General features: G+C 62.3%; 56 protein-coding genes and 1 pseudogene (2 of these 57 cut by a window edge). 36 read left to right on the top strand and 21 right to left on the bottom strand.

Annotated elements, in window-relative coordinates:
- A protein-coding gene (locus J3361_RS01035) for a helix-turn-helix domain-containing protein (protein WP_207961581.1) crosses the window boundary here: on the bottom strand, positions 1-593 show its 5' portion. Its footprint begins 376 nt before the window's first position; the window shows 593 of its 969 coding nt (coding positions 1-593); its start codon is at positions 591-593; its stop codon lies off the left edge, out of view.
- A gap of 91 nt (positions 594-684) precedes the next feature.
- On the opposite strand from J3361_RS01035, the gene J3361_RS01030 reads away from it, so the two are divergent.
- Entirely contained in the window at positions 685-1,467 is a 783-nt protein-coding gene (locus J3361_RS01030) for an MBL fold metallo-hydrolase (RefSeq protein WP_207961580.1), read from the top strand.
- On the opposite strand, the gene J3361_RS01025 is transcribed toward J3361_RS01030, so the two are convergent.
- Entirely contained in the window at positions 1,464-2,324 is an 861-nt protein-coding gene (locus tag J3361_RS01025; protein ID WP_207961575.1) for an aldo/keto reductase family oxidoreductase, read from the bottom strand. The two genes, J3361_RS01030 and J3361_RS01025, sit on opposite strands and share 4 nt — an antisense overlap.
- A 100-nt stretch (positions 2,325-2,424) precedes the next feature.
- Between J3361_RS01025 and J3361_RS01020 the strand changes: the two genes are divergently transcribed.
- From J3361_RS01020 to J3361_RS01000, 5 genes are all read left to right on the top strand, one after another.
- Entirely contained in the window at positions 2,425-3,378 is a 954-nt protein-coding gene (locus tag J3361_RS01020; RefSeq protein WP_207961574.1) for a LysR family transcriptional regulator, read from the top strand.
- Between the two features lie 548 nt (positions 3,379-3,926).
- A complete protein-coding gene (locus tag J3361_RS01015) occupies positions 3,927-4,610 on the top strand; it encodes an SOS response-associated peptidase family protein (protein WP_207961573.1) in 684 nt (227 codons plus the stop codon).
- A 17-nt stretch (positions 4,611-4,627) separates the two neighbouring features.
- Positions 4,628-5,509, top strand: coding sequence for an NmrA family NAD(P)-binding protein (locus J3361_RS01010; RefSeq protein ID WP_207961572.1), 882 nt, complete (start codon positions 4,628-4,630; stop codon positions 5,507-5,509).
- 73 nt (positions 5,510-5,582) lie between these two features.
- Positions 5,583-5,963, top strand: coding sequence for a RidA family protein (locus tag J3361_RS01005; protein ID WP_207961565.1), 381 nt, complete (start codon positions 5,583-5,585; stop codon positions 5,961-5,963).
- Between the two features lie 250 nt (positions 5,964-6,213).
- Entirely contained in the window at positions 6,214-7,977 is a 1,764-nt protein-coding gene (locus J3361_RS01000) for an L-lactate permease (protein ID WP_207961563.1), read from the top strand.
- A gap of 149 nt (positions 7,978-8,126) precedes the next feature.
- Here the strand turns inward: J3361_RS01000 and J3361_RS00995 are convergent, their stop codons facing one another.
- Positions 8,127-8,462, bottom strand: a complete 336-nt coding sequence (locus J3361_RS00995) for a hypothetical protein (RefSeq protein ID WP_207961561.1) — start codon at positions 8,460-8,462, stop codon at positions 8,127-8,129.
- A 247-nt stretch (positions 8,463-8,709) separates the two neighbouring features.
- Here J3361_RS00995 and J3361_RS00990 point away from each other — a divergent pair, with 247 nt between their 5' ends.
- The gene (locus J3361_RS00990) at positions 8,710-9,366 is read left to right on the top strand and encodes a polysaccharide lyase family 7 protein (protein ID WP_207961559.1); all 657 of its coding nucleotides are present in this window, start codon (positions 8,710-8,712) and stop codon (positions 9,364-9,366) included.
- A gap of 18 nt (positions 9,367-9,384) precedes the next feature.
- On the opposite strand, the gene J3361_RS00985 is transcribed toward J3361_RS00990, so the two are convergent.
- The 3 genes from J3361_RS00985 to J3361_RS00975 all read right to left on the bottom strand — a co-directional run bounded on the left by J3361_RS00985 (position 9,385) and on the right by J3361_RS00975 (position 13,080).
- On the bottom strand, positions 9,385-10,617 hold the full coding sequence (locus J3361_RS00985) for a nucleoside permease (RefSeq protein WP_207961557.1): 1,233 nt from the start codon (positions 10,615-10,617) through the stop codon (positions 9,385-9,387).
- Positions 10,618-10,828: 211 nt separating this feature from the next.
- Positions 10,829-11,941 carry a sugar phosphate isomerase/epimerase gene (locus J3361_RS00980; RefSeq protein WP_207961554.1) on the bottom strand — a complete coding sequence of 371 codons (1,113 nt, stop codon included), beginning with the start codon at positions 11,939-11,941 and terminating at the stop codon, positions 10,829-10,831.
- Positions 11,905-13,080 (bottom strand): Gfo/Idh/MocA family oxidoreductase, encoded by a 1,176-nt coding sequence (locus J3361_RS00975; protein WP_207961552.1) that lies wholly within the window; start codon positions 13,078-13,080, stop codon positions 11,905-11,907. The genes J3361_RS00980 and J3361_RS00975 overlap by 37 nt, the downstream gene beginning before the upstream one ends.
- 166 nt (positions 13,081-13,246) lie before the next feature.
- On the opposite strand from J3361_RS00975, the gene J3361_RS00970 reads away from it, so the two are divergent.
- The 4 genes from J3361_RS00970 (at position 13,247) to J3361_RS00955 (ending at position 17,920) form a co-directional block, all read left to right on the top strand.
- Complete coding sequence (locus J3361_RS00970) at positions 13,247-14,245, top strand: LacI family DNA-binding transcriptional regulator (RefSeq protein WP_207961550.1); 999 nt, start codon at positions 13,247-13,249, stop codon at positions 14,243-14,245.
- Between the two features lie 233 nt (positions 14,246-14,478).
- Positions 14,479-15,429 (top strand): TAXI family TRAP transporter solute-binding subunit, encoded by a 951-nt coding sequence (locus J3361_RS00965; RefSeq protein WP_207961548.1) that lies wholly within the window; start codon positions 14,479-14,481, stop codon positions 15,427-15,429.
- Positions 15,430-15,509: 80 nt separating this feature from the next.
- On the top strand, positions 15,510-17,537 hold the full coding sequence (locus tag J3361_RS00960) for a TRAP transporter permease (RefSeq protein WP_207961546.1): 2,028 nt from the start codon (positions 15,510-15,512) through the stop codon (positions 17,535-17,537).
- Positions 17,534-17,920, top strand: a complete 387-nt coding sequence (locus J3361_RS00955) for a DUF1850 domain-containing protein (protein WP_207961543.1) — start codon at positions 17,534-17,536, stop codon at positions 17,918-17,920. The genes J3361_RS00960 and J3361_RS00955 overlap by 4 nt, the downstream gene beginning before the upstream one ends.
- Before the next feature lie 201 nt (positions 17,921-18,121).
- Here J3361_RS00955 and J3361_RS00950 read toward each other — a convergent pair whose 3' ends face one another.
- Positions 18,122-19,213, bottom strand: a complete 1,092-nt coding sequence (locus J3361_RS00950; RefSeq protein WP_207961541.1) for an SMP-30/gluconolactonase/LRE family protein — start codon at positions 19,211-19,213, stop codon at positions 18,122-18,124.
- 295 nt (positions 19,214-19,508) lie between these two features.
- Between J3361_RS00950 and J3361_RS00945 the strand changes: the two genes are divergently transcribed.
- Positions 19,509-20,474: a DMT family transporter gene (locus J3361_RS00945; protein ID WP_207961539.1), complete on the top strand. Its 966-nt coding sequence runs from the start codon at positions 19,509-19,511 to the stop codon at positions 20,472-20,474.
- 321 nt (positions 20,475-20,795) lie between these two features.
- Positions 20,796-21,656, top strand: a complete 861-nt coding sequence (locus J3361_RS00940) for a CAP domain-containing protein (protein WP_207961537.1) — start codon at positions 20,796-20,798, stop codon at positions 21,654-21,656.
- A gap of 152 nt (positions 21,657-21,808) precedes the next feature.
- Here the strand turns inward: J3361_RS00940 and J3361_RS00935 are convergent, their stop codons facing one another.
- The 4 genes and pseudogenes from J3361_RS00935 to J3361_RS00920 form a co-directional block, all read right to left on the bottom strand.
- Positions 21,809-22,441 carry a DUF5074 domain-containing protein gene (locus tag J3361_RS00935; RefSeq protein ID WP_207961535.1) on the bottom strand — a complete coding sequence of 211 codons (633 nt, stop codon included), beginning with the start codon at positions 22,439-22,441 and terminating at the stop codon, positions 21,809-21,811.
- Positions 22,442-22,477: 36 nt separating this feature from the next.
- A complete protein-coding gene (locus J3361_RS00930) occupies positions 22,478-23,698 on the bottom strand; it encodes a helix-turn-helix domain-containing protein (RefSeq protein WP_207961533.1) in 1,221 nt (406 codons plus the stop codon).
- A 196-nt stretch (positions 23,699-23,894) separates the two neighbouring features.
- Positions 23,895-24,428, bottom strand: coding sequence for a cysteine hydrolase family protein (locus tag J3361_RS00925; RefSeq protein ID WP_207961531.1), 534 nt, complete (start codon positions 24,426-24,428; stop codon positions 23,895-23,897).
- Between the two features lie 36 nt (positions 24,429-24,464).
- Positions 24,465-24,557, bottom strand: a pseudogene (locus J3361_RS00920) (gamma-glutamyltransferase); the annotation flags it as partial.
- A 392-nt stretch (positions 24,558-24,949) separates the two neighbouring features.
- On the opposite strand from J3361_RS00920, the gene J3361_RS00915 reads away from it, so the two are divergent.
- The gene (locus J3361_RS00915; RefSeq protein ID WP_207961529.1) at positions 24,950-25,381 is read left to right on the top strand and encodes a GNAT family N-acetyltransferase; all 432 of its coding nucleotides are present in this window, start codon (positions 24,950-24,952) and stop codon (positions 25,379-25,381) included.
- A gap of 128 nt (positions 25,382-25,509) precedes the next feature.
- Here J3361_RS00915 and J3361_RS00910 read toward each other — a convergent pair whose 3' ends face one another.
- A complete protein-coding gene (locus J3361_RS00910; RefSeq protein WP_207961527.1) occupies positions 25,510-25,860 on the bottom strand; it encodes a hypothetical protein in 351 nt (116 codons plus the stop codon).
- 141 nt (positions 25,861-26,001) lie between these two features.
- Between J3361_RS00910 and J3361_RS00905 the strand changes: the two genes are divergently transcribed.
- The 8 genes from J3361_RS00905 to J3361_RS00870 all read left to right on the top strand — a co-directional run bounded on the left by J3361_RS00905 (position 26,002) and on the right by J3361_RS00870 (position 30,300).
- Entirely contained in the window at positions 26,002-26,262 is a 261-nt protein-coding gene (locus tag J3361_RS00905) for a hypothetical protein (RefSeq protein ID WP_053123144.1), read from the top strand.
- A gap of 2 nt (positions 26,263-26,264) precedes the next feature.
- A complete protein-coding gene (locus J3361_RS00900; RefSeq protein ID WP_207961525.1) occupies positions 26,265-26,600 on the top strand; it encodes a DUF6388 family protein in 336 nt (111 codons plus the stop codon).
- A gap of 229 nt (positions 26,601-26,829) precedes the next feature.
- Positions 26,830-27,222 (top strand): sulfurtransferase complex subunit TusD, encoded by a 393-nt coding sequence (gene tusD / locus J3361_RS00895; RefSeq protein ID WP_207961523.1) that lies wholly within the window; start codon positions 26,830-26,832, stop codon positions 27,220-27,222.
- On the top strand, positions 27,222-27,584 hold the full coding sequence (gene tusC / locus J3361_RS00890; protein WP_207961520.1) for a sulfurtransferase complex subunit TusC: 363 nt from the start codon (positions 27,222-27,224) through the stop codon (positions 27,582-27,584). The genes tusD and tusC overlap by 1 nt, the downstream gene beginning before the upstream one ends.
- Positions 27,584-27,877, top strand: coding sequence for a sulfurtransferase complex subunit TusB (gene tusB / locus J3361_RS00885; RefSeq protein ID WP_207961518.1), 294 nt, complete (start codon positions 27,584-27,586; stop codon positions 27,875-27,877). Before tusC ends, tusB begins: the two co-directional genes overlap by 1 nt.
- Complete coding sequence (locus J3361_RS00880; RefSeq protein ID WP_207961516.1) at positions 27,874-28,209, top strand: TusE/DsrC/DsvC family sulfur relay protein; 336 nt, start codon at positions 27,874-27,876, stop codon at positions 28,207-28,209. The genes tusB and J3361_RS00880 overlap by 4 nt, the downstream gene beginning before the upstream one ends.
- A complete protein-coding gene (locus J3361_RS00875) occupies positions 28,206-29,207 on the top strand; it encodes a glycosyl transferase family protein (protein ID WP_207961514.1) in 1,002 nt (333 codons plus the stop codon). The genes J3361_RS00880 and J3361_RS00875 overlap by 4 nt, the downstream gene beginning before the upstream one ends.
- An 88-nt stretch (positions 29,208-29,295) precedes the next feature.
- The gene (locus tag J3361_RS00870; protein ID WP_207961512.1) at positions 29,296-30,300 is read left to right on the top strand and encodes a glutathione S-transferase family protein; all 1,005 of its coding nucleotides are present in this window, start codon (positions 29,296-29,298) and stop codon (positions 30,298-30,300) included.
- 141 nt (positions 30,301-30,441) lie between these two features.
- Here J3361_RS00870 and cysG read toward each other — a convergent pair whose 3' ends face one another.
- The 6 genes from cysG to J3361_RS00840 form a co-directional block, all read right to left on the bottom strand.
- Positions 30,442-31,836, bottom strand: a complete 1,395-nt coding sequence (gene cysG / locus J3361_RS00865; RefSeq protein ID WP_207961510.1) for a siroheme synthase CysG — start codon at positions 31,834-31,836, stop codon at positions 30,442-30,444.
- A complete protein-coding gene (serS, locus tag J3361_RS00860; RefSeq protein ID WP_053185694.1) occupies positions 31,837-33,117 on the bottom strand; it encodes a serine--tRNA ligase in 1,281 nt (426 codons plus the stop codon).
- 15 nt (positions 33,118-33,132) lie between these two features.
- A complete protein-coding gene (gene crcB, locus J3361_RS00855) occupies positions 33,133-33,507 on the bottom strand; it encodes a fluoride efflux transporter CrcB (protein ID WP_207961507.1) in 375 nt (124 codons plus the stop codon).
- Entirely contained in the window at positions 33,504-34,829 is a 1,326-nt protein-coding gene (locus tag J3361_RS00850) for a replication-associated recombination protein A (RefSeq protein WP_207961505.1), read from the bottom strand. The genes crcB and J3361_RS00850 overlap by 4 nt, the downstream gene beginning before the upstream one ends.
- Before the next feature lie 152 nt (positions 34,830-34,981).
- Positions 34,982-35,605: an outer membrane lipoprotein chaperone LolA gene (gene lolA / locus J3361_RS00845; RefSeq protein ID WP_186710180.1), complete on the bottom strand. Its 624-nt coding sequence runs from the start codon at positions 35,603-35,605 to the stop codon at positions 34,982-34,984.
- A gap of 58 nt (positions 35,606-35,663) precedes the next feature.
- The gene (locus J3361_RS00840) at positions 35,664-38,069 is read right to left on the bottom strand and encodes a DNA translocase FtsK (RefSeq protein WP_207961503.1); all 2,406 of its coding nucleotides are present in this window, start codon (positions 38,067-38,069) and stop codon (positions 35,664-35,666) included.
- Between the two features lie 319 nt (positions 38,070-38,388).
- Between J3361_RS00840 and trxB the strand changes: the two genes are divergently transcribed.
- From trxB to infA, 4 genes are all read left to right on the top strand, one after another.
- Complete coding sequence (trxB, locus tag J3361_RS00835; protein ID WP_207961495.1) at positions 38,389-39,348, top strand: thioredoxin-disulfide reductase; 960 nt, start codon at positions 38,389-38,391, stop codon at positions 39,346-39,348.
- 79 nt (positions 39,349-39,427) lie between these two features.
- Positions 39,428-40,108, top strand: coding sequence for a leucyl/phenylalanyl-tRNA--protein transferase (gene aat / locus J3361_RS00830; RefSeq protein WP_207961493.1), 681 nt, complete (start codon positions 39,428-39,430; stop codon positions 40,106-40,108).
- Between the two features lie 57 nt (positions 40,109-40,165).
- Positions 40,166-40,873, top strand: coding sequence for an arginyltransferase (locus J3361_RS00825; protein WP_207961491.1), 708 nt, complete (start codon positions 40,166-40,168; stop codon positions 40,871-40,873).
- Between the two features lie 122 nt (positions 40,874-40,995).
- Positions 40,996-41,214: a translation initiation factor IF-1 gene (infA, locus tag J3361_RS00820; RefSeq protein ID WP_002553999.1), complete on the top strand. Its 219-nt coding sequence runs from the start codon at positions 40,996-40,998 to the stop codon at positions 41,212-41,214.
- A gap of 473 nt (positions 41,215-41,687) precedes the next feature.
- Here the strand turns inward: infA and clpA are convergent, their stop codons facing one another.
- Positions 41,688-43,958: an ATP-dependent Clp protease ATP-binding subunit ClpA gene (gene clpA / locus J3361_RS00815; RefSeq protein WP_024616766.1), complete on the bottom strand. Its 2,271-nt coding sequence runs from the start codon at positions 43,956-43,958 to the stop codon at positions 41,688-41,690.
- A gap of 29 nt (positions 43,959-43,987) precedes the next feature.
- A complete protein-coding gene (clpS, locus tag J3361_RS00810; RefSeq protein WP_003180089.1) occupies positions 43,988-44,350 on the bottom strand; it encodes an ATP-dependent Clp protease adapter ClpS in 363 nt (120 codons plus the stop codon).
- A gap of 242 nt (positions 44,351-44,592) precedes the next feature.
- On the opposite strand from clpS, the gene cspD reads away from it, so the two are divergent.
- A complete protein-coding gene (gene cspD / locus J3361_RS00805) occupies positions 44,593-44,847 on the top strand; it encodes a cold shock domain-containing protein CspD (RefSeq protein ID WP_207961835.1) in 255 nt (84 codons plus the stop codon).
- A gap of 80 nt (positions 44,848-44,927) precedes the next feature.
- Here cspD and icd read toward each other — a convergent pair whose 3' ends face one another.
- A complete protein-coding gene (icd, locus tag J3361_RS00800; protein WP_207961490.1) occupies positions 44,928-46,184 on the bottom strand; it encodes an NADP-dependent isocitrate dehydrogenase in 1,257 nt (418 codons plus the stop codon).
- A 482-nt stretch (positions 46,185-46,666) separates the two neighbouring features.
- Here icd and J3361_RS00795 point away from each other — a divergent pair, with 482 nt between their 5' ends.
- From J3361_RS00795 to aceA, 9 genes are all read left to right on the top strand, one after another.
- Positions 46,667-48,892 (top strand): NADP-dependent isocitrate dehydrogenase, encoded by a 2,226-nt coding sequence (locus tag J3361_RS00795; protein WP_207961488.1) that lies wholly within the window; start codon positions 46,667-46,669, stop codon positions 48,890-48,892.
- Positions 48,893-49,092: 200 nt separating this feature from the next.
- Positions 49,093-49,539, top strand: a complete 447-nt coding sequence (locus tag J3361_RS00790) for an NUDIX hydrolase (RefSeq protein WP_207961486.1) — start codon at positions 49,093-49,095, stop codon at positions 49,537-49,539.
- 59 nt (positions 49,540-49,598) lie between these two features.
- Positions 49,599-50,723, top strand: coding sequence for a tRNA 2-thiouridine(34) synthase MnmA (gene mnmA / locus J3361_RS00785; protein ID WP_207961484.1), 1,125 nt, complete (start codon positions 49,599-49,601; stop codon positions 50,721-50,723).
- Entirely contained in the window at positions 50,720-51,343 is a 624-nt protein-coding gene (gene hflD / locus J3361_RS00780) for a high frequency lysogenization protein HflD (RefSeq protein WP_207961482.1), read from the top strand. The genes mnmA and hflD overlap by 4 nt, the downstream gene beginning before the upstream one ends.
- Positions 51,344-51,597: 254 nt before the next feature.
- Positions 51,598-52,968, top strand: coding sequence for an adenylosuccinate lyase (purB, locus tag J3361_RS00775; protein ID WP_207961481.1), 1,371 nt, complete (start codon positions 51,598-51,600; stop codon positions 52,966-52,968).
- Positions 52,969-53,052: 84 nt separating this feature from the next.
- A complete protein-coding gene (locus tag J3361_RS00770) occupies positions 53,053-54,219 on the top strand; it encodes a cupin domain-containing protein (protein ID WP_122568505.1) in 1,167 nt (388 codons plus the stop codon).
- The gene (locus J3361_RS00765) at positions 54,212-54,637 is read left to right on the top strand and encodes a GNAT family N-acetyltransferase (protein ID WP_207961479.1); all 426 of its coding nucleotides are present in this window, start codon (positions 54,212-54,214) and stop codon (positions 54,635-54,637) included. Before J3361_RS00770 ends, J3361_RS00765 begins: the two co-directional genes overlap by 8 nt.
- A 241-nt stretch (positions 54,638-54,878) precedes the next feature.
- Positions 54,879-55,640 (top strand): secretin N-terminal domain-containing protein, encoded by a 762-nt coding sequence (locus J3361_RS00760; RefSeq protein WP_207961477.1) that lies wholly within the window; start codon positions 54,879-54,881, stop codon positions 55,638-55,640.
- Positions 55,641-56,097: 457 nt separating this feature from the next.
- On the top strand, positions 56,098-56,115 hold the 5' portion of the coding sequence (aceA, locus tag J3361_RS00755; RefSeq protein ID WP_014337679.1) for an isocitrate lyase. It continues 1,308 nt past the right edge of the window; only the first 18 of its 1,326 coding nucleotides appear in the window; its start codon is at positions 56,098-56,100; the stop codon falls past the right edge of the window.

Genomic DNA, 56,115 nt, shown 5'->3' with positions numbered 1-56,115 from the left:
CGCGGTAGCACCATGAGCCGGGTGATGTCGCGCAGGACGTCGCTGCTGACGCTGCGCTCGATGAGTTTTTCGGCGATGGGCAGGTAGCCGTTCACCCCGGACGCGGTCGCCGTGCGCGCGTTGAACACGCAGTTCTGTTCGCTTTGCCAATGAACCTTTCGGTATTGCTGTTGCATCGCTTGCGCCAGCCACCAGGTCACCGTCGCGCCCTGCCCGTCCAATCGACCGCTGGCGGCCAGCAGGCAGACACCGGTGCAATAGGACCAGAGCTGCAGTGCTCGGGCTTGCTTCGACAACGCGCTCGAAAGGGCTGTTTGCTCGGCGAGCACCGCACTCACCTGCTCGGCGGACTCGGCCCAGAAACCAGGCACCAGGACGGCATCCAGCCCGGTGCTGCCCAAGGCCGCTTCCGCGTGCAGTGTCACGCCGTGGGCACACAGCACCGACCCGGCCTGCAACGCGATGTAGCGCGCCTCGAACAGCGCCCGCCCTCGCCTGCGGTTGGCGGCGTGCAGCAGATCGGCAAAGGCGAACAGGCCAGCGGGCATGCAGCCGGGAAACAGGAGCAGACCGATTCGGAGTTTTTGGGTCATGGCATGAAACGAATCAAAGATGTCAGATCCGGCCATTATGCACACCGGACCGGATCGGCACCATGAAGCACTCGCTCAACAGGAACGCCTCATGAACATCCAGCAGATCCGTAACGCCACGATCCTTCTTGAATTCGGCCCCTATCGCGTGCTCGTCGACCCGATGCTGGCAGACAAGGGCACGCTGCCGCCGCTTCGACTGTTTGGTGCCAACCAGCGCAATCCGCTGGTGGCGCTTCCGGCGTCAACAGCGAAGGACCTGGAGACGGTCACGCACTGCCTGATCACCCACTGCCAGAAAGGCCATTTCGATCATTTGGACCGCGCGGCCAAGTGCTGGCTGAGGGAAAGACAGATCCCGGTCATCTGCACACCCCATGACGCCCCGTACCTGGCCAAGCGTGGCTTGAACGTCCAGCCACTTGCCCAGGCACATGACCAACCCAACCCCTTCCTCGGCGGCACCATTCGCTCCGTGAGATGCACCCACGGGCTGGGCTTGGTGGGCAAGTTGATGGAACACGGCGTCGGCTACCTGATCGAGCTGCCCGGCGAACCGAGCGTCTACCTCACCGGCGACACCGTGCTCACCTCCACCGTGCGCGAATTCGTCTTGCGCCACCAGCCGCAGGTCAGCGTGGTGCCGGCAGGCGGGGCACGGTTCGACATTGGCGGCGACATCATCATGGGCATCGACGAGACGCTGGAATTCACCCGCCTGAGCCGTGGGACCGTGGTGGCCAATCACTTGGAAGCGATCAGCCACTGCCCGACGACCCGCAAGGCCTTGGCCGAGGCCGCCGCGAGGGCTGGTGTTGGAGGTCGGTTGTTGATACCGGAGGATGGTGAGAGGTTGGTTTTCCAGGCGGCCTAGATTGCATCCAGCTCGGCGAGCAGTTGCGCAGGAATCGTCAGTTCACTCGCCGTGAGGTTTTCCCGCAGGTGCGCCACGGACGATGTGCCGGGAATCAACAGGATATTCGGCGCGCGTTGCAGCAACCACGCCAGGGCCACGCACAGCGGTGACGCCTGCAAGCGCGCCGCCACGCTGGACAGGGTTTCCGATTGCAGTGGCGTAAACCCACCCAGCGGGAAGAACGGCACGTAGGCGATGCCCTGCCGGCCCAGGTCGGCGATGAGTTGTTCGTCGTCGCGATGGGTCAGGTTGTAGTGGTTCTGCACGCAGACCACCTCGGCAATGCCCTGGGCCTCCTTGACTTGTGCGGCTGTGACGTTGCTCAGGCCCAAGTGGCGGATCAGGCCTTGGCGCTGCAGCTCGGCCAGTGCCGTGAAGGATGCCTCGATGGAGTCTTCGGTGGGCGCATGCAGGTCGCCCCACACCCGCAGGTTGACCACGTCCAGGACCTCCACGTCGAGGTTGCGCAGATTATCGTGGACCGCACGGGTCAATTCGGCGGGGCTGTGGGCCGGGTTCCAGGACGCGTCGGCACCGCGCACGGCGCCGACCTTGGTCACGATGACCAGGTCCTGGGCGTAAGGGTGCAGCGCTTCACGGATCAACCGGTTGGTGACATGGGGCCCGTAGAAATCGGCGGTGTCGATATGGTTGACCCCGCTCGCCAACGCTTCGCGCAGCACGGCGACGGCGGCGGCCGGGTCTTTCGGCGGGCCGAAGACCTGGGGCCCCGCCAACTGCATCGCGCCATAGCCCATGCGATTGACCGTGCGCTCGCCCAATAAAAAGTTGCCCGCCTTGTCTGCAATGTTCATCTCGTAGCCCTCGGATCGATGTGAGTGGGCCGACTATAGGCGTTGACCATTCCCGTGATAATCAGGTGCAATCAGCACGGGTTGTACGGTGGAGAGAACAATGGCGACGGATATTCAAGACTTGCTGGCCTTCGTGGCGGTGGTCAATGCGAAGGGCTTTCGTGAAGGCGCGCGGTTGAGCGGCAAGTCCGCGTCGAGCCTCAGCGACGCCGTACGGCGGATGGAAAGCCGGCTCGGCGTGCGCCTGCTCAACCGCACCACCCGCAGCGTGGTGCCGACCGAGGCCGGCGCCCGGTTGATGGAACGCATCGTGCCGGCCCTGGGCGAAGTCGAGGCGGCGATGGACGTGGTCAACGATTTTCGCGACCGCCCTTCCGGCACCCTCAGGCTGAACGTGCCCGTCAGCGCCGCCCGGCTGGTGTTGCCGGCGATTATCACGCCGTTCCTGAAAAGCTACCCCGACATCCGCCTGGAAGTGGTCACCGAAGAGAGTTTCGTCGACATGCTGGCAGCTGGCTGTGACGCGGGGATTCGCTACGACGAACGCCTGGAGCAAGACATGATCGCCATCCCCATCGGCCCGCGGTTCCAGCGCTTCGCCACGGCCGCGGCACCGGCGTACCTCGACGCCCGGGGCCGCCCCGAACATCCACGGGACCTGCTGGGGCATGCCTGCCTGACGGGCAAGTTTCCCAGCGGCGCCCTGCCCTTGTGGGAATACGAACGTGACGGCGAAACCGTGAGCGTCGACCCGAGCGGCCCGTTGATCGTGCGCATCGGCGGCGCCATGGACCTGGCGGTGCAGGCGGCGGTGGATGGGCTGGGCATTGTCCACCTGTTCGAGGACTGGCTACGGCCCCACCTGGACAGCGGCGCCCTCGAACCGGTGCTCGAACCCTGGTGGCAGCGTTTTACCGGGCCGTTCCTCTACTACCCTGGCCGGCGCTACTTGCCTTCGCCGTTGAGGGCGTTTGTGGACTTCATCCATGCACAACGCTGTGGGAGCGAGCCTGCTCGCGAAGGCGCCAGCACATTCAGCATTGATGCAAGCTGATCCACCGCTATCGCGAGCAGGCTCGCTCCCACAGGGGCTTGGCGGTGTAGCTGAAAATCCTGACCCACCACAACTCCATTGTGGGAGCGGGCTTGCCCGCGAAGGCGCCAGCACATTCAGCATTGATGCAAGCTGACACACCGCTTTCGCGAGCAAGCCCGCTCCCACAGGGGCTCGGCGGTGTAGCTGAGAATCCTGACCCACCACAACTCCATTGTGGGAGCGGGCTTGCTCGCGAAGGCGGCGGCACATTCAGCATTGATGCAAGCTGATCCACCGCTTTCGCGAGCAGGCTCGCTCCCACAGGGGCTCGGCGGTGTAGCTGAGAATCCTGACCCACCACAACTCCATTGTGGGAGCGAGCCTGCTCGCGAAGGCGTCAGTGCATCCACCCAATTGCCCGCTCGTCTCCCCGCCGCGAGGATTTTCGAACCAAGCATTTCGCCACGGGTTCGGACCTACATGACACCGCCGAAAGCCACGGCAACCACGGTTTGAACGGCGGGTACATCAAGGCTTCTTCGCGTTTCACTGCCGGAGTTTTCGCTATGTGTGACGGTCTGGTTCAACACGTTTCTTCAAAAGATTCCCTGGCGTACTTCGCCCAGCGAGACACCTCCGGCAGCCGTTTCGGTACATCCGTCACGCCCCTGGACCTGTACGAGACAACGCCGCCCAAGGCTCAGGAGCGGCACAGCCTGGTCAAGCCGAATATGCAGGTCAGCGCCATTCGCCGTCGCGGTGGGCACTTGGAATGCATCAAGGTGCGCTGGGGCTGGTCGCCGATCTGGTCGGTGGGCACCATGCCGCCGCTGACGCACCTGCCCTTGCACCTGGTCATGCGTTCCAAGGTTTTCGATCCCATCAAGCACGAAGGCCGCGTGCTGGTCGCCGTGGAGGGCTGGTATGAGTCGCAAGCACCCGCCTCGCCGTCACAGGCGCCACGCCTCACCTACATGACCGCTCGGCAATCAGCGCCGATCTTCCTGGCCGCCCTGGCCCAGGCCAGCGAGACCCCGTTTGGGTGTGACGGCTTGGCCCTGGTGACCTATGGCGACATCGCCAACCAGCAACAACGGGTGCTGGCGTTCAGCGCCGAGGATGCACTCGACTGGCTGGAGCCCGAGCTGGGATGGGAACAGGCACAACAATTGGTCGCACGCCTGAACGGCACGCAACCGCCCCTTGAACCGGCGCAAACCACCCAATGTCCTGCCCAGGGCGGACTTTGATTCCAGGAGATGAAGCCATGTACGTGATCATGGGCGCCACCGGCCACGTTGGATCGGCCACGGCCCGGGCCTTGCTGGCGCCAGGGCATGCCGTGATCGTCATGACCCGCAATGCCAGCCACGCCGCTGAATGGCACGCCAGGGGCGCTCAAATCGTCGAAGCCGATGCTGAGAATGTCGAGTCATTGCGTGCCGCCTTTCGGCTCGGGCGCAGGGCGTTCATTCTCAACCCGCCCGCCGCGCCCAGTACCGATACCGACACGGTGGAACGACGCACGGTCGCCAACATCCTCGCCGCCCTTGACGGCTCGGGCCTGGAGAAAATCGTCGTGCAATCCACCGCCGGCGCCCAGCCCGGTGAGCGCATCGGCGATCTCAGCGTCTTGTGGGAATTGGAAGAAGGCGTGCGCAACCAGTCGATCCCAGCGGCGATCAATCGCGGGGCTTACTACATGAGTAACTGGGACAACCTGCTCGACACCGCCCGCGAAACCGGCAAGCTGCCCACGCTATTCCCCGCCGACCTGGCGTTTCCCATGGTAGCGCCCCGGGACCTGGGTGAAGTCGCCGCCGCGCGCCTGCTTTCGCCGATTGACGACGTTGGCGTGCGTCATGTGCAAGGGCCTCGCCTGTACTCGCCCAACGATGTGGCACGGGCGTTTTCCCAGGCGTTCGGCCGGCCGGTCGAGGTCCAGGTGATACCCAGGGACCAATGGGAAAGCAGTTTCCAGAGCCTCGGTTTCAGCCCCGCTGCGGCGCAGTCCTATACGCGCATGAGCGCCGTCAGCCTCGACAGCGGCTTCGACGTGGGCGATGACGCGGCCCTGCACGGCACCACGACGGTGGAGGCCCACATCCAGGCGCTGGTGCAAAACCGAGGGCTGGAAACGCACGGATAAAGGAATACAGGAACGGCGCGGCAATGGACGGTAAACTGCGGCGGTCCTTTTTCTTTCCTGCATGAGGCTTTGCATGAGCAACCCAGACATCACGTTTATTCCAGATCCGGATACCGATTCGATTTCCTCGGATGTCGCCGGCTTCGGCGGCCTGCTGGTTTCAACGCAAATCCCCACCCGCGCCGATGGCAGCCTGGAACTGGGCGACATCACGCTGCAGAGCGAATGCACACTGCAAGCCCTGAAGACCGCCTTGGAGGGTGCCGGCAGTTCCATGGACCGGGTGTTGCACCTGACCATTTACTTGACCGACATGGCGGATCGCGCCGCGTTCAACGAGGTCTACCAACGCTTCTTCGCCAACCCTTGGCCGGTTCGCGCCGCCGTGGGCGTGGCATCGTTGGCGGTTGAAGGGATGAAAGTGGAAGTGACGGCGATGGCGGCGAAGGGTTAAGCGGACGCACTGCACCGTTGTAGCACTGCACTGCTTTTGTGGCGAGGGAGCTTGCTCCCGCTGGGTGGTGAAGCCGCCCCAAAATTTCTGCATTGAGCAAAAAAACTTGGGCCTGCTGCGCAGTCCAGCGGGAGCAAGCTCCCTCGCCACAGGGGTTTGGCTGGCAATCGCTTAACAAATCCCCGCCTATACTTCTCTGCCAATCCCCACTGGGGCCTGCACTTCCAACAATAAAAAGCAGAGGTGGAACATGGTCTGGCAACAAGTCTACGATCCCTTCGGTAATGCGGTGCTGTCGACGCTCCTGGCGGCGGTTCCGGTGGTGGTGATGCTGGCGTCCCTGGCGTTCTTTCATGTCAAGGCGCACCTGGCGGCGTTGTACGCCCTGGCCTCGGCCTTGCTGATCGCGATCTTCGCCTTCGGCATGCCCGCCGGCATGGCCGGTTCGGCGGCGTTGTATGGCGCGGCCAACGGCCTGCTGCCCATCGGCTGGATTGTGCTCAACATCATTTTCCTGCACCGGCTGACCACCGAAAACGGCTCGTTCAAGGTCCTGCAGGACTCCCTCGCGCGCATCACCGACGACCGGCGCCTGCAATTGCTGCTGATCGCCTTTTGCTTCGGCGTGTTCTTTGAAGGCGCCGCGGGTTTCGGTACGCCAGTGGCGGTGACCGGGGCGATCCTGATCGGGCTCGGGTTTTCACCCTTGGCCGCCTCGGGCCTGGCACTGATCGCCAACACCGCGCCCGTGGCCTTCGGCGCCCTCGGCACACCGATCATCACCCTGGCCAAAGTCACCGGGCTGGATGAAATGGAATTGTCGATGATGGTCGGTCGGCAGTTGCCGTTCTTCTCGGTGCTGGTGCCGTTCTGGTTGATCTGGGCCTTCGCCGGGTGGCGCAAGATGCTGGAGGTCTGGCCGGCGATCCTGGTGGCCGGCGTCAGCTTCGCCATCCCGCAGTTCCTGGTGTCCAACTACCACGGGCCGATGCTGGTGGATGTCATCGCCGCGTTGATCTCAATGGCCTGCCTCACCGGTTTCCTCAAGATCTGGAAACCGGCCACGGTGCATACGTCCGCGGCGTTGACGGGGCGCCACGATGACTCGAAGATCGACGCGAGCGAACAGCAGCAACCGGTCACCACCGGCGCTTTCGGCAGTGACAATCGCCCCGCCGTGCTGCGTGCCTGGATGCCCTGGATCATCCTCACGGTATTCGTCTTCGCCTGGGGCACCCAGGGCTTCAAGAATCTGTTCGACACCCGCCCGGCACTGGACCCGCAAACCCAATCGGTCAAGCTTGACCCTCAAGGCAAGCCGATGCGCGAGGCCAATCCGATCTTCTCGCCGCTGCTGACCTTCGGCACCATTCACCAGCAGATCGAAAAAGTCCCACCCGTGGTCCCGCAGCCGAAAACCGAGGAAGCGGTCTACAAGTTCAACTGGTTCACCGCCACGGGCAGCGGCATCTTCCTGGCGGCGATTCTCGGTGGTTTGCTGATGGGCTACTCCATCCCGCAACTGGTGCGCCACTACCTGCGAACGCTGTGGGTGGTGCGCTACTCGCTGATCACCATCGTGGCGATGCTGGCGTTGGGGTTCCTCACGCGTTATTCAGGCCTGGACGCGACCATGGGCCTGGCCTTCGCCGCCACGGGCATTTTTTATCCGATGTTCGGCACCCTGCTGGGCTGGCTCGGCGTGGCGCTGACCGGTTCGGACACGGCGTCCAACGTGTTGTTCGGCGGTTTGCAACGGGTGACGGCGGAACAGTTGGGCATCAGCCCGGTGCTGATGGCCGCGGCCAACAGTTCTGGTGGGGTGATGGGAAAAATGGTCGACGCCCAGTCGATCGTGGTCGCCTCGACCGCGACCCGTTGGTACGGCCACGAAGGCGAAATCCTGCGCTACGTGTTCTTCCACTCGGTGGTATTGGCGATTCTGGTGGGCGGGCTGGTGACGCTGCAGGCGTACGTCGAGCCGTTCACGCAGATGGTGGTGGGCGGACGTTGATAGATGGGGACGTGAGGATGTGCTTTTGTGGCGAGGGAGCTTGCTCCCGCTGGGCTGCGTAGCAGCCCTTGTTTTGCGATTGCTGCGCAATCGAGCGGGAGCAAGCTCCCTCGCCACAGTAAGCACGCTTACCTTTAAACGCTTGGGTGTTACTGAACGCTTTTCAGCTTGACCACATCACCGGACACCGAGGTGGTGTAGCCGGTCAGGACCCAGGCCCAGAACCAGTTTTCCTGGACTTGGGTGTTGATCATGGCGTCGCCGCCCTTGGCCTTGATCGCGGCGGTCTGGGCGCGCACGAAACGGTTGTTCTGGCGGATCGGGATCACGCCGAACAGCAGCAGGCCGGTGGCCTTGGCTTCACTGTGGCCGACAACGGTGTATTGGCTGCTGTCGTATTGCTGGGTTTTCATCGGGGTGCCGGTGCAACCCGCCAGGGCCAGGCCGAACACCGCGCAGGCGATAACTTTGCTGATGTGGTTCATTTGACGCTCCATGGGAAGACGCCCGGGATCCGTCTCTCGGGCGGCGCGTACTCTAACCGATCAGCAACAAATTGACACACCATAATCCGCCCAATTCGGCGCCTCAAAGGCTCATCGCAGAGCCATCCGTCAGGTGCGCCTCCAGCGAAACAGACCCTCGTCGATAACATGAAAACTACGCCACGGAAGGCAGTTCTTTGTCTTGACGGCCGCCAGATAGCGGCCGGTCCCGTTGGAGGGTTTCATCATGATTGACGTGACTGTCTGGAGCGTAACACTGCCGGTGCAAACGCCGGCGCAGGTCGTGGCGACCAAAGCCATGCCGACCTTGAAGAACAAGTATTTCGACAATAACGGCCAGCGGATCGTCTTCTGGGCGCCCGTCACCGGCTCCCATACCGGTAACAGCAAATACCCACGTTCCGAACTGCGGGAAACCAGCCGGGACGGGAAACACCGCAATTGGCGCTACAACAGTGGCACCAATACCCTCAAGGGCGAGCTGTCGGTGAACCAGGTGCCTTCCGAAGGCCGTGTGGTGGTGGCGCAGATTCACGCCAAGAATGCGCCGACGCCCTTGTTGAAACTGGTGTACCGCTATGAAAAGGGCACCGGCAACATCGACGTGGAATACCGGGTCAAGCCCAAGGATAAGAAGAGCCCGGTGATCTTCACCGTGCCCAAGGTGCCGTTGAACAAATCCTTCTCGTATACGTTGCAAATGGACAAGCAAGGCCAGCTCTCGGTGCTGATCGGCAAGAGCGGTAAACAAGTGAAGTTGGACAAGTCCTGGCAAGGCTACAACTTCTATTTCAAGGCCGGCGTCTACACCTTGGATAACAAGGGCTATTCCAATGAAGGCGGGAAAGTGACCTACACCAAGCTGAGCGCCAGTCACAAATGACTGGCGCCCAGCCCTGCTTCAAGCCTTTGACGGCGCGACAAGCGCCTGCTGGCTACGGAAGGTAAACACAAAGCCGACCAACACCAGCAATGCGAAACCGGCAGGGAACAGCCAGATGTTCCGCCAGTCATGACCGCCCGCCACGACAAAGTGATCGGTCACCTGCCCCGCCACCCAGAAACCGATCAGCATCCCCACTCCATAGGTCGCCAGGGTAATCAGGCCCTGGGCCGAGCTGCGGAAGCGCTCAGGTGCCTTGGCGTCGGTGTAGATCTGCCCCGAGACAAAAAAGAAGTCGTAGCAGATGCCGTGCAGGGCAATGCCGGTGAACAGCATGAACGCCAGGTCGCCGTTATTGCCATAAGCAAACAATACGTAGCGCAACGCCCACGCCAGCATGCCCACCAGCAGCGCCAGCTTGATGCCGAAGCGCTGGATGAACAGCGGCAACAGCAGCATGAACAACACTTCCGAGACCTGCCCGATGGCCATTTTCGCCGTGGGGTTGGTCATCCCGGTTTCGGCAAGGAACGGGTTGGCATTCTGGTAGTAGAACGCCAAGGGAATGCAGATCAGGATCGAGGCGATGAAAAACACTAAGTAGCTGCGATCCTTCAACAGCCCCAACGCATCCAGCCCCAGCAATTGCTTGACGCCGCCAGCGCTGGCCTGTTCCTTGAGCGGTGCCGTCGCCGGCAGCGTGAAGCTGTAGAGCCCGAGGACCAGGGACGCGATGGCGGCCATCAGGAACGTATTGCGCAAGCCACCAGCCGTGATCGCTTCGCGCGAATCCCAGGCGAACACGAAGCTGATCACCACCCCGGCGACGATCCAGCCAATGGTCCCCCACACCCGGATGCGGGAGAACTCCAGCGCCGGGTCGCGCATCTGCCGGAACGCCACGGAATTGACCAGGGCCAGCGTTGGCATGTAGACCACCATGTACACCAGCACGTACGGGTAGAACACGTTGAAATCCGCCGCCGAATACAGCTGATACAGCAACACCGCGCCGAGCAGGTGCAGCACCGCCAGGATCCGTTCGGCGTTGAAGAAACGATCGGCGATCAGGCCGATGACAAATGGCGCAATGATCGCCCCCCACGATTGCGTGGAGAACGCCATGCCGATCTGCCCACCACTGGCGCCCAGGGTGCTGGAGAGAAATGTCCCCAGGGTGACGAACCAGCCGCCCCAGATAAAGAATTGCAGGAACATCATCACGCTCAGGCGTGCGTTCATCGTGGTCATGACAGTCACCGTTTTATTGTTGTTCTTGTGAAAAAAAAGCCGCACCGCTTTTGATACAAAAGGACCTCAACTGTGGGAGCAAGGCTTGCCCGCGATGGCCGCGCCGCGGTCTAACCGTTGAACCGCGTTTTCGTTCATCGCGGGCAAGCCTTGCTCCCACAATGGGTTTCCTTGCCATTGGGTTTTGGCCACAGGGTTTTGGGTGGGCGAGTTACCTCAACAGGCCCAACAACCGCCGATTGGAATCCTCATCCGCCGTGACGCTGGCAAAATCATCGAACGCCTTGCCGGTCTTGCTGATCATGTGCCGCTGGATGAACGCCGCCCCTTCAGCGGCCCCCTGTTGCGAATCCTTCAAGCAACATTCCCATTCCAGGACCGCCCAACCGCTGAAGTCGTATTGGGTCAGCTTGCTGAAGATCGATTTGAAATCGATCTGGCCGTCACCCAATGAACGGAACCGCCCGGGGCGATCGACCCAGCCCTGGTAGCCGCCGTACACCCCGGAACGGGCATCGGGGCGAAATTCGGCGTCCTTGACGTGAAACATGCGGATGCGCGCGTGGTAGCGGTCGATGAAGCCCAGGTAGTCCATCTGTTGCAGCAGCAGATGGCTGGGGTCGTAGAGAATCGCCGCCCGTGGGTGATGATCCACCGCCTCCAGGAAGCGCTCGAACGAGGCCCCGTCGTGGAGGTCTTCGCCGGGGTGGATTTCGTAGCACAGGTCCACCCCCGCCGCGTCGAAGCAATCGAGAATCGGCAACCAGCGCCGGGCCAGTTCGGCAAAACCCTGCTCCACCAGACCCGCCGGGCGTTGCGGCCACGGATACACGTACGGCCACAACAGCGCGCCGGAAAACGTCGCATGGGCCTTCAGCCCGAGACGCTGGCTGGCGCGGGCGGCCAGCTTGAGTTGCTCGATCGCCCACTCGGTCCGCGCTTGGGGCTGGCCACGCACATGGGCCGGGGCGAAGTCATCGAACAGCGCGTCGAACGCCGGGTGCACCGCCACCAACTGGCCTTGCAGGTGCGTCGACAGCTCACTGATCTCGACGCCGGCCTGGGCGCAGGTGGCCTTGAGTTCATCGCAATAGTCCTGGCTCTCGGCGGCCCGGGCCAGGTCGATGTATTGCGTGCCCGAGGTCGGCACTTGAATGGCTTTGTAGCCTTGCGAAGCGGCCCACTGAGCGATGTTGGCCAGGGTGTCGAACGGGGCTTCGGCGGACATGAACTGCGCCAGGAAAATACCGGGGCCGCGCAGGCCGCTCGGTGTTGGGTCGGGGGTATTCACAACAAGGATGCTCCAGTTTGCACGGCGGTCCATTTCGCTTCGCCACGGTGGTTGAGGATGGCGGCTTCGATGAATGCCATGCCCCGCAAACCGGTCTCGATGCCGGGTACACCGGGGGCGTCAGGGCCTTCGGCATGACTGCGAATGGCCTGGGCGAAATCGCCGTAGAGGTTGGCCATGGCTTCCAGGTAACCCTCGGGATGCCCGGCCGGCAGACGCATGCGACGTTGAGCCGCCTCGCACAGCCACGGCTGGCCGACACCGCTGCGCAGGATGCGCAAGGGTTGGTCGAAGGCGCGATGGATCAGGCTCGCCGGTTCTTCCTGGCGCCACTCCAAGGCGCCCTTGTCGCCGTAGACGCGAATCTTCAGCGGGTTCTCTTCGCCGGTGCAGACCTGGCTGGCGATCAGCGCGCCGCTGGCGCCGCCGGCCATTTTGAACAGCATCGCCACGTCGTCGTCCAACTGCCGGCCCGGAACGTGCGTGCCCAACGCCGCGCAGAGCTGCTGGATGGGTTGGTCGGCGACGAACTCGGCCAGGGAAAACGCATGGGTGCCGATGTCGCCGATGCAGCCGCCCAGGCCGGACTGCGAGGGGTCGTCACGCCACTCGGCCTGTTTGTTGCCCTGGGCGGCGACATCCTGGCTGAGCCAGCCTTGGGGGTACTCGACCAAGACTTTGCGCACCGCGCCGATCACGCCGGAGCGCACCATGTCCCGGGCCTGCCACACCATGGGGTAGCCCAGGTAGGTGTGAGCCAGACCGTAGAGGCAACGGCTGCCTTGCAGCACTTGCTTGAGGGCGAGCAACTCCTTGAGGTCCAGGGCGGCGGGCTTCTCGCTGAACACATGGAAACCGGCTTTCAAGGCCTGGCTGGCAATGGGTGCGTGAAGGTGATTGGGGGTGACGATCACCAGCAATTCCATGCGCTGGTCAAGCGGCAGCAACGCTTCGGTGTCGAGCATCTGCTGCCAGTCGTGGTAGCAACGCGACGCCGTCAGGCCCAGCGCCGCGCCGGTTTGCCGGGTGTTGTGAGGGTCGCGGCTGAACGCGCCGCAGACCAGTTCGAAACCGCCATCCAGGCCCGCCGCCTGACGATGGGCCTGGCCGATGAACGCGCCCTTTCCACCGCCGACGAAGCCCATTCTTATTTTCGGTGCTACAGGATTCATCGCGATTCTCTTCCTGTCAGGATGATGATGTAACCGGTTACATCATGGCGGAAATCTAGGCTCAGTTTCCCTCCGTGTCAAACCCAACGGGTTCACACCTGAACATTTGTCAGGCGCCCAACCTGCGGTAAGCTCCCCCACCGTACCCCTGTTCCCCGAGGTGATTTTGTCCAACATTCGTGAAGTGGCCCGGCTGGCGGGTGTTTCGGTGGCAACGGTGTCCAGAACGCTGAAATCCCCCGAGCGGGTGCTTCCCGAGACCCGCGACAAGGTCAACGCGGCGGTGGAACAGGCCGGCTATCGGCCCAACCTGATGGCGGTGCAATTTCGCTCCCGCCGCACCGGCAACCTGGTGATCCTGGTGCCGGCCATCGCCAACACGTTTTTCGCCCGGGTCATCAGTGGCGCGCAGCAGGCCGCGCAGGCGGCGGGGTACCGATTGCTGCTGTGCGACACCCAGGGCCGGGGGGAGATCGAGCGGGAATTCGCCGCCCTGGTCTACGCCCATCAGGCTGACGGGGTGATCCAGTTGCGCGCCAGCGACCCTTTCGAGTCGATACCCACTGGCGCCGACGGCCTGCCGTTGGTCAACGCCTGCGAAGTGGTCAAGGGTGCCCCCTACCCGACCATCAGCCTCGACAACCGCGCCGCCGCCCAAGCCATGACCGAGCACCTGATCAGCCTCGGCCACCGCCGCATCGGCATCATCAAGGGGCCGCGCAGCAGTCCCCTGACCCTCGACCGCGTGGCCGGCTACCAGGACGCCCTGCACCAGGCCGGCATCGCCGTCGACCCCAGCCTGATTTGCCATGGCGACTTCACCTTGAAGGCCGGTGATGACGGGGCCGGCGCGATGTTGGCGCTGGCCGACCGCCCCAGCGCGCTGTTCTGTGAAAACGACGAAATGGCCATCGGCGCGCTCCGGCGCATCAAGCACATGGGCCTGCGGGTGCCCGAGGATATTTCCCTGGTGGGCTTTGACGACATCCCATTCGCCGCCTACTGCGACCCGCCCCTGACCACCATTTCCCAGCCTGCCGAAGCGTTTGGTCAAACGGCGGTGCAGATGCTGATTGCCTTGATCGAGAAGAAGCCGATAGCCGAACGGCATGTGGTGTTGCCGTTTGAATTGACGGTGCGTGGCAGTACCGCGCCCCTGGCGTGACCGGGAACCTGTGGCGAGGGAGCTTGCTCCCGCTGGGGCGCGCAGCGGCCCCAAAGCAGGACTCAATCAACCTGACACTCCGCGCTGCCTGGTCGAGGGGCTGCTACGCAGCCCAGCGGGAGCAAGCTCCCTCGCCACAAAAAGCCTTTACGGTGCCTCGACTCGCCATCACCCCCGTTTGAACTACAGTGGAAGAACTCTGCATAAAGCCATAACAAGACGGAGAGTTTCCCATGCGAGTCAACAAGCGTTTCACCCTCCTGGCCGCCGCGGCAGCCTTGGCGGTTACCACCGCGGCCCAGGCGGCCCCGGTGTATATCAACATCCTGACGGGGGGCACCAGCGGGGTTTATTACCCGATCGGGGTCGGGCTTTCACAGATCTACAGCAACGGTATCCAGGACGCCAAGACCTCGGTGCAAGCCACCAAAGCCTCGGTGGAAAACCTGAACCTGTTGCAAGCCGGGCGCGGAGAGCTGGCCCTGGCGTTGGGCGATTCGGTGGCCGATGCGAAAAACGGCGTGGAGGATGCCGGCTTCAAGGCACCGCTGACCAAGCTGCGGGCGATTGCCGGCGCGTACCCCAATTACATCCAGATCGTTGCCAGCGAGGAGTCCGGCATCAAGACCCTGGCGGACCTCAAGGGCAAGACCGTTTCCGTGGGCGCGGCGAAGTCCGGTACCGAGCTCAACGCCCGGGCGATTTTCAAGGCCGCGGGGCTGACCTACCAGGACATGAAGGTCCAGTACCTGCCATTCGCCGAGTCGGTGGACTTGATCAAGAACCGCCAACTGGACGCCACCCTGCAATCCTCCGGCCTGGGCATGGCGGCCATTCGTGACCTGGCGTCGACGATGAAGTTGAATTACGTGTCGATTCCCACCGATGTGGTGGAGAAAATCGGCAACCCGGCCTACCAGAGCGCGATGATCCCCGCCAACACCTACGATGGCCAGGCTGATGCCGTGCCCACCGTGGCCATCACCAATATCCTGGTGACCCGCGCGGACGTCCCGGACGAAGTGGCCTACCAGATGACCAAGCTGCTGTTCGACAACCTCGCCCGCCTGGGCACTTCCCATTCGGCGGCCAAGGACATCAACCTGAAAAACGCCGCGAAAAACCTGCCGATCGCGCTCCACCCCGGTGCCGAGCGCTACTACAAGGAAGTGGGCGCGCTGTAGCCCCGATACGGCCAACGGCGCTCGACGCCGTTGGCCGTCGTGTTTTCGCCCCTTGGATGTGAACAGAAGGCAGGCACCTCATGAGTGAAGACCAGCACGGCATCGCCACGGACCCGCGGGACTGGCCCAAGACCTTGTTCTACGTGGCCTTGCTGTTTTCAGTGTTTCAGATCGTCACCGCCGCGTTTTCTCCGGTTTCCAGCATCGTGCTGCGGGCCGTGCATGTCGGCTTCCTGCTGTGGGTGGTGTTCCTCAGCTACCCGGCCTATGGCAAGCAGCGACCCTGGCAACCCTTGGCCTGGGTCCTGGGCCTGGGGGGCATGGCAACGGCCGTCTATCAATGGGTGTTCGAGGCCGACCTGATCCAGCGCTCTGGCGACCTGACCACCGCCGACATGGTCATCGGCGTGATCCTGATCGTGCTGGTGTTCGAAGCCGCACGGCGGGTGATGGGCATTGCGCTGCCGATCATTTGCGGCCTGTTCCTGGCCTATGGCCTGTTCGGCGAACATCTGCCGGGCGATTTGGCCCATCGCGGCTATGGCGTCGACCAAATCATCAATCAATTGTCGTTCGGCACCGAAGGGCTGTATGGCACGCCCACCTACGTGTCGGCCACGTATATCTTCCTGTTCATCCTGTTCGGCGCCTTCCTGGAAAAGGCCGGCATGATCAAGCTGTTCACCGATTTTGCCATGGGCCTGTTTGGCCACAAGCTGGGCGGCCCGGCCAAAGTGTCCGTGGTGTCCTCGGCGCTGATGGGCACCATCACCGGTTCGGGCATCGCCAACGTCGTCACCACCGGGCAATTCACCATCCCGCTGATGAAGCGCTTCGGCTACAAGGCCGCGTTTGCCGGCGGTGTAGAAGCCACCTCCAGCATGGGCAGCCAGATCATGCCGCCGGTGATGGGCGCGGTGGCGTTCATCATGGCCGAAACCATCAACGTACCATTCGTGGAAATCGCCAAGGCGGCGCTGATACCGGCGTGCCTGTATTTCGGCTCGGTGTTCTGGATGGTTCACCTGGAAGCCAAGCGCTCCGACCTCAAGGGCCTGCCCAAGGACCAATGCCCCAGCGCCTGGGGGGCGGTCAAGGAAAGCTGGTACTTGCTGATCCCCCTCGCGGTCTTGGTCTACCTGCTGTTTTCCGGGCGCACACCGCTGTTTTCCGGCATGGTCGGCCTGGCGTTGACGGCCATCGTGATCCTCGGTTCGGCGATCATTTTCAAGGTCTCGAGCTTCGCGTTGCGCTGTGCCTTCTGGGTTGCGCTAGGCCTGCTCTGCGTCGGTTTTTTCCGGGTGGGCATCGGTGTCGTCTTCGCGGTGATCGGGCTACTGGTGGTGGCCTGCTGGTTCATGCAAGGCACGCGGGAAACCCTGGTCATCTGCCTGCACGCCTTGGTGGACGGTGCCCGTCACGCCGTTCCGGTGGGGATCGCCTGTGCCTTGGTCGGCACCATCATCGCGGTGGTTTCGCTGACCGGCGTGGCGTCTACCTTCGCCGGCTACATCCTCGCCATCGGCAAGGACAATCTGTTCCTGTCGCTGCTCCTGACCATGCTCACCTGCCTGGTGCTGGGCATGGGCATCCCGACCATTCCCAACTACATCATCACCAGCTCCATCGCCGCGCCGGCCCTGTTGGAACTGGGCGTGCCGCTGATCGTGTCGCACATGTTCGTGTTCTATTTCGGCATCCTCGCCGACCTGACGCCACCGGTCGCCCTGGCCTGTTTCGCCGCCGCCCCCATCGCCCGGGAAAGTGGCCTGAAGATCAGCTTCTGGGCGGTGCGCATCGCCCTCGCCGGTTTCGTCATTCCGTTCATGACGGTCTATAACCCGGCCTTGATGCTCCAGGGCGACAGCCTGTGGATGACGGCGTACATGCTGATCAAGACGTTACTGGCTGTCGGGCTCTGGGGGATGGCATCCACCGGTTACCTGCAACAAAAAATGCCGCTGTGGGAACGCCTGATGTGCTTTGCCGCGGGCGCGTTGCTGGTGGTTGCCCTGCCCCTCACCGATGAGATTGGTTTCGTGCTGGGTGGGCTGCTGATCTTCCAGCATGTTTGGCGCGCGCGACGTAGCGGACGGGCCTTGGCGTGATCGGGCTGTGCCTGGGCCTGTCCGGCGTGGTCTGGGCCCAGCTTGCCGTGACCGATTTCACCTTGGCGTGGAGCCACACCATCGAGAAGATCCGCTGGGAGGAAGACTATCGCGTCAGTGAGCAGGGCCTGGTCCTGGGTGAGGCAAGGGTCAAGGGCAACGGCGCGGGCATGGAGATTCCCGACAATGCCCGGCTGGAAAATGGCAGTTGGCACTATCGGCGCCAGATGCCACCTCTGCAACCGCTGAAACTGGGGCGCACGCCCCAGGCCGGTGATTATCAATTGTGTTTCGACGGGGGTTGTCAGCCGATGAGTCATTGGTTGGGGCCGCCTACGGCGGGCCAGCCTACGGTGGAGCTGTGGAGTTGCGGACAATCCTGAGCCCATCAGAAAACACCTGAGAAAAAGTAGACATCTGTGGCGAGGGAGCTTGCTCCCGCTGGGCTGCGTAGCAGCCCTCAACCAGGCAACGCGGTGTGTCTGGTTGATTCAATCAGCTTCATTCGGGGCCGCTTCGCGACCCAGCGGGAGCAAGCTCCCTCGCCACAGAGATCATCATTGCATCGAAGGCGGGTATTTCACTCAGGCAAACGTCGCCCCCCGGGTATTCACGAACAGCGAATACAACGAGTGGCTGCCGGCCATGAACAACCGATTGCCTTCCCGGCCGCCGAAGCAGACGTTAGGGCATCGCTCCGGCAGGGAGATGTGCCCGATGGCCTTGCCTTCGGGGTTGAACACCCGCACGCCGTCGAGCTTTTCCAGGTCGGCCTTGGGATCGCCATTGCCGCCCCAACCGCACCAGAGGTTGCCGCTCTCGTCGCACTTGATGCCATCGATCGCCGCGTAATCCAGGCCTTCGATGTGCTTGCGCCGCTCGCCCAGGGTGCCGTCGGCCTTGACTGCGATTGCCCAAACCAAGCGGTTGGGCTTGGCCCGGCCTTCGACTACATAGAGGGTTTTCTCGTCCGGGGAAAAACACAGCCCGTTCGGCCCCGCCAGGTCATCGATCACCCGAGTGACCTTGCCGTTTTCGCCATTGATGCGGTACACCGCGTGGGGCTGGACCGGGGTGACTTTGTGCCCTTCGTAGTTATTGCCGGTCTGGAACGGTGGGTCGGTGAACCAGACCGAACCGTCCCGCTTGCAGACGATGTCGTTGGGCGAGTTGAAAGGCTTGCCCTCGAAACTGTCCGCCAGCACGGTGAGGGTGCCGTTGTGCTCGGTGCGGGTGATGCGCCGGCCTTCGCTGGAGGTGGTGGAGCCTTCGCACACCAGCAGCCGCCCCTGACGGTCGCGGCACATGCCGTTGGAGAAATTGGAGTTCTCGCGGTACACCGACAGACCGCCGGTGATTTCATCCCAGCGCACGATGCGGTTGTTGGGAATGTCACTGACCAGCAAGTAACGCCCGTCACCGACCCACACCGGCCCTTCCGCCCAACGCAGGCCGCTGGCGAGCTTCTCCACGCTGGCGTTGAAGATGCGCAAGTCCATGAAACTGGGATCAAGGATGTTGATCAGCGGGTCCGGGTAACGCTGGCTCAAGGGCTCGGCCTGGGCGAGCCCCGGCAGGTTGCCGAGGGTGGCGGCGGCGGCCGAGACCACCAGGGATTTTTTCAGGAAGACCCGGCGGCCCTGATCGGCGGCGGTTGCAGATTGCGAAGCATCCATCGTGCGTCTCCGTTAATTATTATTGGACGGGGATGACAGTTTTACTCTTTGGTAGGACATCGTACAAGATCAGCTCAAACGCTTTCATTTTCCAAGGCTCAGGCAGGTTCGGCGGAACAAACCTTTCATTGCCACGTTGATAGGAGGCTTCGGCAGCCCAACGTAGGCACCGCGGCGCGTTTCGGCGCTTGTCTCTTGCGAGCCTTATGGGGTACAAATCCGTAAGTTGTACGACAACATAAATAATAATATCCACGCTGCCTGACTTCAGCACTTCACTTTTTGAGACCCTGCCATGACCCGCTCCACCGCTACACCTGCTACCCCCACACCGTTACCCCGCCACCTCGCCGTACTTGTCCTGCTGTGCATGGGCTGTGCCTTCGCCGGCAACCACGTCGCCGCCCGGGCCGCGTTCGATGACGGTGCCGGGGTGTTGCTGGCGATCCTTTTGCGTTCGGGCGGAACGCTGCTGGTGTTGGCGGCGATGGTGCTCTGGCAACGGCAAAGCCTGCGCTTGCCGCCCGGTGCGTGGCGTTGGCAATTGACCCTGGGGCTGTTGATCGGCGCCCAGAGCCTGTGCCTGTACTCCGCTGTGGCGCGAGTGCCGGTGGCGTTGGCCTTGTTGGTGGGCAACGTGTTTCCGATCCTGCTGGCCTTGCTCACCTGGGCGTTGGGTGGCCCCCGCCCGACGGCGCGTACCGCCGCGTTGATGGGCATGATCCTGGTGGGGCTGGTGTTCGTGCTGGAAGTGCCGGCCCGGCTATCGTCCGAACAGGATGTCGGCCCGCAATGGCTGCTCGGGGTGGGCCTGGCCTTCTGCGCCGCGTGTGTGTTCGCCTGTGCGCTGTGGATCACTGATCACAAGTTGTCCCAGGTGCGCGGCTCAGTCCGCAGCCTGCTGACGATTTTCATCGTGTTCAGCAGCGTCAACCTTGCCGGCCTGACCGGTGCCCTGCCCGGCGGTTTCGACCTGCCGGCCACCAGCACCGGTTGGTTCGCCCTGGCGACACTGGTGGTGCTCTACGGCACCGGGTTTATCGTGCTGTTCATCTCTGTGCCCCGGCTGGACATGCCGCGCAACGCCCCGGTGATGAACATCGAACCGTTGGCGACACTGCTGATCGGCTGGCTGGTGCTGGACCAGATGCTCAACCCAGGCCAGGTATTGGGCGGTGCGATTGTAGTGACGGGCATCGTGTTGCTGACCTATCGCAAGGTTGAGCGGGCCGAGGTGCCGGTGGCTGTACCGACAAATTGAGCTGGCTGACCACCGTTATGTGGCGAGGGGATTTATCCCCGCTGGGGCGCGAAGCGGCCCTAAAACCCTACATCTCAGTGTGTCAGGTTCATGAAGTTGGCTGAACTAGGGGCTGCTTCGCAGCCCAGCGGGGATAAATCCCCTCGCCACAATGGTGTTGTGCTGGCCCAAAGATAGTCTTCGCCCTGCGGAAACTTGTTCCCAAACCCACAGTCCTACCCCAGCCGTGAAAACCTCGCCGACCTGCAGCGACGGATTTTCCAGCTGATCGGCGCCAAGCCTGGCGCTATAGCACCTCCCCCTTCTTGAGCCGTTCGCCCCATGCGCCACCCTGTTCGCTCTTGCCGTTTCGTTTCGCTGTGCCTGCTTGCCCTGTTTCCCTTATTTACCAGCCCCGCCCAGGCCCGCGGCGAAAGGCAGTTGGTGGAAGCCATCAACGACTTCCGTAGCCAGTCCCGTCGTTGTGAATGGCGCACGCTGCGCGCCACGCCGCCGCTGGTGCTGCGTTCGAGCCTGGGCTTGCCGATCGGCTTTCGCGGCGGCCTGCGGGACACCTTGAAAGACGCCGGCTATCAAGCCCAGGCCGTGCGCAGCATTCGCCTGACCGATGCGCGGGACGCCGAAGAAGCCTTTGAAATGCTGGCCGATGAATATTGCGCAGCGCTGCTGGACAACCAGTACGCCGATATCGGCGTCAATCGGGTCGGTGATGAATGGCGCGTCGTGCTGGCGCAGCCCATGGGCGGCGCGCGGATGAGCGATGCGGGAGCGTCGGACAAGACGCTGCTGGCCCAGGTCAATGCCGCCAGGGCCAAGCCCCGGATGTGCGGGCGCCAGCGCTTCGCGGCGACTCGGCCGCTGAGCTGGAACGCCGCCTTGGGCACGGCGGCCCAGGGCCACAGCCGGTCGATGGCCCGGGAGAATTATTTCGCCCATCGCGACCCGGACGGACGCTCCACCTCCGATCGGGCCAAGAGCGCCGGTTTTCGCGGACGTAAATTGGGCGAGAACATCGCCGCCGGGCAACGCTCACCGAGCCAGACCTTGCACGATTGGCTCGCCAGCCCCGGACATTGCGCCAACCTGATGAACCCGATGTTTACCCAGATGGGCGCAGCCTCGGCCCGCGATTCACGCAGCGATGCGGGGGTGTATTGGACGATGGTGCTTGGCGCGCCGTGAAACATTACTCCCAGCGCTGAACCATACGCTGTGGTGGCGAGGGAGCTTGCTCCCGCTGGACTGCGAAGCAGGCCCAAGGCATTGGCGACCGCTTCGCGGTCGAGCGGGAGCAAGCTCCCTCGCCACAAGGGCTACGGCGAATCGGCCAGCGCTCACACGGGCCGACGCACCGCCCGCACCTTGCCACTGCCACCGCCGCCACAGAAAAACCGGTCGGCCCCGTCGGACTCCAACCCCGACACACCAACCCCAGGCGGCATCGTCACGCTTTCCAGCACTTGCGCCGTTTGCGGATCGATCCGCCGCAAGTCGCTCTCGTCGTTTTCCCAGGTGCCATGCCACAGTTCGCCATCGACCCAGGTCACGCCCGTGACGAAGCGGTTGGACTCGATGGTGCGCAGGACCCGGCCGTCGACGGGATCGATCTGCAAAATCTTGCGTGCCTTGTACTGACCGACCCAGAGCGAGCCTTCGGCCCACGCCAGGCCGGAATCATCACCGCTGTTGGGGGCCGGAATCGTGGCTAGGACCTGGCCGGTGCGCGGGTCGATCTTGCGGATGCTGTCACCGGCGATCTGGAACAAATGCTCACCGTCGAACGCCGTGCCCGCGTTCGCCGGGACCTCGAGCGCATGCACGGTCTGGCCGCTGGCGGGATCGAGTGCGTGCAGCTTCTCGCCTGAAGCGAACCAGACACGCTCGCCGTCATGGCTGACGCCGTGCACGCAGTCAACGCCCGGGAACGGGCCGTATTCACGCAGGATCTGTGCTTCTGAACGTTTCATCTCACTCGCCTCATCGGTGGGGGGTACGCGTCCATCCTAGCCATCGGATGGCAGTGCCGTGAGTAACAATACCGTCGCGAATCCAGGCATCGGCGGCGCCATCCAACGCCGGGCCCTGGCGCGCCCGAACGACTGCGCCTTGCCGGTGGCGGCCAGTGTTTCCAAGGCCCGCTGCACGCTGCGCTGGCTGATGTCCAGGGCCAGCGCCAGGGCCGAAGTGGACCAGGCTTCGCCATCGGCCAATAGCGCCAGCACCGCTCCGTAGGGTTCCTCGACGGGGCGCGCGAGCACCACGACCTCATCGGCCTGTCGCGGCACCAGGGTAAAACCGCGCGGGGTGGCCTTCACCTCCGCCAACGGACGCAGCATCGCCCGTAACCGCCCCATCTCGACCCGCAGCCGGGCGCGATGGGACTCATCCGTCAGCTTCAAGCCAAAGGCCTGGGTCATGAGCGCTGCCCTCGACACATCGCCAGGCCAGGCTTGCGCCAACTCGCGGGCCAGGGCAAACAACACCGGGCGCCGGGCCAGGTTGACCTGAATGCCAGCGCCGCTGATTCCATAGCTGCAGGCGTCCACCACCAGCGCCGCCCCGGCCAACAGCGCTTGCACCTCTTCCAGCACAAGCAGGCGTTCTTCGCCCCGGGCAATCAGGCGCGCGGCGGGCGTGCTCAGCAATTGCCAGGCGCTTTCGATTTCGGCGCCCAGCGCACCGATGCCCGCTTGCCGTGCAGCGTGCCCGGCCCGCTCGAGGGCGGCACGGGCGATCTGCGTTTGCAGGCGCCGCATGGCAATTCCCGCAGCCACCAACTCGCAAGCCGCCCGCGATGCCAAGGGCAGCAAGGCAAGGTCCAGATCGACGAGTTTGAGTTCCGCCTCATCGAGTCGGCCGATCAATAGCAGGCGGCGGATCTCGATCGTGTGGGCATGGGCGACGTTCGCTCGGTCGCCGTGGGTTTCGAGCACCGCCCGCGCGGCGTCGAGGCGTTTCATCGGCCACGCCAGGTCACGGGACGCCAGGGCGATCTCGCCTTCGGCGATCACACAGCGCGCCCGTGCCATGGCCTCCTTGGGCCCGAAGGCCGCACCGGCTCGACGCATCAGGGCCCGGGCCTTGGCCAGTTCGCCCAACTGCGCCATGGCAATGCCACGCAGCGCAAGGGCTGGGGCATCGTTGCGCAAGGCGATGCGATTGAGCGCGGCCACGGGGTCTCCCGCTGCCAATGCTTGCGCTGCCGTGGTGATCTCGTAATCCATAAACGATGACCTTTGTGGCGAGGGAGCTTGCTCCCGCTGGGCTGCGCAGCGGCCCCAAGGCCAGGCGCCACGGTGTGTCAGGTTGATGTGGGCTGCTTCATGGGGGGCGCTTCGCGCCCCAGCGGGAGCAAGCTCCAGCGCCACAAAAATGCGTGCCCCAACCCAAACCTGCCGCAGTCCAAGCAATGGGTAACGGCTACAAGCGAATGTCAGCCGCCGCCACCACATCGATCCGCGACACCGCACTGCTCAGCCGTCCCAATCGGTTGTTGTGGTTGGCGATGATCTGGTCGGCCGCCATGCTGCCGTTGTCCACGGTAGAGTGGGCGTCGGCCGCCAGGACCACGTCGTACCCCAGGGCATGGGCCTGGCGCACGGTGGCGTTGACGCAACAGTCGGTTTGCAGCCCGCAGATGACCAGGCGATCAATGCCTCGGGCCTGCAGCAAGGGTTGCAGGTCGGTCTGGTAGAAGGCATCGGGCGTGGTCTTGCGTACCCGCAGGTCATCCGCAGCGGTCAACAGGTCGGCGGTCAGTTGCCAGCCGGCAGCGCCATAGGCCAGCGCGCCCTCCAGTTCTTCATGCTGGATCAGGATCACTGTCCGGCCGACAGCCCGGGTCCTGGCACTGAGGTCGTTGATCGTCTGGAGGATGCGCTGGCGATCGAAGCACTCTTCTTCGCCGCTGCACAGCGCCTCTTGGACATCGATGATCAGCAATGCGGTGTTCATATTTTCCTCTTCTGACGGTATCGGAGCCGCGTTCCATCAATAACCCAACGACAGCCCCGTGTTGCGACGGGGGGCGTTGGCGCCATAGAAGCGGTTCTTGCCCACGGGCTTGCCGTCCAATGATGACGCGGCCGCCACTGGCGCCTGGGAGGCGGCCTGGGCATTCAGAAAACTGAAGGTCAGCGTGGTCGCAACGAGGGTCCGGGCAAAGGATTCGAACTTCATGAGTCGGGCTCTTCTTGTTTTAAAAAGTCGGGGGAGCGCATCAAGAGCACAAATGTCCTGTATCACCTGTGGGAGCCAGGCTTGCCCGCGATGGTATCGCCTCGGTTTTTCAGGTACACCGAGGTGTTTGCATCGCGGGCAAGCCTTGCTCCCACATTTTTTACGAGTGGCTGTTTCAGGACACTTCAGTATGGCTGGGTTTGGGTAATTCGCCCGTTTCCGAGTCGACCGGATGACGTCAAGGCAGCCTTGGGATAGGCTCCTGAGGTTCATCTTGCTGCATAAGGACATCGCCGATGACGCTACGAATCGAACGCACCGACACCCCCACTGACGAAGAACGCCAGGCCATCCTCGCCCCGCTACGCGCCTATAACACGGCCCAGACCGGTGGAAGTGCACCTGAACTGGTGGCCTGGCTGGTGCGGGACGAACAGGGCGACATTGTCGGTGGGCTGTATGGTCGAGTGTTTTTTCGCTGGCTGTATATCGAGCTGCTGGTGGTACCAGAACAGGCCCGGGGCCAGGGCACCGGCTCGACCCTGATGCAGATGGCCGAAGAACTGGCCCGGGAGAAAAACTGCGTGGGCATCTGGCTGGACACCTTCGACTTCCAGGCGCCGGAGTTCTACCGCAGGCAAGGCTTCACCGAGTGCGGCCAGATTGACGACTATCCCCCGGGCCACCAGCGCTTCTTCTTCCAGAAACGCCTGACGCCTACCAATTGAAGTACTGATCCTGTGGGAGCGGGCTTGCTCGCGAAGGCGGAGAATCAGTCGACAACAATGTTGAATGATTAACCGCTTTCGCGAGCAAGCCCGCTCCCACACTCGATCCGGTTCTCAATTCGAGTTGCTTAAAGACACGTCGCCAGCGCCGCCAACCGGCGCTTGGCCACGAAGTCGTCGTGCTTGGCGTAATAACTCAACTCCGTGCCCGTCGCACCAGCATGCAAATCGACAAACGATTCGGCAGAGCGGGTATACACCGTCGAACCGCCCTTCTTGCCCGGTTGCAGGTAGGCGCCGGCGTCGACACCGAACACCGCTTCGTCCTGCCAGGAGAACTGCACGCACTGGGCCACGACCTGTTCGGGCTTGTCCGAGGTCAGTGTCTTGTAAGGGGCCTGGGTCCGGGCCTCGTTCATCGCCGAACCCGCGCAACCGGCCAGCAAGGTGGCGACCAGGGCCACCGTCAACATTCGCATCGCGTTCACTCACCGAGAAAAAAACGGACTGTAGCACTGCGACCCGGGCCTCCGTGCTGCTTTACTGAAATTTACACGGGACATCGGCCTGCGATTCGCGCACCCTGTCGCGCCATTGCCACCTGCCACGCGGAACACCCCATGACCCCCAACGCCGAATTCTACAAACCCACCACCGAATACGCCGACAAACTGATCAGCCAGATCGGCCAGACACCGTCCTGGATCGCCAAGCGCATCGGCGTCACCGACAAACGAATTCGCTACATCCTCGACGGCGAACGTACCGTCAAGGGCGAAACCACGCCGATCCAGATGACCTACACCGAACAATTCGCCCTCGAATGCCTGGCGGCTGCGGCCAAGGCCAGCAAGAAGCAATCCTCGTCCCCCAAGGAGTGACCATGGCGGCAACCGAACAGCAACACGAACGGGCCCTGGAAAAATTTCTCGATGAGCGCCCCGAACTGCGCCACGAACTGGACCACCTCAACCCGCTGCTGGCCCAGGCCAAGGGCGAGACCGCCGCGCAGTACCGCGCCGAGCGCTTGCATGAAGCGTTCGAAGCCGAGGCCGAGCGCCTGGGCGTGTTTGCCTGGGAACTGACCCTGCAACTGACCGCCGCCTCGCCCGAGGACTACCAGGCCCAGCGCCTGGAGGTGCATAAGGAAGTGGCGGAGATGGCGGGGATGGAATGGGCAGAGTATTGCGAGCTCAATGGCCTAAAGGCCAAGCACTAAGCCTTTGTGGCGAGGGAGCTTGCTCCCGCTGGCCTGCGCAGCAGGCCTAAAAAAAGCAACTCATTCAACCTGACACACTGCGTTGCCAGATCCAGGGGCTGCTGCGCAGCCCAGCGGGAGCAAGCTCCCTCGCCACAAGGTCAATCTCCAAAGCGCTCCTCCTCCCTGGCAATCGCCCCACCGCCCATAAAGCTTTATCATGGCCGCAGTTTTGCTGATCGGGTCTGTCATGAAGTTCGCCATCGCGCTGTTTTCCGCCGCCCATGCGCCCTCCTCCCGCCGTGCCTTATTGTTTGCCCAGGCGGCGCTGGCGGGTGGGCATGAGATCGTGCGGCTGTTTTTCTATCAGGACGGCGTCTACAACGCCTGCGCCAGTGTGGTCACGCCCCAGGACGAACAGGACCTGCCTCAGCAATGGCGCGCCTTTGTCAGCGACAACCAGCTCGACGGCGTGGTTTGCATTGCGGCGGCGTTGCGCCGTGGCATGTTGAACGAGGAAGAGGCCCAGCGCTATCAGCGCTTGGCGGCCAGTGTCGAAGCGCCCTGGGCCTTGTCCGGGCTGGGCCAGTTGCACGACGCAATCCAGGACGCCGACCGCTTGATCTGTTTTGGAGGCGCGTGATGGCCAAGTCTTTATTGCTCATCAGCCGCCAAGCCCCGTGGTCCGGCCCCGGTGCCCGCGAAGCGCTGGACATCGTCCTCGCCGGCGGGGCGTTCGACCTGCCCATCGGCTTGCTGTTTCTCGATGACGGCGTGTTCCAGCTCAGCGCCGGCCAAAACGCCAAGGCAGTCCAGCAAAAGGACCTGAGCGCCAACCTGCAGGCCTTGCCGATGTTCGGGGTCGAAGAGCTGTTCCTCTGCGCCGACAGCGCCGCCGAACGCGGCGTTGCCACCGATGCCTTGGCGCTGGGCGAGGTAAAAGTACTGGGCGCGCCGGACATCGCCGCGCTCATCGACCGCTACGACCAGGTGATCACCCTCTGATGTCGACTTTGCATGTGTTGTCTCATTCGCCCTTCGGCGACAACCGCCTCGCCAGTTGCCTGCGGGTACTGGGCAATCAGGATGCGCTGCTGTTGTGCGGCGACGCAACGTACGCGTTGCAACCGGGCAGCCCACCGTTTGACGTGCTGCAGGCTGCCGGCGTGAACCTGTTCGTGCTCGCCGAAGACCTCCAGGCCCGCGCCCTGGACACGCCGGACTGGGCCGAAGCCATCAATTATTCAGGTTTCGTCGAGCTGTCGATCGAGCACGACAAGGTCAACACCTGGCTATGAACACGCTGAACGTGGGCGGTCGCGCCATCGCACTGGACAAGGACGGCTACCTGGCCGACCTGGACGACTGGTCGGCCGAAGTCGCCACCGCCCTGGCCGCCGCCGAAGACATCGACTTGAGTCCCGAACACTGGGAAATCCTCGAACTGCTACGCGGTTTCTACAACGAATTCCAGCTCTCCCCCGCGACCCGGCCGCTGATCAAGTACACGGCGCTGAAACTGGGGGCGGACAAAGGCAACAGCCTGCACCTGAACCGATTGTTCAAAGGCACTCCCGCCAAACTCGCCGCCAAGCTGGCGGGCCTGCCCAAACCGACGAATTGCTTATGACCGACTTCCCAGCGCTGACCCTTGAAACCCCGGCCGAACACCCATTCGCCCAATTCGTGCGCATCCTTGGCAAAGGCAAGCGCGGCGCCCGCAACCTGACCCGCGAAGAAGCCCACGAAGCCATGGGCCTGGTCCTCGATGAAAAAGTCGAGGACACCCAACTGGGCGCCTTCCTGATGCTGCTGCGGCACAAGGAAGAAAGCGCCGAGGAAATGGCCGGCTTCACCGAAGCCCTGCGTGAGCGCCTGGTGGTTCCGGCGTTGACGGTAGACCTCGACTGGCCGACCTACGCCGGCAAGAAGCGCCATTTGCCGTGGTACCTGCTGGCGGCCAAATGCCTGGGGCAGAACGGCGTGCGGATTTTCATGCACGGCGGCGGCGCTCACACCGCCGGGCGGCTTTACACCGAACAATTGCTGGGCTTGCTGCGGATCCCGCTGTGCCGGGATTGGCAGCAGGTCGGCAGCGCGCTGGACAACGGCGGCCTGGCCTTCATGCCGCTGGTGGATTGGGCGCCGCAAATGCAGCGCATGATCGACCTGCGCAACACCCTGGGCCTGCGCTCGCCGATCCATTCCCTGGCGCGGATCCTCAATCCGCTGGCGGCTCGTTGTGGCTTGCAAAGCATCTTCCACCCGGGCTACCAGGCCGTGCATCGCGACGCCAGCGGCTTGCTCGGTGATACCGCCATCGTGATCAAGGGCGACGGCGGCGAGATCGAGATCAACCCGGACGCCGATAGCCACCTGTATGGCACCACCGGCGGCGCCAGTTGGGACGAAGAATGGCCGCGACTGGCCGAGCAGCGCCACGTCAAACCCGAGAGCCTCGACCCCGAGCACTTGAAGGCAATCTGGCGCGGTGACGTCGAGGACAGCTACCCGCAACTGGCGCTGATCGCCACCATGGCGTTGGCGCTACGCGGCTTGGGCGATACTCGCGAAGCAGCATTCGAGAAAGCCCGACGGTATTGGGATGCAAGGGACCGTTCGATTTAACCGATCATTAACGCCCAACCTTTGCGCTTTTAGTTCGAACCTATCGGAATAGACTCGGCTCCAATATTTATGGGTCGAGGAGATTGAGATGGGTTTGTTGGTCGAGGGCCGCTGGCAGGACCAGTGGTATGAAAGCAAGGACGGCAGTTTCCAGCGCGAGCAGGCGCAACGCCGCAATTGGGTGACCGCCGACGGCAGCGCCGGCCCTTCCGGCGAGAGCGGCTTTGCCGCCGAGGCCGGGCGCTACCATTTGTATGTCTCCCTGGCCTGCCCCTGGGCCCACCGCACGCTGATCTTTCGCAAGCTCAAAGGCCTGGAAAACCTGATCGATGTCTCGGTGGTCAGCTACCTGATGCTGGAAAACGGCTGGACCTTCGACCAGGCCCACGGCTCCACGGGTGACAAACTCGACGACCTGCAATTCCTTCATCAGCGCTACACCGCCGACACGCCGGACTACACCGGCCGCGTCACCGTGCCGGCCCTTTGGGACAAACAGCAACAACGCATCGTCAGCAACGAATCGGCGGAAATCATCCGCATGTTCAACAGTGCCTTCGACGGCTTGACCGGCAACGACCTGGACCTGTATCCCGAACACCTGCGCCATGAGATCGATGCACTGAACGGGCGTATCTACCCGGCGGTGAACAATGGCGTCTATCGCGCTGGATTCGCCACGGCCCAAGCGGCGTACGAAGAAGCCTTCGACCGATTATTTGCCGAGCTGGATTGGCTGGAAACGTTGCTGGCAAACCGTCGTTACCTGGCGGGCGAATACCTGACCGAGGCCGACATCCGCCTCTTCACCACGATGATCCGCTTCGACGCGGTGTACTTCGGCCATTTCAAATGCAACCTGCGGCGCATCGCCGATTACACGAACCTGTCGAACTGGCTGCGGGAGCTGTACCAATGGCCGGGGATTGCCGAAACCGTGGATTTCACCCATATCCAGGGCCATTACTACGGCAGCCACAAGACCATCAATCCGAATGGGATCGTGCCCAAGGGGCCGAAGCAGGACTTCATGGTTGCCCATGATCGGGGAAGGTTGAGTGGGAAAGGGATTTGGCGTGGGGCTGGGGATTGATCCGGGATCTTTGTTGCAATTGAGGGCCTCTTCGCGAGCAAGCCCGCTCCCACATTTGATCGTCGTGCAACCATAAATCTGTGGTTGTACACCGTCCCATTGTGGGAGCGAGCCTGCTCGCGAAAGGGGGCGACGCGGTCTTCAGACCTGCCCCTGAGCCCCTTCAAACCAGGCCAACTTCTCACGCAACTGCACCACTTCCCCAACGATCACCAGCGTCGGCGCATGCACCTCGTGCTCGGCCACCAGCCTTGGCAAATCCGCCAAGGTACCGGTAAAGACCCGCTGGTTGGACGTCGTACCCTGCTGAATCAACGCCGCCGGCGTATCCGCCGCACGGCCGTGCTTGATCAGCTCGTTGCAGATCATCGGCAAGCCAACCAAACCCATGTAGAACACCAGCGTCTGCGCCGGCGACACCAGGTCGGCCCATGGCAGGTCACTGGTGCCGTCCTTGAGATGGCCAGTAATGAAACGCACCGACTGGGCGTGGTCGCGATGGGTCAAAGGGATCCCGGCATAGGCCGCGCAACCGCTGGCGGCAGTGATGCCTGGGACGACCTGGAACGGGATGCCATGGGCCGCCAGTTCTTCGATCTCTTCGCCGCCGCGACCGAAGATGAACGGATCGCCGCCCTTCAATCGCACTACACGTTTGCCCTGGCGGGCCAGGTCGACCAATTGCTGGTTGATCTGGTCCTGGGGGACGGCGTGGTCGGCGCGGCGCTTGCCGACGTAGATGCGCTCGGCGTCGCGCCGGCACAGCTCGAGGATCGCCGGGGCCACCAGGCGGTCGTACAACACCACGTCCGCCTGCTGCATCAGGCGCAAGGCGCGGAAGGTCAGCAGGTCCGGATCACCCGGCCCGGCCCCCACCAGATAGACTTCGCCCGGTGCGCTTGGCGCCTGGCCGTCGATCTTTTCCCGCAACAAGCGCTCGGCCTCGCCGCCCTGCCCGGCCAACTGACGGTCGGCGATGGGGCCTTGGAACACTTCTTCCCAGAATGCCCGGCGCTGCTGGACATCGGGGAACAAACCTTTGACCTGATTGCGAAAACGCGCCGCCAGCCCCGCCAGTTGCCCGTAAGTCGAAGGAATCCAGGTTTCCAGCTTGGCCCGGATCAGCCGCGCCAGCACCGGCGCATCGCCGCCACTGGACACCGCAATCACTAATGGGGAGCGGTCGACGATGGCCGGAAAGATCACGCTGCACAGGGCCGGCGCGTCCACCACGTTGACCGGCACGCAACGCTTGTGAGCGTCGGCCGAGACCTGGGCATTGAGCGGTTCGTCGTCGGTGGCGGCAATGATCAGCACGCAACCGTCCAGATCCGTCTCCAGGTAACCACGCTGGACACACTCGCCGCCGCTGCCACTGACCAGTTCCCGCAACTGCGGTTCGATGTCGGGTGCGACCACCCGCAGCAACGCGCCGGCATCGGCCAGCAGGCGGGACTTGCGCAAGGCAATTTCCCCGCCGCCGACCACCAGCACGCGGCTGCCGCGCAGGTTGTGGAACAGTGGCAGATAGTCCATTTAGCCGATGACCTCGATGCCGCCCATGTAGGGTTTCAACACCTCGGGCACCCGGATCGAACCGTCGGCCTGCTGGTAGTTTTCCAGCACGGCCACCAGCGTACGCCCCACCGCCAGGCCGGAGCCATTGAGGGTGTGGACCAGTTCCGGCTTGCCGGTTTCCGGATTGCGGAAACGCGCCTGCATGCGGCGGGCCTGGAAGTCGCCGCAGTTGGAGCACGAGGAAATCTCGCGGTACTTGTCCTGGCTCGGGATCCAGACTTCCAGGTCGTAGGTCTTGACCGCGCTGAAGCCCATGTCGCCGGTGCACAGCGCCAGGGTGCGATACGGCAGTTCCAGCAGTTGCAGGACTTTCTCGGCGTTGGCGGTCAGGCTTTCCAGGGCTTCCATGGACTTCGAAGGCTCGACGACCTGGACCATCTCGACCTTGTCGAACTGGTGCTGGCGGATCATGCCGCGGGTATCACGGCCCGACGCCCCGGCCTCACTGCGGAAGCACGGCGTATGGGCGACGAACTTGATCGGCAGTTGCTTGGCGTCGACGATTTCGCCAGCGACGATATTGGTCAGCGAGACTTCGGCGGTCGGGATCAGGTACAGGTCGGCCTCGCCGTCGCGGCTGATCTTGAACAGGTCTTCCTCGAACTTCGGCAACTGGCCAGTGCCTTGCAGCGCCGGGGCCTGGACCAGGTACGGCGTGTAGGCTTCTTCGTAGCCGTGCTCGGTGACGTGCAGGTTGATCATGAACTGCGCCAGGGCCCGATGCAGACGGGCGATCGGCCCGCGCAGCAAGGCGAAACGCGCGCCCGACAGCTTGGCGGCGGTTTCGAAGTCGAGCCAGCCGAACTTCTCGCCCAACGCCACGTGGTCCTGCACCGGGAAATCGAAGGTGGTCGGCGTGCCCCAACGGCGCACTTCGACGTTGCCGTCTTCGTCTTCACCGACCGGCACCGATTCGTGAGGCAGGTTCGGGATGCCCAGCAGGATCGAATCCAGCTCGGTCTGGATCGCGTCCAGCTCGACCTTGCCCGCGCTCAATTCGCCCGCCATGCGCTCGACATCGGCCATCAGCGGCGCGATGTCTTCGCCACGCTGCTTGGCCTGGCCGATGGACTTAGAGCGCGCGTTACGTTCAGCCTGCAGGGCTTCGGTGCGGGTCTGGACGGTCTTGCGCTGTTCTTCCAGCGCTTCGATGCGCGCGACATCCAGGGCAAAGCCACGGGAAGCCAGGCGGTCCGCTACGTCCTGGAGGTTGCTACGTAACAGTTTGGAATCGAGCATGTCGGTCTCTCGTTATCAAAGTTTGGTCAAGGACAGGCCGGCCCACGTGGCGAGCAGCCCGCCGAATACGCTGATGGCCGCGTAGCCCAGGGCCAGCGGCACCTGCCCGCTTTCCAGCAGGCGCACCGTATCCAGTGAAAAGGATGAAAAAGTCGTCAGGCCGCCGAGAAAGCCAACCATCAGCCCGGCCCGCACCTCGATGGGCACTTCCGGGCGAATCAAAAACAGACCGTATAGAACGCCGATCAGCAGACAGCCCACGATATTAACGGCCAGCGTCGCGGTATAGAAGTGCCGGGGCCAATTTGCGCTGATCCAGTTGCCCGTGGCGAAACGCAGCAAGGTGCCGGCGACGCCGCCAGCGGAAACGGCCAGTATCAAAGGAATCACGTTTTTCTCCGCTGCCGTGGGCTCAGGCGATCCAGTTGCGCCAGGTGGTTGAGCTTCTCGCCGATCTTCAGCTCAAGGCCCCGGGGCACCGGCTGATAGAAGCGCTGGGGTTCGAGTTCATCGGGAAAATAGTCTTCGCCAGCGGCATAGGCGTCCGGCTCGTCATGGGCGTAACGGTATTCATCGCCATAGCCCAACTGCTTCATGAGCTTGGTTGGCGCGTTGCGCAGGTGCAGCGGCACTTCGAGGGAGCCGTGCTCGGTGGCGCTGCGCATCGCCGCCTTGAAGCCCATGTACACGGCGTTGCTCTTCGGCGCGCAGGCCAGGTAGGTGATGGCCTGGGCCACGGCGAGTTCGCCTTCCGGGCTGCCGAGGCGTTCCTGCACGTCCCAGGCCGCCAGGCACAGGCTCAGCGCCCGCGGGTCGGCGTTGCCGATGTCTTCGCTGGCCATGCGCACCACGCGCCGCGCCAGATACAGCGGATCGCAACCGCCGTCGATCATACGGGCAAACCAGTACAGCGCACCGTCAGGATTGGAGCCCCGGATGGATTTGTGCAGCGCCGAAATCTGGTCGTAGAACGCCTCGCCGCCCTTGTCGAAACGCCGCCGGGTATCGCCCAGCAGGCTTTGCAACAGCTCGACGCCAATCTCGCTGTCGTCTTCGGCCAGGTCCGAGGCGTTTTCCAACAGATTGAGCAAGCGTCGACCGTCGCCATCGGCGGCGGAAAATAGGATCTGGAAGCCTTCATCGCTGAGGCTCAAATGCCGCTTGCCCAGGCCGCGCTCCTCGGTCAGCGCCCGATGCACCAGCTTGCGCATGGCCGTTTCGTCGAGGCTCTTGAGCACATAGACCCGTGCCCGCGAGAGCAAGGCGTTGTTGAGTTCGAACGAGGGGTTTTCGGTGGTGGCACCGATGAAAATCAGCGTGCCGTCTTCGACGTAGGGCAGGAACGCGTCCTGCTGGGACTTGTTGAACCGGTGCACTTCGTCGACGAACAGGATCGTGCGCTTGCCGTATTGCCCGGCCTGCAGCTTGGCGACTTCCACCGCCTGGCGGATTTCCTTGACCCCGGCCAGCACCGCCGACACCGTTTCGAAGTGTGCGTCGGAGACCTCCGCCAGCAGCCGCGCCAGGGTGGTCTTGCCCACGCCCGGCGGGCCCCAGAAGATCATCGAGTGCAGGGCGCCCTGCTCCAGGGCCTCGCGCAGAGGTTTGCCGCGGGCGAGCACATGTTCCTGGCCGACGTACTCATCCAGGTTGGTCGCGCGCAGGCGGGCGGCCAATGGCTGGGCAATCGGGGCGCTTCGAAACAGGTCCATCACTACTTATGCAACCTCCACTGGGGTCCTGTTGCCGAGATTCCTTGTGGGAGCGGGCTTGCTCGCGAATGCGGTGTATCAATCGACATTATTGTTAACTGAAACACCGCATTCGCGAGCAAGCCCGCTCCCACATACAGGGTTCCGGCAGGTTATTCCTGGATCACATCGGCACCCTTGGGGATGTCGAACTTGAACTTGGACGCCGCGATCGGCTCATTCGCCTTGACCCCGGTGAACAGGATATTGGTGCGCTGGCCGACACTGTCGATCAACTGCATGTCGTTGACCAGGCCATTGCGGAACGACAGGCGCAGGCTGTCGAACAGGCTGTCCTTGGTCTTGGGCTTGAGGGTGAAGTCAATCACGCCACCAGCCTCCTTGGAGGTGATGTCGAAGCTCTGGCTGATCTCGGAAATGTCACCGGAGAGCAACAGCGCCGGCGTCTGGGTCAGGCGCTGGTCAAGGGTCTTGATGGTCACCTGTTCCAGGTCCGGGTCCCACAGGGAAACTTTCTTGCCGTCGGAGACCATCAGCTGTTCGGCTGGCGCATCGGTGTGCCAGTAGAACAGGCCCGGACGCTGCAGGGCCATGTCGCCGGCGGTTTCCTGCAATTGGGTGCCGCTGCCGTCGAGGGTCAACTGGGAGAAGCGTGCCGTCAGGGTCTGGGAGCCGCCCAACAATTGGGTCAGGCGAGCCACGTCCTTTTCGCCGGCGTGGGCCGACAAAGTAGACAAGGCCAATACGGGCAACAGCAGCATGCGAATCAGGCGCATGGGAGTCCTCATGAAGTCGTGGGGGGTCGGGCGGCGCTTCAGCAGGCCGCCCGGGTCATTAGTCGCGCATCGGGCCCGGCGCCAGTACTTCGCGCGAGCCGTTGGTGTTCATGGCCGTCACCACCCCGGCCATTTCCATGGCTTCGATCATGCGGGCGGCGCGGTTGTAGCCAATCTTCAGCTTGCGCTGTACGGCAGAAATCGAGGCCCGACGGCTTTCCAGGACGAACTGCACCGCTTCGTCGTAGAGCGCATCGGTTTCAGCATCGTCGTCACCGCCGCCACTGCTGCCCTCGAAACCGCTGCCGGCTTCTTCGACACCGTTGAGGATGTCGTCGTTGTATTCAGGGGCGCCACGCAGCTTCCAGGCTTCCACCACGCGGTGCACTTCGTCGTCGGAGACGAACGCGCCGTGCACGCGGATCGGCAGGCTGGTGCCGGGCGGCATGTAGAGCATGTCACCGTGACCCAGCAATTGCTCGGCGCCACCCTGGTCGATGATGGTCCGCGAGTCGATCTTGCTCGATACCTGGAACGCCATGCGGGTCGGGATGTTGGCCTTGATCAGGCCGGTGATCACGTCCACCGACGGCCGCTGTGTGGCGAGAATCAGGTGGATACCGGCCGCACGGGCCTTCTGGGCGATACGGGCGATCAGCTCTTCGACCTTCTTGCCGACGATCATCATCATGTCGGCGAATTCGTCCACCACCACCACGATGGTCGGCAGCTTGTGCAGCAGCGGCGCTTCGTCGTGGATGCTCTCGCGGTGATACAACGGGTCAGTCAATGGCGTACCGGCCTCTTCGGCCTCCTTGACCTTGGCGTTGAAGCCCGACAGGTTGCGCACGCCCATCTTCGCCATCAGCTTGTAGCGGCGCTCCATCTCGGCGACGCTCCAGCGCAAGGCGTTGGCGGCGTCCTTCATGTCGGTGACCACCGGGCACAGCAAGTGCGGAATGCCTTCGTAGATCGACAATTCGAGCATTTTCGGGTCGATCATGATCAGCTTGGCGTCTTCCGGGCCGGACTTGAACAGGATCGACAGGATCATCGCGTTCACCCCCACCGACTTACCGGAACCGGTGGTACCGGCCACCAGCAGGTGGGGCATCTTCGCCAGGTCGGTAATGACCGGCTTGCCGCCGATGTCGTGGCCCAGGGCCAGGGTGACCGGCGACTTGTGGTTGTCATACTCAGGCGTCGACAGCACTTCGGAGAAGCGCACGATCTGCCGGTCTTCGTTGGGAATCTCGATGCCCACGGTGGTCTTGCCGGGAATCACTTCCACCACGCGCACGCTGGTCACGGCCAGGGAACGCGCCAGGTCCTTCGCCAGGTTGGCGATGCGGCTGACCTTCACGCCAGCGGCCGGCTGGATTTCGTAACGGGTAATCACCGGGCCCGGATGGATCGAGTCCACCGAGACCTCGACGCCGAACTCCTTGAGCTTGATCTCCAGCAAGTGGCCGACGGCCGCCAGGGATTCGGGGGAATAATTGAGCTGCTTCTTCTCGGCCGGGTCGAGGATCGAGATCGGCGGCAAGGTGCCTTCCACCGCGCTGTCGACGAACAGTGGCGCCTGTTTCTCTTTCTGCACACGCTTGCTCGGCTCCGGCGGCTTGGCCGGGGCCATGGTGATAACCGGCGGCACCTGTTTTTCGCGCTCGGACATGTGCTTGCTCAACGCCTGCTCACGCTCGATCAGGCGTTCCTTGACCTTGGCCTGCTCGCGTTTGTCCGGTGTGGTCGGGGCCACCACGTCGTGGACGCGGTCGTCGACTTCACGCAGTTGCGCCACCAGTTGCTTGCGCTCGGTGCGCGCCGCCCACCAGCGGTTGACGGCGCCCTGGATCAGTTCGATCAGATCGAGGGTGATCTTGCCGGTGACGTCCATGACCTTGAACCAGGACAGGTCGGTGAACACCGTCAGGCCGAACAGGAACAGGGCAATGAACAACAACGTGCTGCCCTGGATGTTCAAGGCGTTCCTGGCCAGGTCGCCGAGGCTTTCCCCCAGGGCACCGCCCGCCCCGGCCGGCAAGCCAGTGGGCGCATGGAAATGGATATGGGCCAGCGCGGCCCCCGACAGCACCAGGAACACCAGGCCGATCAGGCGCCAGGAGAATAGCCAGCCGCTCCACTGCCACGGCTCGTGGCGCTGACGGAAGATCTGGTAGGCCTTGATCGCCAGCAGCAGCGGGAAAATGTAGGCGAAATAGCCCAGCACCATGAATAGGATGTCGGCGCTGTAGGAGCCGGCCGGACCGCCGAAGTTCTGCACATCGTCGATCTTGCTGTTATGGCTCCAGCCCGGATCGTCCTTGCCGTAGGTCAGCAAGGCCATCATCAGGAACAGGCACAGGGCGCCGATGGCGATCAACGCACCTTCCTTGAGCCGGTAGTGCAATTGCTGGCGCCAGAGCGGAACGACTGGTTTGGGTGCTGCGGTGGATTTCTTCAAAACGCTTCTTTTCCTGCGCCAACGGCGCGTCCATCTGTTGAATGACTATAAAAAACTGCCCATGACGAGCAGGTAAAAAAGTGAATGTGCACAACCGGTACTACTTTTACCACTGTGAGGTGCATCCGGAAAACTGCCGGTGCGGCGGAAAATTTTGATCTTTGGATCATCCTGCGTTCAAAACCCGTGCATTGTACGGGTTTGTCGACGCCAAGGCATGGGCCGCACGCTGGGTAGCAGCATAGCCGGACTCAAGGTGCACACGCGTCAATTGGACCATGCATTCTCTTTTGTGACAAAGGCTTATGAGGTGTTTTTTATGAGCGAAGTGAAGCATTCACGCCTGATCATTCTCGGTTCCGGCCCTGCGGGGTACAGCGCCGCTGTCTATGCCGCCCGGGCCAACCTCAAACCCGTTGTCATTACCGGCATACAGGCCGGTGGCCAGCTCACCACCACCGTGGAAGTCGACAACTGGCCCGGCGATGTCGAAGGCCTGACCGGCCCGGCATTGATGGAACGCATGCAGCGGCACGCCGAGCGTTTCGACACGCAGATCGTCTACGACCATGTCCACACCGCCAAGTTGCAGCAGCGCCCGTTCGAATTGATCGGCGACAGCGGCACCTATACCTGTGATGCGCTGATCATTGCCACCGGGGCCTCGGCCCAGTACCTGGGGCTGCCCTCGGAAGAAAGCTTCGCCGGCAAAGGGGTTTCCGCCTGTGCGACCTGCGATGGCTTTTTCTATCGCAACCAAGTGGTGGCGGTGGTTGGTGGTGGCAATACCGCCGTCGAGGAAGCCCTGTACCTGTCGAACATCGCCCGAGAGGTGCACCTGGTCCACCGTCGCGACAAGCTGCGCGCCGAGAAAATTCTCCAGGACAAACTCTTCGAAAAGGCCAGCAGCGGCAATATCAAGCTGCACTGGAACCAGAACCTGGATGAAGTCCTGGGTGACGCCAGCGGCGTGACCGGCGCGCGCCTGCGACACAGCGAGAGCGGCGAAACCAGCACCCTGTCCCTGGCCGGGGTGTTCATTGCGATCGGCCACAAACCCAACACCGATCTGTTCCAGGGCCAGTTGGCGATGCGCGACGGCTACCTGCTCGTGCGCGGCGGCAGCGAAGGCAACGCCACCGCGACCGATATCGAAGGTGTATTCGCCGCTGGCGACGTGGCCGACCATGTCTATCGCCAGGCAATTACCTCCGCCGGCGCCGGCTGCATGGCCGCGCTCGACGCGGAGAAGTATCTCGATGACATCCCGGCCGTTTGACGGTTAACCTTCCCGGCGGGTGCTCGCTGACGGCGAGACCCGCCCCCTGCCACCCTCCCCTTCTACAAGCCGGACACCCATGCTGACTTGGTTACAACGCAACAGCTTCGAATTTCCGCCACTGGCAAAAGCCATGCGCGATCCCAACGGATTACTGGCCGCTGGAGGCGATCTGTCCGCCGACCGGCTGATCCAGGCCTATCGCCACGGCTGCTTCCCCTGGTTTTCCGAGGGGCAACCGATCCTGTGGTGGTCGCCAGACCCACGCACGGTGTTATTTCCCGACGAACTGCACGTCTCCCGCAGCCTGGGCAAGCTGTTGCGCAAGCAGCGCTATGACGTGACGTTCGACCAGGATTTTGCCGCGGTTATCCAGGCCTGCGCCGCGCCCCGGGACTACGCCGACGGCACCTGGATCACCGAGGCCATGCAAACCGCTTATCTGGAACTGCACCGGCGCGGTTTCGCCCATTCGGTGGAAGTGTGGGACCAAGGGGCGTTGGTGGGCGGCCTGTATGGCTTGGCCATGGGCCAGCTGTTTTTTGGCGAATCGATGTTCAGCCGGGCCGACAATGCGTCGAAATTCGGCTTCGCCATGTTGGTCCAACATCTCAAGGCCGCCGGTTTCGTGCTGATCGACTGTCAGATGCCCACCGAGCACCTGCACAGCCTGGGTGCCCGCTCGATCCCGCGCACGCAGTTTGCCGAATATCTCAAGGGGCACCTGGACCAACCCAACCACGCGACCTGGGTTTGCTGAGCGACATCCGCGCTCCTGGCTTACAATTAGATTTAAAGCTCATCCGAGGGTTGATTCATGACCGAGTTGGCGCGTTTGAAGTTCTATGCCACTCAGCCCCACTCTTGCAGTTACCTGCCGGAGGAGCAGGCCACGACGCTGTTCCTCGACCCTAGCCAGCCCATGGATGTGCATGTCTACGCAGACCTGTCGGAAATGGGCTTTCGTCGTAGCGGCGACCACCTCTATCGGCCCCATTGCCAGCATTGCAACGCCTGCGTCCCGGCGCGCATTCCCGTGGCGCAATTTTTGCCCAATCGCCAGCAGAAACGCATTTTCAAGCGCAACGCCGACCTTCAGGTCCGTCCGGCCAAGCCGCAATTCACCGAGGAATACTTCGACCTGTACCAGCGCTACATCGAACAACGCCACGCCGACGGCGACATGTACCCGCCCAGCCGGGATCAGTTCTCGACCTTCCTGGTGCGTGACCTGCCGTTTTCCCGCTTTTATGAATTCCGGCTGGAGGGGCGACTGCTCGCCATCGCTGTCACGGACCTGCTGCCCAACGGCCTTTCAGCGGTGTACACCTTCTATGAGCCCGAAGAGGAACGGCGCAGCCTGGGGCGTTTTGCCATTCTCTGGCAGATCAACGAAGCCCGGCGCCTGGAGCTGGAAGCGGTATACCTGGGCTACTGGATCAAGAACTGCAAGAAAATGAACTACAAGACCCAATATCGGCCTATCGAACTGCTGATTAACCAGCGGTGGGTTGTCCTGAGTTAACACCCTTCGGCTTAAAAGCTAGAACCCCTTGGCTTGAACCCCCTTTTTCGGGCACAATGCACGCCGCTTTTGCCTGGCGCAGTTGCACCGGGCCATTCACTGGATACCGAGGGCTTTACTGCATGTCGAAAGAAGACAGCTTCGAAATGGAAGGCACTGTCGTCGACACCCTGCCCAACACCATGTTTCGTGTGGAGTTGGAAAATGGGCACGTCGTAACCGCGCATATCTCCGGCAAGATGCGCAAGAACTACATTCGTATTCTTACCGGTGACAAAGTGCGCGTCGAGCTGACGCCCTATGACTTGAGCAAAGGGCGCATCACTTACCGCGCTCGCTAACAAGTCAATACAAAACGCCCGGCTGATGCCGGGCGTTTTTGTTTGTGGGAGCCAAGCTTGCTCGCGATAGCGGAACACCCGTCGACATCAATATCGACTGGACCGACGCCATCGCGAGCAAGCTCGGCTCCCACAGGGTATGGGGGCGAAACTTAATCTTGTGCCTTGCCCAAGACAAACTGTGGGAGCGAGCCTGCTCGCGATAGCGGAGCGTCAGCCAACATCAATGTCGACCGGACCGACGCCATCGCGAGCAAGCTCGGCTCCCACAGGGTATGGGGGCGAAACTTAATCTTGTGCCTTGCCCAAGACAAACTGTGGGAGCGGGCTTGCTCGCGATAGCGGTGGGTCAGCTTGCATTAATGCCGAACTTGCCGCCGCCATCGCGAGCAGGCTCGCTCCCACAGGGGTTGAGGTGTCTGGAACAGCAAAAAGGCGCCTTTCGGCGCCTTTTGCTTTATTGCAGCTAACGATCAGGCCATTTCGGCCGTGGTTTCGAAGTCGAAGGTCAGCTCGCCATCCTTGATGTCGATGTGAACCACACCGCCATGCTCCGCCAGCTCGCCAAAGAGGATCTCCTCCGCCAGCGGACGCTTGATCTTGTCCTGGATCAAGCGAGCCATCGGCCGCGCGCCCATCGTCACGTCGTAACCACCTTCTGCCAGCCAACTGCGGGCCGCGTCGGTGACCTCCAGCAACACACGCTTGTCTTCGAGCTGGGCCTGAAGTTCGGTAAGGAACTTGTCCACCACGCTCTTGATGACTTCATGGCTGAGGCGACCGAACTGGATAATGGTGTCCAGGCGGTTGCGGAACTCAGGCGTGAAGCTCTTCTTGATCACTTCCATCGCATCGGACGAGTGATCCTGATGGGTGAAACCGATCGAAGCGCGAGCCGCGGTTTCGGCACCGGCGTTCGTGGTCATGATGACGATCACGTTGCGGAAGTCCGCCTTGCGCCCGTTGTTATCGGTCAGCGTACCGTGGTCCATGACCTGCAGGAGCAGGTTGAAGACTTCCGGATGCGCCTTCTCGATTTCGTCGAGCAACAATACGCAGTGCGGTTGCTTGGTGATGGCTTCGGTCAACAGGCCGCCCTGGTCGAAACCGACATAACCCGGAGGCGCACCGATCAGACGCGATACGGTGTGGCGCTCCATGTACTCGGACATGTCGAAGCGCACCAGCTCGATGCCCATCGCCTTGGCCAGTTGCCGCGCCGCTTCGGTCTTGCCGACACCGGTAGGACCGGCGAACAGGAACGAACCGACCGGCTTGTCCGGCGACTTGAGACCGGCACGGGACAGCTTGATGGCGGTCGACAGCGAGTCGATGGCCGCATCCTGGCCGAATACCGTCAGCTTCAGGTCACGCTCCAGGTTACGCAGCAATTCCTTGTCGGAACTGGTGACGTGCTTGGGCGGAATACGCGCGATTTTCGCCACGATGTCCTCGACCTGCGGCACTTCGATGCGCTTGACGCGTTTCTCCACGGGTTGCAGGCGCTGGTAGGCACCCGCCTCGTCGATGACGTCGATGGCCTTGTCCGGCATGTGCCGGTCGTTGATGTAGCGCGAGGCCAGTTCAGCCGCCGCGCGCAGGGCTTCATCGCTGTATTCGATGTTGTGGTGCAGCTCGAAACGCCCCTTCAGGCCGCGCAGGATGCCAATGGTGTCTTCCACCGAAGGCTCCGACACATCGACCTTCTGGAAACGCCGAGCCAAGGCACGGTCTTTCTCGAAGATTCCGCGGAATTCCTGGAACGTGGTCGAGCCGATGCAACGGATATCACCCGACGACAACAGTGGCTTGAGCAAGTTGGACGCATCCATGACCCCACCCGACGCCGCCCCGGCACCAATAATGGTGTGGATTTCGTCGATGAACAGGATCGCCTGCGGACGTTTTTTCAGTTCGCCGAGCAACGCCTTGAAGCGCTTCTCGAAATCGCCGCGGTATTTGGTACCGGCCAGCAAGGCACCCAGGTCGAGGGAATACACCACACTGTTGGCCAGCAGGTCCGGCACCTGGTTGTCGACGATGCGCTTGGCCAGGCCTTCGGCAATCGCGGTCTTGCCCACGCCTGCCTCGCCCACCAGCAAGGGGTTGTTCTTGCGACGCCGGGCCAGGATCTGGGCCACGCGCTCGACTTCCGCCTCGCGCCCGACCAGCGGATCGATACGTCCCTGGCGCGCCAGTTCGTTCAGGTTGCTGGCATAGGCATCCAACGGGTTGCCTGAAGAAGAAGACTCACCGCCCTCGTCGTCCTGCATATCCTGCTCACCCTCGGAATGATCGCCATGCCCCGGCACCTTGGAGATGCCATGGGCGATGTAGTTGACGACATCGATACGCGCAACGCTCTGCTGCTTGAGCAGGAACACCGCCTGGCTTTCCTGCTCGCTGAAGATCGCAACCAGCACGTTGGCGCCGGTGACTTCACGCTTGCCCGAGCTCTGTACATGAAAGACAGCACGCTGCAATACACGCTGGAAGCCCAGGGTTGGCTGGGTTTCGCGATCCTCGTCATGAACGGGAATCAATGGCGTGGTGGAGTCGATGAACTCCTGCAGATCATGCTTGAGTTTATCGAGGTTCGCGCCGCAGGCACGCAAAACGGTGGCGGCAGCCTCGTTATCCAATAGGGCCAACAGCAGGTGTTCGACGGTCATGAACTCATGACGCTTCGAACGAGCCTCCTTGAAGGCAAGATTGAGGGTGACTTCGAGCTCGCGGTTTAACATAGCTTCACCTCATACCCAAGTGGTCGGCGTTAACCGTCCTTCTCGATTTCACAGAGTAGCGGATGCTGGCTTTCCCGGGCGTACTGGTTGACCTGCATGGCCTTAGTCTCGGCGATGTCGCGGGTAAACACTCCACATACTGCCCGTCCCTCTGTATGGACGGCCAGCATGACCTTGGTCGCCAGCTCCCGATTCAGGTTAAAAAACACCTCGAGCACTTCGACGACGAAATCCATCGGTGTGTAGTCATCGTTGAACAAAACCACCTTGTACATCGGTGGCGCCTGTAATGCGGGCTTTGCTTCCTGAACAGCAATGCCTGCGGAATCGTCGTCGTGTAGATCCGGGCGATCCTGATTGAATGTTAGTCGAATCTGGCTGACTGCATGCATGGAAAGAAAGGTTCGTTTAGTTGGCGAATACAGTGATGGGGGCGCTTGTGGGCGATTTCAACCACGACCACCGGAGCCACCTTGACTATCGGGAAAACGGTGTTACAACCAATAGAGCCCATCGCGGGTTAAAAAGGTCCGTGGAATCTATCCTGTTAACAAGATTAGCCTGCGGATGGACTGGATGATACTCCAGTGATGGAGTGCGTTGCAGAGGGAAATGGGTTATGGCGGGCGTCAAGATGAATGGCAAGGTGAAATGGTTCAATAATGCCAAGGGCTACGGTTTCATTATCGCGGACGGCAGGGATAACGAAGACCTGTTCGCCCATTATTCGGCGATCGAGATGGAAGGCTACAAGACCCTGAAGGCCGGGCAACCTGTGACGTTCGAAATCATCCAGGGCCCCAGGGGCTTGCACGCGGTCAAGATCAGGACCGTTCCCGTCGAAAAGGATCCCATCCCGGTGAAGACCAGAATCACCGAGACCCATTGACCAGCAGTCACCACCGCGCATAAATAAAAATGCCCGGCTCGATCACTCGAGCCGGGCATTTGCGCAAGGCGCCGATCCGCTTACATGTGCGAGATCAGGGCATCACCGAAGCCCGAGGACGACACCAGCTTGGCGCCCTCCATCAAGCGTTCGAAGTCATAGGTCACGGTCTTGGCCGAAATCGCGCCGTTGGTGCCCTTGATGATCAGGTCGGCCGCTTCGGTCCACCCCATGTGACGCAGCATCATTTCCGCCGACAGGATCAGCGAACCCGGGTTGACCTGGTCCTTGCCGGCATACTTGGGCGCGGTACCGTGGGTAGCTTCGAACATTGCCACGGTGTCGGACAAGTTGGCGCCCGGCGCGATGCCGATACCACCCACTTCCGCCGCCAAGGCGTCGGAGAGGTAGTCACCGTTCAGGTTCAGGGTAGCGATCACGTCATACTCAGCCGGACGCAACAGGATTTGTTGCAACATCGCATCGGCGATGGCGTCCTTGACGATGACGTTCTTGCCGGTCCGCGGATTCTTGAACTGCATCCACGGCCCGCCGTCGAGCAGGGTCGCGCCGAATTCCTCGGCCGCCACTTCGTAGGCCCATTCCTTGAAGGCACCTTCGGTGAACTTCATGATGTTGCCTTTGTGCACGATGGTCAGCGATTCACGATCGTTGTCGACCACGTATTGCAAGGCCTTGCGAGCCAGGCGCTTGGTGCCCTGCTTGGAAACCGGCTTGACGCCGATGCCGCAATCCTCATCGAAGCGGATCTTGGTCACGCCCATTTCTTCTTTCAGGAACTTGATGACCTTGGTGGCTTCGGCCGAACCGGCCTTCCACTCGATGCCTGCGTAGATGTCCTCGGAGTTCTCGCGGAAGATCGTCATGTCCACGTCGCCAGGCTTCTTGACCGGGCTTGGCACACCCTCGAACCAGCGCACCGGACGCAGGCAGACATACAGGTCGAGCTGCTGGCGCAGGGCTACGTTCAACGAACGGATACCGCCACCGACCGGCGTGGTCAGCGGGCCCTTGATGGACACCACGTAATCCTTGACCGCATCCAGGGTTTCCTGGGGCAACCAAGTGTCCTGGTCGTAGACCTGAGTCGCTTTTTCACCCGCGTAGACTTCCATCCAGGAAATCTTGCGCTTGCCGCCATAGGCCTTCTGAACCGCAGCGTCCACAACCTTGATCATGACCGGACTGATATCGACGCCAATGCCGTCGCCTTCGATGAAGGGGATGATCGGGTTGTCGGGAACATTAAGAGAATGGTCTGCATTGACGGTGATTTTGTTACCGACGGCTGGAACCTGAATCTTTTGATACCCCATGCTGAACTCCATTGCTTGGATTGAACATCTGGCTGCGTTCGAGCGTACCCCAGTTGAATCGGCACGCAAACCCTACGTTAGGCTCATCCGGGGTAAAGCGTTGCAGTTCGCGGTGTACAATCCTGAAAACCAAGGGAAAAGCGCCAAACATGAGCATAGCCTGCTCCTTCGGTACTGCGACGTTTAGACCAATGGACGTGTACGGAAGTCTATGAACCATCGGCAGATTGCCAGCTACCTATGTATAATGCCGCCGCTGACCACAGGGTCACGACGGCTGACGGCTCTATTACGAGACTTTCCGCCAGTTTAAAAGCCGGACCGTTACCGCGGCCCAACCGCTTGACGCTCGACTGATGCACCCAACATCACCGCGAAGAAACCTCGACATTCGGCTCACGGATGACTTTGAACGAACGCGCTTACCCGGCGCCCCTCGAGTTTCTGCGCATGCTTTAGCAAAGAAGAGAGTTAATCCGAATATGCCCACCCGCTCGAAGATCATCTATACCTTCACCGACGAAGCGCCTGCCCTCGCCACCTATTCGCTGCTGCCGATCGTCGAAGCCTTTACCGCTTCGGCCGATATCGCCGTGGAAACCCGCGATATCTCCCTCGCGGGGCGCATCCTGGCCAGCTTCCCCGAGCAACTGGGTGACAAAGCCGTAGCCGACCACCTCGCCGAACTGGGCGACCTGGCCGTTACGCCTGAAGCCAACATCATCAAGCTGCCGAACATCAGCGCCTCGGTGCCGCAACTGCAGGCCGCGATCAAGGAATTGCAGGCCCAGGGCTACGCACTGCCGGACTACCCGGAAACCGTGACCACTGATGCCGAGAAAGACGCGCGCGCCCGTTACGACAAGGTCAAGGGCAGCGCCGTGAACCCGGTCCTGCGCGAAGGCAACTCCGACCGTCGCGCGCCGCTGTCGGTCAAGAACTACGCCCGCAAGCACCCGCACAAAATGGGCGCCTGGGCCGCTAACTCCAAGTCCCACGTCGCTCACATGAGCACCGGCGACTTCTACGGCAGCGAAAAAGCCGCCCTGATCGACGCCGCCGGCAGTGTGAAAATCGAGCTGATCGCCCAGGACGGCACTGCCACCGTCCTGAAGGAAAAGACCACCGTACAAGCCGGTGAGATCCTCGATTGCGCCGTGATGAGCAAAAACGCCCTGCGCGAGTTCATCGCCGCCGAAATCGAAGACGCCAAGCAAAAAGGCGTGCTGCTGTCGGTCCACCTCAAGGCCACCATGATGAAGGTCTCCGACCCGATCATGTTCGGCCAGATCGTGGCCGAGTTCTATAAAGACGCCCTGGCCAAGCACGCGCAAGTGCTGGAACAGATCGGCTTCAACCTGAACAACGGCATCGGCGACCTGTACGCCCGCATCAAGGCCCTGCCGGCCGAGCAGCAGGCGCAGATCGAAGCCGACATCCAGGCGGTCTACGCGGCGCGCCCATCCCTGGCGATGGTCAACTCCGACAAAGGCATCACCAACCTGCACGTGCCGAGCGACGTGATCGTCGACGCCTCGATGCCAGCCATGATCCGTGACTCCGGCAAGATGTGGGGCACCGACGGCCAGTTGCACGACACCAAGGCCGTGATCCCGGATCGCTGCTACGCCACCATCTACCAGGCGGTGATCGAAGACTGCAAGCAACACGGCGCCTTCGACCCAACCACCATGGGCAGCGTGCCGAACGTCGGCCTGATGGCCAAGAAAGCCGAAGAATACGGTTCCCACGACAAGACCTTCCAGATCAAGGTCGACGGCGTGGTGCGTGTTTCGGACAACAACGGTCGCACCCTGCTGGAACAGAAGGTCGAGGCTGGCGATATCTACCGCATGTGCCAGACCAAGGACGCGCCGATCCAGGACTGGGTCAAGCTGGCCGTCAACCGCGCCCGCGCCAGCAGCACCCCGGCGATCTTCTGGCTGGACCCGATGCGCGCCCATGACGGCGTCGTGATCGAGAAAGTCCAGACCTACCTGAAGGACTACGACACTGCCGGCCTGGACATCCGCATCATGTCGCCGGTCGACGCGATGAAGTTCACCCTGGCCCGCACCCGCGAAGGCAAGGACACCATCTCGGTGACCGGCAACGTGCTGCGCGACTACCTGACCGACCTGTTCCCGATCATGGAACTGGGCACCAGCGCCAAGATGCTGTCGATCGTGCCGCTGATGAACGGCGGTGGCCTGTTCGAAACCGGCGCCGGCGGTTCGGCACCCAAGCACGTTCAGCAGTTGCTGGAAGAGAACTTCCTGCGCTGGGATTCCCTGGGCGAGTTCCTGGCCCTGGCCGCGTCCCTGGAACACCTGGGCGTGACCTACAACAACCCGAAAGCCCTGGTGCTGGCCAAGACCCTCGACCAGGCTACCGGCGAGTTCCTGGACCGCAACAAGTCGCCTTCGCGCAAGGTTGGCGGCATCGACAACCGCGGCAGCCACTTCTACCTGACCCTGTTCTGGGCCCAGGCACTGGCCGCCCAGGATGACGACGCAGCCCTCAAGGCCCAGTTCACCACCCTGGCCAAGACCTTGACCGACAACGAAGAAAAAATCGTTGCCGAACTCAATGCCGTGCAAGGCAAGCCCGTGGACATCGGCGGTTACTACTCCGCCAACCCGGAACTGACCAGCAAGGCCATGCGCCCGAGCAACACCTTCAACGCGGCGATTGCTGCGCTGGTGTAAGGTTGTAAGGAAGCACCACGAACCCCGGCCTAGTGCCGGGGTTTGTGTTTCTGCCGTCCCTGATAACAATCCCCTGTGGGAGCGAGCCTGCTCGCGAAAGCGGTGTATCGCTTAGCATCAATGTTGAATGTTCCGCCGCTTTCGCGAGCAGGCTCGCTCCCACAAGATCGGCATTCCAATCTGAAAATAGAGGAACCATCATGAACTGGCACCCCCACATCACCGTCGCCACCATCGTCGAAGACAACGGCCGCTTCCTGATGGTGGAAGAATCCAAGGCCGGACGCGCGGTACTCAACCAGCCCGCCGGCCACCTGGACCCCAACGAAACCCTCATCGAAGCCGCCGTACGCGAGACCCTCGAAGAAACCGGCTGGGACGTCGAGCCCACCAGCGTCACCGGCATCTACCTCTACACCGCCCCGAGCAACGGCGTGACCTACCAGCGAGTCTGCTTCGCCGCCAAGGCCCTGCAACACCACCCCGAGTACCAACTTGACGACGGTATCCTCGGCGCCAAATGGCTGACCCGCACCGAACTGCTCAAGCTGCGCGAACACTGGCGCAGCGAGCTGATCATCCGCTGCATCGACGATTATCTGGCCGGCCATCGCCATAGCCTGGAGCTTATCCGCCCTTCTCTTTAGCCTTGCGCGCCCGGGCCTGATAGAATCGCGTCCTTTTTCAAGACACTCATTGAATTCCTATGCGTGATCCAGCCTCTTCGAGCACCCCAAAACAGCGCGTCATCGTCGGCATGTCCGGCGGCGTGGACTCTTCCGTTTCCGCCCTTCTGCTGATCGAGCAGGGTTATGAGGTGGAAGGCCTGTTCATGAAGAACTGGGAAGAAGACGACGGCACCGAATACTGCACCGCCATGGATGACCTGGCGGATGCCCAGGCCGTGTGCGACAAGATCGGCATCAAGCTGCACACCGCCAACTTCGCCGCCGAGTACTGGGACAACGTGTTCGAGCACTTCCTGGCCGAATACAAGGCCGGCCGCACGCCGAACCCGGACATCCTCTGCAACCGCGAGATCAAGTTCAAGGCGTTCCTCGACTACGCCATGATGCTCGGCGCCGACCTGATCGCTACCGGCCACTACGTGCGCCGCCGCGACATCGATGGCCGCACCGAGCTGCTCAAGGGCCTGGATCCGAACAAGGACCAGAGCTACTTCTTGCATGCCGTCGGCGGCGAGCAGATCGCCAAGACCCTGTTCCCGGTGGGCGAACTGGAAAAGCCCGAAGTACGGGCAATTGCGGAGAAACATGACCTGGCCACAGCCAAGAAGAAAGACTCCACCGGGATCTGCTTCATTGGCGAGCGTCGTTTCAGCGATTTCCTCAAGCAATACCTGCCGGCCCAGCCGGGCGAGATCAAGACCACCGAAGGCGACGTCATCGGCCGCCACCATGGCCTGATGTACCACACCATCGGCCAGCGCCAGGGCCTGGGCATCGGCGGGCTGAAAGATGCCGGCGAAGAGCCGTGGTACGTGCTGGTCAAGGACCTGGAGCACAACGAGCTGATCGTCGGCCAGGGCAACGACCATCCCTGGTTGTTTTCCCGCGCCCTGCTCGCCTCCGACATCTACTGGGTCAACCCGATCGACCTCAGCGAACCTCGCCGCCTGACGGCCAAGGTTCGCTATCGCCAGAGCGACCAGCCCTGCACCCTGGAAAAAACCGCCACGGGCTACCGCGCCACCTTCGATGACCCGCAGCGGGCGGTCACGCCCGGCCAATCCGTGGTGTTCTATGACGGCGAAATCTGCCTGGGCGGCGGCGTGATCGAAGTCGCAGAGCCTTGGAGCAGCCAGGCATGAGCCCCATCCAGGAACAACTGACGGCATTGGGCGGCGTGTTTCTCGCCGCCGTGCTGGTGGACCGGATCGCCAAGACCGGCCAGGCCACCGAAGCGGGCGTGGCCTGCATGCTCGGCAGCCTGCTGGTTCGCGACCCCAAGGACACCCTGGAGGTCTACGGTGGCGACGACCTGAACCTGCGTGAAGGTTACCGTGCGCTGATTGGCGCCCTGGAGCGCGACCCCAGCGCCTTGCAACGCGAACCGCTGCGCTACGCCCTGTCGATGCTGGGCCTCGAGCGTCAACTGGCCAAGCGCGACGACCTGCTGGAGACCATCGGCAAGCGCTTGCCGCAAATCCAGTCCCAGGTCGAGCACTTCGGCCCGGCCCATGAAAACGTCGTCGCGGCTTGCGGCTCGCTGTACCAGGACACCCTGAGCACCTTGCGCCAGCGCATCCAGGTGCATGGCGACATGCGCAACCTGCAACAGCCGAGCAATGCCTCGAAGATCCGCGCCCTGCTCCTGGCCGGGATCCGCTCGGCGCGGCTGTGGCGGCAGTTGGGCGGCCATCGCTGGCAACTGGTGATCAGCCGACGCAAATTGCTGAAAGAGCTTTACCCGTTGATGCGCAACGAATAAGTCGCCTTTGTGGCGAGGGAGCTTGCTCCCGCTGGGCTGCAACGCAGCCCCCTGAGCCCGGCGAATCTAGCGCGCGGCGTGGATTCAGGGCCGCTTCGCGCCCCAGCGGGAGCAAGCTCCCTCGCCACAGGTGTTCAATAGCTTTAGCTTTATCTTGTTACGCGTAACACGCCGGTCAGTTGGCGACGGACCGGCGCTGGTTTTCATGTATGATACGCGCCCCATTTCGTTGCCCGACTGTCCGAGAACACCCCATGCAGCTCTCTTCGCTCACTGCGGTTTCCCCTGTTGACGGCCGCTACGCCGGCAAAACCCAGGCCCTGCGCCCGATTTTCAGCGAGTACGGCCTGATCCGTGCCCGCGTCCTGGTTGAAGTGCGCTGGCTCCAGCGCCTGGCCGCTCACCCTGCCATCCCTGAAGTCCCGGCGTTTTCCGCCGAAGCCAACGCGGTGCTCAACACCCTGGCGGACAACTTCGCGCTGGAGCACGCCGAGCGCGTCAAAGAGATCGAGCGCACCACCAACCACGACGTCAAGGCCATCGAATACCTGCTCAAGGAGCAGGCGGCCAAGCTGCCGGAGCTGGCCAATGTCAGCGAGTTCATCCACTTTGCCTGCACCAGCGAGGACATCAACAACCTGTCCCACGCCCTGATGCTGCGCGAAGGCCGTGATGAGGTGATGCTGCCCCTGATGCGCCAGACCGCCCAGGCCATCCGCGAACTGGCGATCCGCTTCGCCGACGTGCCGATGCTGTCGCGCACCCACGGTCAACCGGCTTCGCCGACCACCCTGGGCAAGGAACTGGCGAACGTGGTCTACCGCCTGGAGCGCCAGATCGCCCAGGTGGCCGCCGTGCCGCTGCTGGGCAAGATCAATGGCGCCGTGGGCAACTACAACGCCCACCTGTCGGCCTACCCGGACATCGACTGGGAAGCCAACGCCCGCGCCTTCATCGAAGACGAACTGGGCCTGAGCTTCAACCCGTACACCACCCAGATCGAACCGCACGACTACATCGCCGAGCTGTTCGATGCGATCGCACGCTTCAACACCATCCTGATCGACTTCGACCGTGACATCTGGGGCTACATCTCCCTGGGTTACTTCAAGCAGCGCACCATCGCTGGCGAAATCGGTTCCTCGACCATGCCGCACAAGGTCAACCCGATCGACTTCGAAAACTCCGAAGGCAACCTGGGCATCGCCAACGCACTGTTCCAGCACCTGGCGAGCAAACTGCCGATCTCCCGCTGGCAGCGCGACCTGACCGACTCCACCGTGCTGCGCAACCTGGGCGTGGGTTTTGCCCACAGCGTCATTGCCTATGAAGCCAGCCTCAAGGGCATCAGCAAGCTGGAACTGAACGAGCAGAAGATTGCCGCCGACCTGGACGCCTGCTGGGAAGTCCTGGCCGAGCCGATCCAGACCGTGATGCGTCGCTATAACATCGAAAACCCGTATGAAAAGCTGAAAGAACTGACCCGTGGCAAGGGCATCAGCCCTGAAGCGCTGCAGACTTTCATCGATGGCCTGGACATGCCTGCCGACGCCAAGGCCGAGCTGAAAAAGCTCACGCCGGCCAGTTACATCGGCAACGCGGCGGCACAAGCCAAGCGCATCTGATCCACGGCTTTACCTTTGAGACGCCCGGCCGCGCCGGGCGTTTTTATTCGCGTCTGAAAAGTATATTTTTTCAATAGGTTACACATGAATCCTGATATTCCTCTGCAACTCCTGGGCGGCATCACGGCACGGGAGTTCCTGCGTGACTACTGGCAGAAAAAACCCCTGCTGATCCGTCAGGCGATTCCTGACTTCCAAAGCCCGATCGATGCCGACGAGCTGGCCGGCCTGGCCCTCGAAGAAGAAGTCGAATCGCGCCTGGTGATCGAGCACGGCGAGCGCCCTTGGGAATTGCGTCGCGGCCCGTTCGCCGAAGACGAATTCAGCAAGCTGCCGGAGCGCGAGTGGACCCTGCTGGTGCAGGCGGTGGATCAGTTCGTACCGGAAGTCAGCGAACTGCTGGAGAACTTCCGCTTCCTGCCGAGCTGGCGCATCGACGACGTGATGATCAGCTTTGCCGCACCGGGTGGCAGTGTGGGTCCGCATTTCGATAACTATGACGTATTCCTGCTGCAAGGCCATGGCCAGCGCAACTGGAAAATCGGCCAGATGTGCGACTCCGAAAGCCCGCTGCTGCAACACGCCGACCTGCGCATCCTCGCCGACTTCGAAGCCACCGACGAGTGGGTCCTGGAACCGGGCGACATGCTTTATCTGCCGCCGCGCCTGGCCCACTGCGGTGTGGCCGTGGACGACTGCATGACCTACTCGGTGGGTTTCCGTGCGCCAAGCGCCGCTGAAGTACTGACCCACTTCACCGACTTCTTGAGCCAGTTCCTGCCGGACGAAGAACGCTACACCGACGCCGACGCGCGCCCAGTGGCCGACCCGCACCAGATCCAGCACGACGCCCTCGACCGTCTCAAGGGCCTGCTGGCCGAGCACATGAGCGACGAACGCCTGCTACTGACCTGGTTCGGCCAGTTCATGACCGAGCCGCGCTACCCGGAACTGGTGGTGGGCCCGGAACTGGAAGAAGACGACCTGCTGGCCAGCCTGGAACAAGGCGCCGTGATCATCCGCAACCCGAGCGCACGCCTGGCCTGGTCGGAAGTCGATGATGACCTGCTGCTGTTCGCCAGCGGCCAGAGCCGTTACCTGCCGGGCAAGCTGCGCGAGCTGCTGAAGATGATTTGCGCTGCCGACGCCCTGCACATCGAAAACCTCGGCCCATGGTTGGCCGACGAAGACGGTCGCGGCCTGGTCTGCGAGCTGGTCAAGCAAGGCAGCCTGGGGTTCGCCGATGAATAAAATTCACGTTCGTGTCGCAGACTGGCAAAAGGATAACGCCGAGATCCGGCGCATTCGTGAGACCGTGTTCATTGCCGAACAATCCGTACCACCCGAACTGGAATGGGATTCGGATGATCAGGATGCCGTACATTTCCTGGCCTTCGAAGGCGACTTCCCCATCGGCACCGCGCGCCTGTTGATCGATGGCCATATCGGCCGGGTCTCGGTCCTCAAGGACTGGCGCGGCCTGAAGGTGGGCGATGCGTTGATGCACGCCGTGATCGCCGAAGCCGAGAAGCGTGGGCTCAAGCAACAGATGCTCAGCGCCCAGGTGCATGCCACGCCGTTCTATGAGCGGCTGGGGTTTGCCGTGGTCAGCGAGGAGTTCCTGGAAGCCGGGATTCCTCATGTGGACATGGTGCGGCGCTCGGCCTGAAACCGCGGCGCGGCTTTCGCGAGCAGGCTCGCTCCCACAATGGCCCACTGTGAACACATGTTTTGTGAACACTCAGGCCTCCCTTGTGGGAGCGAGCCTGCTCGCGAAGAGGCCCTAAAGACACCACAAAACGCCCCGCCATCCACCGATGCCGGGGCGTTTTGCCGTCTACCATTCAACTTGCCCCACCCGAGGCCGACAAACTGGCAATATCAGGCCTTTGTCTCACGGAGAAATGGACATGCTTCTACGTACCCTGCTGACCCTCCTGCTGTTGGGTGGCAGCGTGTCAGCCATGGCCGACACGCAAATCGTGCCGCTGAACTACCGCACCAGCGCCGACTTGTTGCCGGTGGCACAGAATTTCATCGGCAAGGACGGCCAGGTCAGTGCCTACGGCAACCAACTGATCGTCAATGCCGAGCCCGGCAAGATCGAAGAACTCCGGCAATTCCTCGCCCAACTGGACACCGCACCCAAGCGCCTGCTGATTACGGTCGATACCAACGAAAACAACCTGCAGGGCGACCAGGGTTATTCGATCAACGGCGCCGCGCCCAGCCAGACCCGCATCATCAACCGCAGCACCGCCAGCCGTGATGGTGGCGTGCAGCAGGTGCAAGCCAGCGAAGGCCAGCCGGCGCTGATCCAAGTCGGCCAGAGCGTGCCGTTCACCAGCAGCCAGACCGACAACTATGGCCGCCTGCAAAGCCAGACCGAATATCGTAACGTCACCCAGGGTTTCTATGTCACCGCCAGCGTCACCGGTGAAACCGTTCATCTGAGCATCAGTACCAACCGTGACCGCATGAGCCAGGAACGTCCCGATGTAGTGAACGTCCAGAGTACCGACACAACGGTTAGCGGACGCCTGGGCGAATGGATCACCCTGGCCGGGGTGAATCGCCAGACCCAGGCCGACAAACAGGGCCTGACCCGCAGCTACTCGACCCAGGGCCGTGACGACATGATCCTGCGGGTCAAGGTCGATACCCTGAACTGAAGCACCAAAAACTGACTGATGAGTCGTATTAGACCAAAGATGTAGTGCCATAAAAAAAGCACTACAAAACGTTTGACGAGCCAAAAAACCGAAGGCATGATGGCCTCGCTCCCGCTAATCAGGGGCCCTGGCAAGGGCCTTCGGGTCGACGCTTGCAACTACCCTGCGAGCCGATTCGTGTCTGTACCGCCCACAAGGTGTGTTTGACGAGGTTGCGACTGGAACGAAGTTGTCCCGAGGGACGGAAGCGTAACTAGGTAACCCGGCATCACTCTGAGTTCGTATGAAAGGCCCACGACGCCCGAATGCGCCCGCAGTCCGCCCCTACCTGCTCACTTTCCCCTCGAGCCCATCGTTCATCCCGTCGCCACCCCGCCTGAACCGACTTGTACGCCAGCCCCCTGGTCGGCAGGAGCAGGAATTTTCCACCAAGACCTATGCGACGAGGTTTATCTCCATGGCACTGACACGCGAA

This window comes from Pseudomonas sp. OA65, assembly GCF_017498305.1.
Classification (GTDB): Bacteria; Pseudomonadota; Gammaproteobacteria; order Pseudomonadales; family Pseudomonadaceae; genus Aquipseudomonas; species Aquipseudomonas zanjanensis.
Note: the sequence above shows the minus strand (reverse complement) of the source record. Positions and strands in the feature narration are given on the sequence as shown.

What these genes read in the sequence shown, in the direction of transcription:
- J3361_RS01030 (WP_207961580.1), top strand. Translation starts at nt 685, where the DNA reads ATGAACATCCAGCAGATCCGTAACGCCACGATCCTTCTTGAATTCGGC.
- J3361_RS00795 (WP_207961488.1), top strand. Translation starts at nt 46,667, where the DNA reads ATGCCCACCCGCTCGAAGATCATCTATACCTTCACCGACGAAGCGCCT.
- J3361_RS00770 (WP_122568505.1), top strand. Translation starts at nt 53,053, where the DNA reads ATGAATCCTGATATTCCTCTGCAACTCCTGGGCGGCATCACGGCACGG.
- J3361_RS00995 (WP_207961561.1), bottom strand. Translation starts at nt 8,462, where the DNA reads ATGAACCACATCAGCAAAGTTATCGCCTGCGCGGTGTTCGGCCTGGCC.
- J3361_RS00905 (WP_053123144.1), top strand. Translation starts at nt 26,002, where the DNA reads ATGACCCCCAACGCCGAATTCTACAAACCCACCACCGAATACGCCGAC.
- icd (WP_207961490.1), bottom strand. Translation starts at nt 46,184, where the DNA reads ATGGGGTATCAAAAGATTCAGGTTCCAGCCGTCGGTAACAAAATCACC.
- tusB (WP_207961518.1), top strand. Translation starts at nt 27,584, where the DNA reads ATGTCGACTTTGCATGTGTTGTCTCATTCGCCCTTCGGCGACAACCGC.
- J3361_RS01010 (WP_207961572.1), top strand. Translation starts at nt 4,628, where the DNA reads ATGTACGTGATCATGGGCGCCACCGGCCACGTTGGATCGGCCACGGCC.
- J3361_RS00945 (WP_207961539.1), top strand. Translation starts at nt 19,509, where the DNA reads ATGACCCGCTCCACCGCTACACCTGCTACCCCCACACCGTTACCCCGC.
- J3361_RS00850 (WP_207961505.1), bottom strand. Translation starts at nt 34,829, where the DNA reads ATGGACCTGTTTCGAAGCGCCCCGATTGCCCAGCCATTGGCCGCCCGC.
- clpA (WP_024616766.1), bottom strand. Translation starts at nt 43,958, where the DNA reads ATGTTAAACCGCGAGCTCGAAGTCACCCTCAATCTTGCCTTCAAGGAG.
- hflD (WP_207961482.1), top strand. Translation starts at nt 50,720, where the DNA reads ATGAGCCCCATCCAGGAACAACTGACGGCATTGGGCGGCGTGTTTCTC.
- J3361_RS00915 (WP_207961529.1), top strand. Translation starts at nt 24,950, where the DNA reads ATGACGCTACGAATCGAACGCACCGACACCCCCACTGACGAAGAACGC.
- J3361_RS00900 (WP_207961525.1), top strand. Translation starts at nt 26,265, where the DNA reads ATGGCGGCAACCGAACAGCAACACGAACGGGCCCTGGAAAAATTTCTC.
- J3361_RS00870 (WP_207961512.1), top strand. Translation starts at nt 29,296, where the DNA reads ATGGGTTTGTTGGTCGAGGGCCGCTGGCAGGACCAGTGGTATGAAAGC.
- mnmA (WP_207961484.1), top strand. Translation starts at nt 49,599, where the DNA reads ATGCGTGATCCAGCCTCTTCGAGCACCCCAAAACAGCGCGTCATCGTC.
- J3361_RS00975 (WP_207961552.1), bottom strand. Translation starts at nt 13,080, where the DNA reads ATGAATCCTGTAGCACCGAAAATAAGAATGGGCTTCGTCGGCGGTGGA.
- J3361_RS00765 (WP_207961479.1), top strand. Translation starts at nt 54,212, where the DNA reads ATGAATAAAATTCACGTTCGTGTCGCAGACTGGCAAAAGGATAACGCC.
- clpS (WP_003180089.1), bottom strand. Translation starts at nt 44,350, where the DNA reads ATGCATGCAGTCAGCCAGATTCGACTAACATTCAATCAGGATCGCCCG.
- J3361_RS00960 (WP_207961546.1), top strand. Translation starts at nt 15,510, where the DNA reads ATGAGTGAAGACCAGCACGGCATCGCCACGGACCCGCGGGACTGGCCC.
- J3361_RS01000 (WP_207961563.1), top strand. Translation starts at nt 6,214, where the DNA reads ATGGTCTGGCAACAAGTCTACGATCCCTTCGGTAATGCGGTGCTGTCG.
- J3361_RS01020 (WP_207961574.1), top strand. Translation starts at nt 2,425, where the DNA reads ATGGCGACGGATATTCAAGACTTGCTGGCCTTCGTGGCGGTGGTCAAT.
- cysG (WP_207961510.1), bottom strand. Translation starts at nt 31,836, where the DNA reads ATGGACTATCTGCCACTGTTCCACAACCTGCGCGGCAGCCGCGTGCTG.
- J3361_RS00825 (WP_207961491.1), top strand. Translation starts at nt 40,166, where the DNA reads ATGACCGAGTTGGCGCGTTTGAAGTTCTATGCCACTCAGCCCCACTCT.
- J3361_RS00985 (WP_207961557.1), bottom strand. Translation starts at nt 10,617, where the DNA reads ATGACCACGATGAACGCACGCCTGAGCGTGATGATGTTCCTGCAATTC.
- trxB (WP_207961495.1), top strand. Translation starts at nt 38,389, where the DNA reads ATGAGCGAAGTGAAGCATTCACGCCTGATCATTCTCGGTTCCGGCCCT.
- J3361_RS00910 (WP_207961527.1), bottom strand. Translation starts at nt 25,860, where the DNA reads ATGCGAATGTTGACGGTGGCCCTGGTCGCCACCTTGCTGGCCGGTTGC.
- J3361_RS00880 (WP_207961516.1), top strand. Translation starts at nt 27,874, where the DNA reads ATGAACACGCTGAACGTGGGCGGTCGCGCCATCGCACTGGACAAGGAC.
- J3361_RS00935 (WP_207961535.1), bottom strand. Translation starts at nt 22,441, where the DNA reads ATGAAACGTTCAGAAGCACAGATCCTGCGTGAATACGGCCCGTTCCCG.
- J3361_RS00940 (WP_207961537.1), top strand. Translation starts at nt 20,796, where the DNA reads ATGCGCCACCCTGTTCGCTCTTGCCGTTTCGTTTCGCTGTGCCTGCTT.
- J3361_RS00950 (WP_207961541.1), bottom strand. Translation starts at nt 19,213, where the DNA reads ATGGATGCTTCGCAATCTGCAACCGCCGCCGATCAGGGCCGCCGGGTC.
- J3361_RS00925 (WP_207961531.1), bottom strand. Translation starts at nt 24,428, where the DNA reads ATGAACACCGCATTGCTGATCATCGATGTCCAAGAGGCGCTGTGCAGC.
- J3361_RS01005 (WP_207961565.1), top strand. Translation starts at nt 5,583, where the DNA reads ATGAGCAACCCAGACATCACGTTTATTCCAGATCCGGATACCGATTCG.
- J3361_RS00930 (WP_207961533.1), bottom strand. Translation starts at nt 23,698, where the DNA reads ATGGATTACGAGATCACCACGGCAGCGCAAGCATTGGCAGCGGGAGAC.
- purB (WP_207961481.1), top strand. Translation starts at nt 51,598, where the DNA reads ATGCAGCTCTCTTCGCTCACTGCGGTTTCCCCTGTTGACGGCCGCTAC.
- J3361_RS00790 (WP_207961486.1), top strand. Translation starts at nt 49,093, where the DNA reads ATGAACTGGCACCCCCACATCACCGTCGCCACCATCGTCGAAGACAAC.
- aat (WP_207961493.1), top strand. Translation starts at nt 39,428, where the DNA reads ATGCTGACTTGGTTACAACGCAACAGCTTCGAATTTCCGCCACTGGCA.
- serS (WP_053185694.1), bottom strand. Translation starts at nt 33,117, where the DNA reads ATGCTCGATTCCAAACTGTTACGTAGCAACCTCCAGGACGTAGCGGAC.
- J3361_RS00760 (WP_207961477.1), top strand. Translation starts at nt 54,879, where the DNA reads ATGCTTCTACGTACCCTGCTGACCCTCCTGCTGTTGGGTGGCAGCGTG.
- lolA (WP_186710180.1), bottom strand. Translation starts at nt 35,605, where the DNA reads ATGCGCCTGATTCGCATGCTGCTGTTGCCCGTATTGGCCTTGTCTACT.
- J3361_RS00980 (WP_207961554.1), bottom strand. Translation starts at nt 11,941, where the DNA reads ATGGACCGCCGTGCAAACTGGAGCATCCTTGTTGTGAATACCCCCGAC.
- tusD (WP_207961523.1), top strand. Translation starts at nt 26,830, where the DNA reads ATGAAGTTCGCCATCGCGCTGTTTTCCGCCGCCCATGCGCCCTCCTCC.
- J3361_RS00965 (WP_207961548.1), top strand. Translation starts at nt 14,479, where the DNA reads ATGCGAGTCAACAAGCGTTTCACCCTCCTGGCCGCCGCGGCAGCCTTG.
- tusC (WP_207961520.1), top strand. Translation starts at nt 27,222, where the DNA reads ATGGCCAAGTCTTTATTGCTCATCAGCCGCCAAGCCCCGTGGTCCGGC.
- cspD (WP_207961835.1), top strand. Translation starts at nt 44,593, where the DNA reads ATGAATGGCAAGGTGAAATGGTTCAATAATGCCAAGGGCTACGGTTTC.
- J3361_RS00990 (WP_207961559.1), top strand. Translation starts at nt 8,710, where the DNA reads ATGATTGACGTGACTGTCTGGAGCGTAACACTGCCGGTGCAAACGCCG.
- J3361_RS01025 (WP_207961575.1), bottom strand. Translation starts at nt 2,324, where the DNA reads ATGAACATTGCAGACAAGGCGGGCAACTTTTTATTGGGCGAGCGCACG.
- J3361_RS01015 (WP_207961573.1), top strand. Translation starts at nt 3,927, where the DNA reads ATGTGTGACGGTCTGGTTCAACACGTTTCTTCAAAAGATTCCCTGGCG.
- infA (WP_002553999.1), top strand. Translation starts at nt 40,996, where the DNA reads ATGTCGAAAGAAGACAGCTTCGAAATGGAAGGCACTGTCGTCGACACC.
- J3361_RS00875 (WP_207961514.1), top strand. Translation starts at nt 28,206, where the DNA reads ATGACCGACTTCCCAGCGCTGACCCTTGAAACCCCGGCCGAACACCCA.